The sequence below is a fragment of the Xanthomonas hortorum genome (assembly GCF_024339125.1).
Lineage (GTDB): Bacteria > Pseudomonadota > Gammaproteobacteria > Xanthomonadales > Xanthomonadaceae > Xanthomonas > Xanthomonas hortorum.
This window is the reverse complement of record NZ_CP101417.1, coordinates 57,672-115,342: the sequence shown is the minus strand read 5'-3', so window position 1 is coordinate 115,342 and position 57,671 is coordinate 57,672. Positions and strand designations below refer to the sequence as shown.

Sequence of the window (57,671 nt, the reverse complement as noted above, 5' to 3'; positions counted from 1 at the left end):
ATAATTCCAGCGCACATTGCTGGCCGCATGTGCTCCGGCATCGCGGGTGGCCCGCAGCATCAGCGCGCTGCGTGCCTGCGGCAAGGCATGCGCCATTGCAACGAAGTTGTACTGGCCACCGACACCGGAGACCACGCGCCCATCGTCCAGCCCATCGGACACCGCTGCACCGAGCGCGGTGGCCATCATGCAGGAGTTGAAGAAGCGTGCCTGATGGCGTTGCAAGCGCTCCAATGTTTCGTTACCGCCGTAGAGCTGATTGATCTCGCTGATGCGGCGCATGCCGATGGCATCGCGGGTCTCCGCATCCAGATCGCGCAGCCATTGGTAGAAGTCCGGCGAACCAAGATAGAACGCGCCATGCAGAAACTCGCCTTCGCGTGCCAGCCGCGCGTGATCGGCCGCATCGGCACTGCCGTCGGCGATGCGCTGCATCAGCGGCAGATCGTCGTGGACCTTGCGGCGGATCACGCCGCAGTCCACCAGCTGCTTGAAGCCCTCATTGAGCATCTCGCTGCAACCGTACAGGCCGATCTCGAAGGGCTCCAGACCACCGCTGGCGTGCACCGCAGGATGCTGTTCCAGCTCCGGATCCAATGCATGCAGCACGCGCCGATAGGTCGCATTGTCGGTCTGTCGCAGCACCAGCGCATGGCTCAGCGCATCGGCCAACGTGCCGATGCCGATCTGCAAGGTGCCGCCATCGCGCACCAGCGTGCTGGCATACAAGCCGATCGCGTAGTCGATGGTGTTCACCGGTTGCCGCGGCAAGCCGAACAGGCGCGGCGACGGGCCGGGCAGGTCGATGACCAGATCGAAGAACGCTTCATCCACCGCTGCAGTGCCGCCGATCCACGGCAGTTGCGTATCCACTTCCGCCACCAACAGCGGACGTGGCAGGCCGAGCGCCTGCACCGCATCGAGCGTGTCCTGGGTGATGTCGTTGTTGCACGACAGCGACAACCGCATACCGCCCGGTTCGCGCGCCACCTTCTGCACGATCAGGTTGGGCGCGCGTTGCGCCACCGCCGCAGCGGCGTGCGTGTAGTTCAGACTCGTGTAGTCGGCCTGCGCCTGGGTGGAGTGCAGCAAGCCGCCGGACTGCATGTAGAACTCTTCCACCTGCACATGCGCCGGCAATGCGTCGCGCAGCATGTCGTCGACATACGCCAAGCGCGGAAAGTCGTCACCGAAATGGCGTGCAACAAACGGCGCGGCAAAGCGCGCCTCCAGCCCCGCACCGGGCTTGGGCGGATTGAGCGACAGCGCCGTGTACAGCGCCAGCGGTCGTGACGGCGTGTCCTTGAGCTGCGCATACAAGGCGTTCAACAGCCGATGCGGCTTGCCGATGCCAAGCGGCGCACCGACGCGCAAGGGGCCTTCGATATCTTGCAGGATCCGCTGCACGGCGGAGGGCAGGTCAGTGAGATGTTCGGTCATCCGTGCAGGGTAGCCGAGCCGATGGCGAGCCGGTTGCTTGGGCAGTTGGCGTTGCGGTTGGTCGCTGCAATCGCTGCCCGAAGCCCGAGGAGGAACAGGCTTGACAACCACTGGGTTTACGCATGTAATCATTAAAAATTACGGATGTAATCGGATGTCGATCAGCGATGCAGAGGCGGTAGTGATGCAAGTGCTCTGGGACGGTGCTCCGCGCACGGCAGAAGAGGTGGTCGCAGCGCTGGCACAGACCGATTGGGCCGAGCCGACCATCAAGACTTTGCTCAATCGCCTGCTCAACAAGGGCGCCATTGCCGCGCAGAAGGACGGGCGCAAATATCTCTATACCCCCCTGCTGCAACGCGAGCAGTGGGTACAGCAACAGAGCGAAGGATTGCTGCAACGGCTATTCGGTGGGCGGGTGGCGCCATTGGTGGCGCATTTCAGCGAGCGCGGAAAGCTCAGCGCGTCCGACATCGCGGAATTGAAAAAGCTGATCAAGGAATTGGACGATGAGCCCTGACGCACTGATTCCGCTACTGCTGCGCGCAACGCTTTACACCGCAGCCGCGCTATCGATCTGTCTGCTCCTGCGGCGCCCCTTGCGCGGCTGGCTTGGTGCAACGGCGGCGTACACGGTCTGGGCATGCGTTCCGCTCGCCTTGCTGGCCGCCGTGCTGCCAAGCCCGCAATCAGATGTTGCGCTATTGAAGGTGCCGCTGCTTGCTGCGATGCCGGCGCTCTCCAACGCGCATGACGGTGCTGCTGCGTGGACGACGCTGGCATTGGCAGTGTGGCTGACTGGTTCCGCGCTGATGGCAGCCATGCTGTGGCAGCGTCAGCATCGTTTCGTGCGCAGCCTTGGGCCTTTGCACGCGTTGGACAATGCAGTGTGGTCGGCAACGCATGACGCCGGGCTGCCGGCATCACTGGGAATCTGGCGCCCACGTATCGTGGTGCCGTCGGATTTCACTACGCGCTATTGCGCTGCCGAACGCGCGTTGGTGCTGGCGCACGAACGGCTGCATCTGCGCCGCGGCGATCTGCATGCCAATCTGCTTGCGGCCTTGATGCTCTGCATCGGTTGGTTCAACCCGCTGATGCATCTGGCCTGGCGCGCGTTCCGGCTGGATCAGGAACTGGCCTGCGATGCGGCCGTGCTGGCACAGCATCCAGGCAAGCGACGCAGCTACGCCACCGCGATGCTCAAGACCCAGCTGGGTGCCGGTTGCACACCGCTCGTCTGTCATTGGGCTGCGGCGCATCCGTTGACACAGCGGATTGCAGCGCTGCGCAAGCCACTGAAAGATGCCAGGCGTTCGCGCTCAAGCAGTGGGGGTGTGCTATTGCTCGCGGTAACACTCAGTGCCGCCGCTTGGGCCCTGCAGCCAGCGCGTATCGCAGCAGCGTCTTACGCCGCGCCTGCAGACAACGATGCGGCGGGTGTCACTCGCATGCGTGAGTCGAACTATGCGGATTTCACCACGATGCGACCGCCTAAATATCCTGCAACTGCGTTCGATGCCGGCATCGAGGGTTTTGTCGAACTTCAAATGGAGGTCGACCCAGGCGGTGTACCGCAGCACATCGCCGTCGTGCGCAGCACGCCGGCCGGTGTCTTCGATCAAGCGGTGCTGGATGCAGCGCGCCAATGGCGACTGAAACCAGCGTACGCGCAGGGCAAGGCCATTGCATCGAACGTGCGCGTGCCGGTGAAGTTCGAACTGGATGCGCCTGAGCAAACGACCAAGACCGCCAATGCCAGCGCTGCACGATCGCATGCGCCACCCTCCGAGCGCCTTGCCGGTTGCGCTGTGCCAGGCTGCGCGATGCAGGAGGCGCTGCGATGAGAGGTGCTCCGATCTGTGCCGCAGTCCTGGCGCTGTCGCTTGGCGCATGCGCAACGCCACGTGTGCAGGAACAGCAGCGCAGCCAGCGCGAAGATTCGGTCGACCAGCGCATGCTGAGCGCGCAGTCGGGAGGCGACGGCGATTCTTCGATCCAGCCTTATACGCTGGCGCCGACACAACGCTTCCGCATGCCGCGCGCGCTGCGCAGCGCGGCGCCGGTGCTGCCGGCCGATTCGCCACGGCAGAGCTTGCCGCCGACCACCGTGTGCGCGCATGTGATCCTGACCGCCGAAGGCGCGGTGCAGCGCGTCGATCCGATGTCCGATCGCGACGAATGCGCGGCCGGTCTGCTGCCGGGCAATGCCGATCTGGTGCAGGCGGTGCGTACCACAGTGCGGCAATGGCAGTTCGTGCCGGCCGCGATGTGCACGTTTGCGCCTGGTGTGGCACAACCGGCGGCGCTGGACGACTGCACCGGCGCAACCGGCGAAGAACCGGTGCCGGTGACGCTGTCGTTCGCATTCACCTTCGAGGTGCGGCAGGGCAAGGTCAGCGTGCGCACCGGCAAGGTTGCCCGCTGACGCAGGCCTTGCGTCAGCGGGTGGACGCAACGCACCAGCGCTGCCGGCTGCGCTTACTCCAGTACATGCACGCTGTCGGCAATGCGCTGCACTTCGTCGGGATTGTGGCTGACGTACAACATCGGCAGACGGATCTCGTCGCGCACGCGCTGCAGGTAGGGAATCAACTCTTCGCGGCGCGCCTGATCCAGCGCAGACAAGGGCTCGTCGAACAACAGAATCGCCGGTTGCGACAACAAGGCGCGGCCGATCGCCACGCGTTGCGCTTCGCCACCGGACAAATTGCGCGGCCGGCGTTGCAATAACGGCGCAATCCCCAGCAATGCCACCACATCGTCGAAACCGAACGGCGCCGTGCCACGTGCATGCCGGCCGTAACGCAGATTGCGGCGCACATCCAGATGCGGAAACAGCCGCGCATCCTGAAAGACGTAGCCGATCCTGCGTTTGTGCGTGGGCAGGTTCACGCCTTGCCGGGCATCGTACAGACACCGCCCATCGATGCGGATATGCCCGGCCTGTGGTCGCACCAGCCCGGCGATCGCGTTGAGCACGGTGGTCTTGCCGGCACCGGACGGGCCGACCAAGGCCACCACGCGGGCGGCGTCCTGAATCCGGATGTGGCGTTGGAAGTTGCCGCGCTGCAATTGCAGATCGATGTCCAGCATCAGTCTTCCTCACGCGGATGCGGCCTGCGTACCAGCCATTCGGACAACAGCAGCGCCGCCAGCGAGATCGCCAATGCAACTCCGGCCAGCCGCCACACGCCCGATTCCATGCCCGGCACCTGCATCAAGCCGTAGATGGCCGACGACAAGGTCTGGGTTTCGCCAGGGATGTTGGAGACGAAGGTAATGGTGGCGCCGAACTCGCCCAAGGCCTTGGCGAATGCCAGCACCGTGCCAGCGACCAGACCCGGCCAGGCCAGCGGCAAGGTGATGCTGAAGAACACCCGCCACGGACCGGCGCCGAGCGTAGCGGCGGCCGCTTCCAGGCGGCGGTCGGTGGCTTCGATGGACAGGCGAATGGCGCGCACCATCAACGGAAAGCCCATCACCGCGCATGCCAGCGCCGCGCCGGTCCAACGGAATGCGAACTGGATGCCGAAGTATTCCAGCAGCCAGCTACCGACCGGCCCCTGCGTGCCCAGCACCACCAGCAACGCATAGCCGGTCACCACCGGTGGCATCACCAAGGGCAAGTGCAGTAACGCGTCCAACAGGGCCTTGCCCGGAAAGCGGCGCCGCGCCAGCAACCAACCGCAGGCAATACCCGGCGGCAGGCTGGCGATGGCGGCAACGATCGCGACCTTGAGACTCAAGCCGATCGCGGTCAGCTCTTGCGGGGTGAACATCGACAACGGCGCGCCTCAATCGGTCAACGAAAAACCGCGGCGGGTGAAGATCGCCTTGGCCGGTTTGCTGCTCAGCCATTGCACGAACTTGACGGTGTCGGGATTGCTGCTGTTCTTCAATGCAGCGACCGGATACACGATCGCATCGTGGCTGTCGTCGGGAAACGTGGCGACCACGCGCACCTTGGGGTCGGCGCGTGCGTCAGAGCCGTACACGATGCCCAGCGGCGCTTCGCCACGCGACACCAGCATCAATGCGGCGCGCACGCTCTCCGACTCAGCCAGGCGGTTGCTCACCCCATCCCACTGGCCGAGTTTGCGCAGCGATGCGGCGGCGTATTTGCCGGCCGGCACGCTGGTGGTCTGGCCAACCGCCAGGCGGCCGCTGTCGCCGAGGGCCTTGGCAATCGCGCCAGGTTTGCGCGGGTCCACGCGCACCTTGCTGGCGGCCGGGGCGATCAGCACCAGCGTGTTGCCGAGCAGGTTGTGGCGCTGCGCCGGCAGCACTAGGCCGCGCTGCTGCAGATAATCCATCCATTCCAGATCGGCCGAGAAGAACACGTCTGCCGGTGCGCCTTGCTCGATCTGGCGTGCCAGTGCGGAGCTGGCGGCATACGACACGCGTACCGGCGTGCCGGTCGCCTTTTCGTAAGCGGCCGCAGCCTCGTCCATGGATTCCTTCAAGCTTGCTGCGGCAAACACCGTCACCGGTGCAGTCTGCGCAGTGGCCAGGACGGGCAGGGCGAGCATCAGCACGCAGAACGCGCGCTGCCAAAAACCGATCGTGCGCATGGGTAAGCTCCAGCAGGGTCAGAGACCGATCATAGCGGCTGCACCCCGTGCGCCGCGTGGCGACCACACCGGAACGTTACCGATCCACGCTGCCGCATCGGCCAGCCTGGAGATTGGCCTGCAGTGCCGGCCGGATCAGCTTGGGCTCGGGCAAGGTGGCATCGCGCGCCTGCCGCTGCGCCACGAACGCCTCGATCTCGACGCCATCGCGCACATGGATATTGCCGCGCCGCTGTTCGCCAATACTGGTCTGATGCGCCACAGCGCGACCGCCTGGGCCGTAGTCGTGGCAGACGAACACACGTGTGTCTTCCGGCAGCGCGTACATGCGCTGGATCGAGGCAAACAGTTGCCGCGCATCGCCACCGGGAAAATCGCAGCGCGCCGTGCCCGCGTCGGGCATGAACAACGAATCGCCGGGAAACAGCGCATCGCCGATCAGATACGCAATGCTGTCGCTGGTATGCCCGGGCACCGCGATGACGCGCGCCTGGATGCCACCGAGCTGGAAGCGTTCGTCATCTGCGAACAGGTGATCGAACTGCGAGCCATCGGCACGAAAACCTTCCGGCAATGCGTAATGGGGCGCAAGCGTCTGCTGCACATCCCGAATGCCTTCGCCGATGCCGATGCGCGCTTGTGGCCACTGTTGTTTGAGCCATTGCGCGGCAGACAGGTGATCGGCATGCGCATGGGTTTCCAGCAGCCAGTGCACCTGCCAGCCGTGTTCGGCGATGGCATCGACGATGGCCTGCGCGGCGCACGTGCTGACCTCGCCGGTGTCGGCCGCATAGTCCAGCGCCGGGTCGATCACCGCCGCTGCACCGGTTGCCGCATCGGCGACCACATAGGTGAAGGTGTTGCTGTCGGCGTGGAAGAACGTAAGGACTTCGGGCTGCATCGGCGTCTCCATCTCAGGGGGCGGCCAGCGCCGCATTGAGCACGGCGGCGAGTCGGTCGCCGGCAAGCCGCAATTGCGTCTCGGCGATCGGACGATAGGTGGCGATGTAGTTATCCGGCACTACATGCTCGCTCGGATACACGCCCGGCGTGATCGCGATCTTGCACGACGCCTGCGCCCAGGCAGCAGCGGGCGGCGGCAGCACCGGAGACATTGCAGCGGCAGCCGGCAACGCCAGCAGACGTGGCAGATACGCATCGTCGTTGAGGTGGCTGTGGTTGAGCATGCCGCTGTCCCACAGCGCATGCAGGTTGCTGCCCTTGCCATCGACCTGCAGCTGGAACGTATTGCCGCCCTTGTCGTGCGCGTAGCCGGCATGCATGGGCTGATGGATGTCGCCGACAAAATGCACCACGAACTTCAATGCCTGCCGCCGCACGTCCAACGGCTGGCTGCGATCGGCAAGCAACGCGGTTTGCTGCTCGAGCGCGGCGATCACGCAATTGCCATCCGGGCAGTCGCGCGCCGGCACGTAGCCGCACTCGTGTTCACCCAGGTTGACGTAATGCCAGGGCCCGGAGCGCTTGCCCAGATCCGGATCGTGTTCGCGCAGTTCATCGGCCCAGGTCGCGACCCCGGCCAGGCTCGGATTCGACTCGCCTGCCAGCAATTGCGCCACCTGCGCACGCGCTTGCGGCGTCAGTTCGGTTTCTGCAACGCGCGCCACCAAGCGGTGGCCCTGCGGGCCCCAGGCGAATGCGGTCATGGGCTGGAGTGCCGCGGCAACGGCGGCGGCAAGAACGACAACATAAGTGGAAAAGGTCTTCATCCCGTAATTGTACGCATCGCTTTGGGACGGTTTGATGGCCGTCCCGGTCGCACGACGGCCACGCCTCAGCATGGCGTCGGCAATACGATCAGAAGTACACCAGGTAGGACACGCCATAGGTCAGCGGATCGATCTTCGCCTTGCCCAGCCGCGCGCCGTTGAAGTCGACGTTGCTTTGCGAGCCGGTCCAGCGCGCATCCACGCGCAAGCCGCTGCGCTCGTTGAAGATGAAGTCCACCCCGACATGCGCGGTGGCGCCCACCGAATCGTCGAAGCTCAGATCGCCATTGCCGAATGCATCATCGACGTCTTCACCGAGAAAGGTGGTGTAGTTGATGCCCACACCCACGAACGGCGACACCGTGCCGTAGCCGTTGATGTGGTACTGCAACAGCACGCTCGGCGGCACCGACCAGTAGCTCCCCACCTTGCCGATACCGTCGAGTTCCAGATCGTGCTTGCCCGAGACGGCAGCGTGCACCTCGATGCCGAGATTGTTGCGGATGAAGTATTCGTAGGTGAACGACAGCGCCGGTGCGCCCTTGATCTCGGCACGCGTGCCGCCGAAGGTGCCGCTGTCGGATTTGGGCGAGACATAGCCGGCACCGTAGCCGGTGGTCCAGTGGCCGGCCGACTGTGCAAGGGCGGGTGTGGCCGAAGCGGCCAGTGCGATGGCGAGGGCGGTACGGATCAGCATGCTCATGGAATCCCCGGTAGGTCGGACAGGCGGTCGACGTGACCAACCTGTCCGCAACTCCGGCGGTGGATGCACGTCCCTGGACGCCCAGTGTGCCAGAGATGCACCGCGCACGCAGTGGATCAGAACCGGTGCACGTACGCCACGCCATAGACCAGCGGGTCGATGTTGACCGTGCCGATGCGGTTGCCATCGAGGCTGGCTTCGGTGTCGATATCGATCCAACGCAGGTTCACGCGCAGGGCGCCGCGCTCGCTGAGCTTGTAGTCCACGCCTGCATGCAGGGCAAGGCCCCAGGAATCGTCCAGTTCCAGATCGCTGCCGGCCAGCGCGCCGCGGGTGTCGGTGCTGAAGAAACGGGTGTAATTGATACCCGCGCCAACGAACGGCGAGAGCTTGCCCTGGCTGTTGAAGTGGTACTGCAGCGAAATCACCGGCGGCAGATGCTTGGTGCTGCCGACACGCCCCATGCCGCGGAGCGCGATGTCGTGCTCGAACGGCAGCGCAGCCAGAACTTCGATGCCCAGGTTGTCGGCAATGAAGTATTCCGCAGTGAAGGTCGGCTTGATGTCCTTGCCGACGTCTGCTTCGAGCGTGCCGCCGACCAGACGGCCGTTATCGGATTTGGGCGCGACCTGGTGGGCGCCGACGGCAACCGTCCAGTCGCCTTTGGATTGAGCCAATGCGGGGACGCTGGCAAAGCTGGCGGCCAGGCCGGCGAGCAGAAGGGTAGAGCGCATGCGCATAGAAATTCTCGTTGTGTGCAGAAGATGGAGTAAGTCTTGAGGGTTTGCCCGAGGGCTGCCTTGATCCTGATCAATCCGTTGGCGCCATGACGCTGTGGGTCATGCAGCGGTGTGAGCAGGAGCTGGCATTGACAACAGCGGTGCGCGCCGTGGCGGTGATCGCACCGGCGCATCGCGTCCGAGGTGCAACGCGATGCGCCTTGTGCAAGCGGCGGCGGGGGAGGAACACCGCCGCTTGCATGCGCGATGGAGCAGGCAGCGAGCGGATGGCTGCAGGGATCGAGCACTTACTTGACCTTGGCGACCTTGGGCGCATCCACTTCCGGCATCGCCGAGCTGTGGTGGTTGATGATCAGCCACTTGTCGTCACGCTTTTCGTACACGAAGGTGTAGCGCGCCTGCACCTTGCTCTTCTTGCCGTCCTTGTCGGTCAGCGTGAAGGTATAGACACCGGCGTCCACCGCGCTGTCCTCATCGAGTACGCGCACGGTGCGGTAGTTGACGACGCCCTGCGGCTTCTTGGTCAGGAACATCTCAAAGTACTTTTCGATCTGCGCCCGCGAGGCGCGCACTTCGTTGGAGACGGTCGGCAGCAGCACACCGTCCGGTGCGTACAGATCGGCCACCTTGTGCGGGTTGCCGGTGGCCAGCGCCGCGTTCCAGGTGTCGAACAGTGCAGCCACTTCGCGCGCTTCGCCATCGGCGGGCAGCGTTGCCTTTTCGGTGTAATGCATCACGCCGCCAGCCAGCGCCGGGGTGGCGGCCAGAGCCAGAACCAGAGAGAGAAGGGTGCGACGCATGGGGGAATCTCCGTTGTGATTGATGGGTGCCTCAGCAGGCAGGGCCAGTATCGAAATCCACGGAGCGCCGAAATTCTGCTGTTCGGCATAGTCTTGAGTATGCTGTATGGCGTAGTTTGGATATTTCTAAGCAATTGAAAATAAATAATTTAATGAGGATTTATGGCCCTCTTCAGGTTTTGCCTGTTGTGCGGACAATTGTTCGTTGCGCCGAGCGTCGAGCGCTGAGCAACGCGTGCGGATGCCCATGTGAGAGCGATGCGCCGGTGCCTTCTTGAAGGACACAGGCTATTGCCGAGCCCGCTGCCAGCGCGGTGCGTGCAGGCGTTGGATCAGCAGGTCTCTCGTTGCATGTGGGGCCGTGCATCGCGCATGCAGCGAGCGCAGATATCCAGGGTCGGCACTGCGTCTACCGGCAGTGGTTCGGCGATGCCTGCGATGGGTGCGGCTGCACCTGACCACAACGTCTTTGCACGCTGTCCTGCGCGGTATTCAAACGCACGGCTGCGCGAGTGCGACGCTGCTAGAATGGCCGTCCCTTTCCATCCGCCGCGCTGTCGCGGCCGCAGGAGCTAGTGAACATGGCAATCAAGGTTGGCATCAACGGATTCGGTCGCATCGGCCGCAACGTGCTGCGCTCTGCGGTGCAGAACTTCGGCAATGACATCGAGATCGTGGCCATCAATGACCTGCTCGAGCCCGACTATCTGGCCTACATGCTGCAATACGATTCGGTGCATGGCCGCTTCAAGGCCGAAGTCTCGGTCGACGGCAACACGCTGATCGTCAACGGCAACAAGATCCGTCTGACCCAGGAACGCGACCCGGCCAACCTCAAGTGGGATGCCGTCGGCGCCGAGGTGGTGATCGAATCCACCGGCCTGTTCCTGACCAAGGAAACCGCGCAGAAGCACATCGACGCGGGCGCCAAGAAGGTGATCCTGTCGGCCCCGTCCAAGGACGACACGCCGATGTTCGTGTTCGGCGTCAACGACAAGACCTACAAGGGCGAGGCGATCATCTCCAACGCCTCGTGCACCACCAACTGCCTGGCGCCGTTGGCCAAGGTGATCAACGACAAGTGGGGCATCAAGCGCGGCCTGATGACCACCGTGCATGCGGCCACGGCAACGCAGAAGACCGTGGACGGCCCGTCGAACAAGGATTGGCGCGGTGGGCGCGGCATCCTGGAGAACATCATTCCGTCCTCCACCGGTGCTGCCAAGGCCGTCGGCGTGGTGATTCCCGAGCTCAACAAGAAGCTCACCGGCATGAGCTTCCGCGTGCCGACCTCCGACGTCTCGGTGGTCGACCTCACCGTCGAGCTGGAAAAGCCGGCCACCTACGCCGAGATCTGTGCCGAAGTGAAGGCGCAGAGCGAAGGCGCTCTGAAGGGCGTGCTGGGTTACACCGAAGACAAGGTGGTGGCCACCGATTTCCGCGGCGAGACCTGCACCTCGGTGTTCGACGCCGACGCCGGCATCGCCCTGGATTCCACCTTCGTCAAGCTGGTGTCCTGGTACGACAACGAGTGGGGTTATTCCAACAAGTGCCTGGAAATGGTGCGGGTTGTTGCGAAGTAAATCGCGCGCTTAGGCGACGCGTTGAAGGCCCCGGCATGCCGGGGCCTTTCGTTTTTTGTCTGTCGGAATGTGATGTGGACATGCGCCGTTACCGCTTCGTCGCCAGTACAAGATGTGGACTTTGAGAGGCTCACGTGCGCTAATTTGCGCGCACGGCGGCCGTTCCCGTGTCGTGTACGAAGGATCGGGGAACTCCATGGATCGAGAGAACATAACGATGAATAAATTTCTGGCGGGCGCATTGGCGCTCGGTGTGGTGATTGCGTTTTCGGCTCCGTTGAACAGTTGGGCGGCGAAAAAGCAGAGCGGTACGCCGGCCTGGATGAATGCCGATGGTGAAGTGATCAAGTCGTCCGACGTCGAGGCCGGCTATGGCGAGACGGTCAAGGGCGTCAACGATTACGAGGGCGAGATCACCGGCAAGCCTGCGCCGGGCAGCAAGTTCACCCAGTTGCAGATCGGCATGCCGATGAAGCAGGTGACCGATCTGATCGGGCAGCCGAATGACCAGGGTTCGTACGTGACTGGCAAGGCGTTCATTCCGTTTTTCTTCGGCGGCGACCGTTACCGGTACGAGATGGCCTACAAGGGCCAGGGCCGTCTGGTCTTCGCTGGCAAGTCGATGGATACCGGCGGCAACTTGATCTGGATCATCCACAACAAGAACGACAGCGGCTACCGCGAATAAGTTTGAAACGCCCGGTTCTCCGGGCGTTTTTTTGGGCGCGCTTGCGTACGTGCAGCCATTGCGTCCCGGAGCTGCTGACGTCATCGCGTCGCAGAGATTTCCCCCCGGCTTGGCTGCCCAGACGCGTCCTGAGCCTGTATGGTTCGCGCATTCGGCCGGATGCCGACTCAGGGGGTTGCTGCGTTGGAAACGATGATCGGGCTGGTAGTACTGTTTCTGCTTGCGTTGCCGGTGGGATTGGTGATCGCACTGGTGTGGATTGCCGGGTTGCGGCGACGCGTGGATTCGCTGGAGCAGCGGCTTGCGCAGTGGCAGGCCAGTGGGGCGGGGGCCGCAGATGCGGCAGCAGTGCATACCCCAATGCCAACGCCTTTCAGGACGTGGGAGCCGCAGCAAGACGCATCCGATGTCGGTGTGTCTACATTTGGCGAACCCGACTCGCCTCGCGCAGCAGACCTGCAAGCTGCACCGGTGTCTGTCGTGACGATGCCGCCATCATTGCCGGCAGAAGCTCCAGCGTCTTCGGCAGCGCGTAGCGCTGGCGATGCGCCGACTTCGTCCACTGCGCCTGCGCAGGCTGAGCCACAGCCACAGCAGCAATCGCAATACATCCCATCCGAACCCGGCCCGATCGCGCGCGCAGCCAGCGCAGTGAAGCGCTGGTTCACCGAAGGCAATGTGCCGGTCAAGGTCGGCATGCTGGTGTTGCTGGCCGGTGTGGCGTCGTTGTTGAAGTACGCCAGCGACCAGGGCTGGATGCGCATGCCGGTCGAGCTGCGGCTGGCCGGGATCAGCGTGCTCGCATTGGCCGGCCTGGTCTTCGGCTGGAAGCAGCGGCTGCAGCGCCCGGGCTTTGCGTTGGCCTTGCAGGGCGGCGCCATCGGCGGCTTGTTGCTTACCGTGTTCGCTGCCTTCAAGTTGTATGGACTGTTGGGCGCCAGCCTGGCGATGGGCATCAGCGTGGTGCTGATTGCCGGCATGTGCGTGCTGGCGGTGGTGCAGGATTCGCGCACGCTGGCGGTGCTCGGTGTATTGGCCGGCTTCCTCGCGCCGATCTGGCTATCCACCGGCAGCGGCAATCATGTTGCACTGTTCTCGTATTACGCCGTGCTCAACGCCGGCATCGTGGCGATCGCCTGGACGCGTCCGTGGCGGGTGCTGAACCTGCTCGGATTCGCCTTCACCTTCGGCATCGGCACGCTGTGGGGCGCGCTGCAATACAGCCCGGCAAAATTCGCCAGTACCGAGCCGTTCCTGCTGTTGTTCTTCGCCATGTATGTGGCGATTCCGGTGCTGCATGCGCGCCGCGGCGATGGCAGTGCAGGCAAGGTCATCGACGGCAGCCTGTTGTTCGGCACACCGCTGGTGGCGTTCGCGTTGCAGGCGCGTCTGTTGGAAGGCGATCGGTTGCCGCTGGCCTTGTGCGCGCTGGCCGTGGCGGTGCTGTACGCGGGTCTGGCGAGCTGGCTGCTGCGACGTGCCTCCACGCGCTTGCTGGGCGAAGCACACGCGATGCTGGCGGTGGGCTTTGCAACGCTGGCGGTGCCGTTGGCATTGTCGGCGCGTGCCACCGCCAGCGTGTTCGCACTCGAAGGTGTGGGCTTGTTGTGGTTGGGCTTGCGGCAGCAGCGACGCATCTCGCAGTTCAGCGGTGTGGCGCTGCAGTTGTTTGCGGCGGTCGGCGTCGCCTTCGGCGTGGATGCGTGGCGTTACGACGTGTTGGCCATTGCAAATGCCACCTGCATGAGCACCTTGCTGCTTGCCATTGCCGGCTGCGCCAGTGCCTGGTTCCTGCGCGATGCAGGGCAGCCACGGCGTGCACTGGTTGCGTATCTGTGGGGGCTGGGCTGGTGGACGTTCTGCGGCGTGCACGAGATCTTCAGTTTTGCTGGCGATCTGCGCAGCGAACCGGATCTGCTGCTGGGCTTTATCGCGCTTACGCTGTGGATGGCGGCCGAAGTCCATCGTCGTCGCCCGGCAACGGCGTTAGTGTGGACGGTGATGTCCGGGCTGGCGCTGGCCGTGCCGCTGGCACTGTGGCAGAGCCATGCGCATACCCAGCCGTTCGCGCATTGGGGCGCGTTGGCGTGGTTGGCGTTTGCGTTGGCCGGTGCGCGTGCGCTGTGGTGCTTGCGCATGCAGCACGGTGCCGGCGCTGTGGCCGCGCAGTTCATCTGGTGGTTGCTGTGGCCGTTGGTGGTGTCGTTGGGCGCGGCCTGGTTGGCCGATGCCTTCGTGCTCGCCAATGGTTGGCGTTGCGCCTTGCTCGCCTCGCCCTGGCTTGCTGTGGCGGCCGTGGGTCTGCTGCGTTGGCCGTGGCTGGCGTGGCCGCAGGGGGCAAGCTTCGATCCTGCGCGCAATGCCTTGCTGAGTTGCGTATTCGCGGTGCTGGGCATCGGCTGGTTGATCGTATTGCTGGATCCGGTGAGCGCCGCGCCATTGCCGTGGTTGCCCGTGTTCAATCCGGCCGAGCTGGCGCAACTGGCCGTGCTGGCCTTGCTTGCCCGTTGGGCATGGTCTGCGCAAGCGCCGTTGGCCTTGCAACGGTGGCGTGTGACGGCGCTGGGCGTGCTGGGCTGGGTGTTGATCACCGGCAGCACCTTGCACAGCGTGCATCACTGGGGGGGCGTGGCGTGGGATGCGTCCTTGATCAACGCCACCTTGTCGCAGACCAGTCTGACCATCGTGTGGAGCGTGCTGGGCGTGCTGGGCTGGGTGATCGGCTCGCGTCGCGGTCAACGCGGTCTGTGGTTGGGTGGGGCGTTGTTGATGGGTCTGGTATTGGCCAAGCTGGTCCTGGTCGATCGCCAGCATCTGGGCAACTTGCTCGGCATCGGCTCGTTCATGGCCTATGGCCTGTTGTGCACCGTGGTGGGCTATCTGGCACCGGCGCCGCCGCGTCAGGCGGTTGCTGAAGAACCTGCTGTCGCAGACGATGGCGTCGAAAAGGATCAGGCATGAAAGCGAGGCAATGGGGATGGCTGCTGCTGGTCCCGCTGATGGCGCAGGCGGCCGATGTGCGCCAGGACTATCGTCAGCAATGGCCGTTGCAGGTCGCCGGCTCGGATGCCGGCATGTACCAGCTGAGCTTGAACGATGCGCTCTATCGCAGCGCAGATGACGCAGCGCTGCGCGATGTCACGGTGATCGATGCGCGCGGCGAAGAGGTGCCAACTGCATTACTCGCCGTGGACGCAGCGCCAGCCGTCGCGCCACGCCGGCAGCGCTTGCCGTTGTTTGCGCTACCGGCGGGTGCGGCGCCTGCCAACGGCGATCTGCAGCTGATCGCCGAGCGCGATGCCAGTGGCGCGGTGCGCCGGCTGGAAGGCCGTTTTGCCACCGGCACATCGGTAGCTGCGGGCGCCGGCGGCAGCTGGCTGATCGATGCCAGCGCATTGCGCGATCGCGTGCGCGCGCTGTGGCTGGATTGGGACGGCAATATGCCGGTGCAGGCCCAACTGCGTGTGGAAGGCAGCGACGATCTGCGCGACTGGCGCGTGCTCGCCTCCGACGCCACCGTGATGGCGCTGGACAATCAGGCGCAGCGTCTGCAGCAACGGCGCATCGCATTGGACGAGGGCGCTCGTTATCTGCGCATCGTGCCGGTGTCGGGCGAGCTGCCGGCCTTGCGTGTGGTCGATGCGGAGCTGGACGGCATCGCCGCGCTCACCCACTCGGAATGGCTGGAGCTGCCGGGCACTGCGCAGGACGCAGCCGTGGTGTACGTCCTGCCGGGGCGCTTTCCGATCACCCAGATCGATGTCGGCGGCGGTCAGGCCGAAGCGGTCGAATGGATCGTGGAAAGCCGGGATGCCGACGATGCGCCGTGGCAGCGTCGGGCCGGGCCGTGGTTGGCCTATCGTCTGGGTAATGGCGCTGCGGCCGCCTCGCCGCCGCAAGTGCTGTCCGCACCGGTGCGCGACCGTCAGTGGCGGCTGCTCGCCGCACAAGGGCGCAGCACCGCAGTGCCGACCCTGCGTGTGGGCTACCAGCCGGAGCGAGTGATGTTTCTCGCGCAGGGCCAGCCGCCGTACGCAGTGGTTGCCGGCAGCGCGCGCGTGCAACGCGGTGAAGCGCCGCTGGCCTCGATGCTGCAGGCGCTACGTCGCGAACGTGGTGCGCAGTGGCAACCGGCCCAGGCCAGCGTCGCCGCGCAGGCACAGCCGCTGGCTGGCGATGCAGCATTGCAGCCGGCCACCACGCCGCGCGACTGGAAGCGCTGGTTGCTCTGGGGCCTGCTGGTCGGTGGCGCCTTGCTGGTCGGCGGTTTCGCAGTGAGTGTGCTGCGTAGCTCGGCGGCCAATCGCAACGCCTGATAACGAGGTGCGCCGCACTGCGGTTTGCCGCTGCGGCGCGAAGGTCCGACAATGGGCGTCCCCCGTCGCCAAGGCATCCGCATTGCCCGTCGTCTTCGACCGACCATCTTCCGCGTCGCCAGCCCTGTTGGCAGCGACATGCGTGACAGGCAATGTGCGATCCCCTGCGATCCGCACGCGGGCGCAACGACAGCGTGCAGCTGCTGCTTCAACGCGTCTGCAAATGCATGGCATCCAGCGCGCCCGCAGCCCGCTCCTGCATTACCAATCTCCAATCCCCTCTCCCGAATCCCCAGACCTAGCGAGCTGACCCCATGTCCATTGTCCGCATGACCGACCTCGATCTCTCCGGCAAGCGCGTGCTGATCCGCCAGGATCTCAACGTGCCGATCGACAACGGCCAGATCACCTCCGAACAGCGCATCACCGCCTCGGTGCCCACCATCAAGCTGGCGCTGGAAAAGGGCGCTGCAGTGATGGTGACGTCGCACCTGGGCCGCCCCAAGGAAGGCAGCTGGACCGAAGAAGATTCGCTGGCGCCGGTGGCCGCGCGCTTGAGCGCGCTGCTGGGCGTGGACGTGCCGCTGGTGCGTGACTGGATCGACGGGGTCGAGGTGGCGCCGGGCCAGGTGGTGCTGCTGGAAAATTGCCGCATGAATGTCGGCGAGGGCAAGGACGACGAGACCCTGTCGCGCAAGTACGCCGCGCTATGCGATGTGTTCGTCATGGACGCCTTCGGTACCGCCCATCGCGCGCAGGCCTCCACGCATGGGGTGATCCGTTTTGCCCCGGTGGCCGCTGGCGGCCCGCTGCTGATGGCCGAACTCGATGCGCTGGCCAAGGCGCTGGACAACCCGGCCAAGCCGCTGCTGGCGATCGTGGCCGGCAGCAAGGTCTCCACCAAGCTGGAGCTGCTGTCCAACCTGGTCAACAAGGTCGACCAGCTGATCGTCGGTGGCGGCATCGCCAACACCTTCATCGCCGCAGCCGGCCATGACGTGGGCAAGTCCTTGAACGAGCCGGACCTGATTCCCACCGCCAACCAGATCGTGGCCGATGCCAAGCTGCGCGGCGCGGAGATTCCGTTGCCCACCGATGTGGTGGTTGCCAAGCAGTTCCTGCCCGATGCGCAGGCCACCGTGAAGTCGCTCGATGCCGTGGAGGCCGACGATCTGATTCTGGATATCGGCCCGCAGACCGCCAAGCGCTACGCCGAGCTGATCGCCAGCGCCGGCACCGTGGTGTGGAACGGGCCGGTTGGCGTGTTCGAATTCGAGCCCTTCAGCCACGGCACCGAAACCCTGGCGCGTGCGATCGCCAGCTCCAGGGCATTCTCGATTGCCGGTGGTGGCGACACCCTGGCCGCCGTGGACAAGTACGACATCGCCAAGGACGTCACCTACATCTCCACCGGCGGCGGCGCGTTCCTGGAGTTCCTGGAAGGTAAGACCCTGCCGGCGGTGGCCGCACTCGAGGCGCGCGGTAAGTGAGTGCAGCCACGCTGTTCTTCGATCTGGACGGCACCCTGGTCGATTCGGAGCCGGGCATCGTCGGTAGCATCGTGCATGCCTTCGACGAGGTGGGCCAGCCGCGTCCGTCGCCGCAGACCCTGCGCGCCTGGATCGGCCCGCCGCTGCGCGACAGTTTCACGGAGTGCTTTCCGGATGATCCGGAGCTGGTGCAGCGCACCTTGGCCGCCTACCGCGCGCGCTACGACGCGGTGGGCTGGACCGAACTCAGCGTGTTCGACGGTATCGGTGAGGTCGTCATCGACTTGCAGCGCGCCGGCCATCGCCTGGCCGTCGTAACCTCCAAGAACGAGCGCTACGCACGCCGTATCGTCGAGCATCTGCCCTTCGGTACGTGCTTCGAGAACGTGATCGGCGCCAGCGAAGACGGCGAGCGCCGCTTCAAGCCGGACCTGATCGCCGAAGCATTACGCCGTTTGCAGATCGAAAAAACCGGCTGCGTGATGATCGGCGACCGCCGCATGGATATCGATGGCGCCACTCACCACGGTATCCACAGCATCGGCGTGTTGTGGGGCTTCGGCGACGAAGCCGAACTGCGCGCCGCCGGTGCCGGTGCGATCGCACACAACCCGGCCGAGTTGCATGCATTGATCGACGCAAATCATTGACGCTTGAAAAGTCTGTTCTTCACCGCCGCCGCGTTAGGGTGGCAGCCCACAGTTTCAGCCCGCAGCGCGTCAGCGTGGTGCGGAAAGCGTACGTACTGTCCCGCACTGTCTTCAGGACATGCCGGAATGCAAGGGTGGCTATGCCGCAATGCCATCCTTGGTACGTGACGCGTGTGTTAAGTTTCGCGGCTTTTACAGGGAGGCCATCATGAAAGAACGTCAACGCCGCACCAAGATCCTCGCAACGCTCGGACCGGCCACGGATCCGCCCGGTGTGCTGGACGCTTTGTTCAAGGCGGGCGTCAACGTGGTGCGCCTCAATTTCAGCCACGGCGATCCGTCCGGCCAGGCCAAGCGTGCGGCCGAAGTACGCGCCGCTGCAGTACGTGTCGGTGCCGAGGTCGGCATCCTGGCCGACCTGCCCGGCCCGAAGATCCGCGTCGAGCGCTTTGCCGAAGGCAAGATCAAGCTGACCACCGGCGCACGCTTCGACCTGGTGGCCGACCCCAATGCACCTGCGGGCGACCAGAATCAGGTCGGCGTCAGCTACCTGGGTCTGCCGCAGGACGTGGCCGCAGGCGATGTGCTGCTGCTCGACGATGGCCTGGTGCAGCTGCAGGTCACCGAAGTGCAGGGCCAGCGCATCGTCACCACCGTGCTCAACGATGGCGTGTTGTCCGATCGCAAGGGCTTGAACAAGCAGGGCGGTGGCTTGTCGCTGGGCGCGCTGACCGAGCGCGACAAGGAACTGATCGGCATCGTCGCCAAGATCGGTGTGGACTTCATCGCGGTGTCGTTCTGCCGTAATGCCGAAGACATGAACGATGCACGGCGTATCGCGCGTCAGCACGGTTGCGATGCCGCGCTGGTGTCCAAGATCGAGCGCACCGAAGCGATCGAGAACCTGGTCGAAATCGTCGAAGCCTCCGACGTGGTGATGGTGGCGCGCGGCGATCTGGGGGTGGAAATCGGCGATGCCGAATTGCCGGGCCTGCAGAAGAAGATCATCCGCGAATCGCTGGCGCAGAACAAAGTGGTCATCACCGCCACGCAGATGCTGCAGTCGATGGTGGAAAGCCCGATCCCGACCCGCGCCGAAGTGCTGGACGTGGCCAATGCGGTCATCGACGGCACCGATGCGGTAATGCTCTCGGCCGAAACCGCGGCCGGTGCCTATCCGGTGCGTGCGGTGGAAGCGATGGCGCGCATCTGTCTGGGTGCCGAGCGCCAGTTCGAATTCGACACCGACTTCGAAGCCGCGCAACGCAACCTGCAGCGTGCCGACCAGGCGATCGCGATGGCGACCATGTTCCTGTCCGAGCACATTGGTCTGGCCGGTGTGGTCGCCTTGACCGAATCCGGCGGCACGCCGCGTTACCTGTCGCGCTTCCGCTCCAACATGCCGATCTACGCCTTCACCCGTCACGATGGCGCGCGCCGCCACATGGCGATGATGCGTGGCGTGTTCCCGATCAGCTTCGACAGCCGCGGCCTGACCCCGCGCGAAGCCGCACGTGCGGCGATCCGTCTGCTGGTGGAGAACGAGCGCATGGGGCCTGGCGACCGCGTGGTATTCACCAGCGGCGAGCATATGGAAACCCACGGCGCCACCAATACCTTGCGCCTGCTGGAAGTGGGCGAAGACGGCCGCGCCAGCGGACTGGGCGAGCTGTAGTCACGCCTGTTTTGTGATGACACAGCGCGCGTGCGAAACGCGCGCTGCATGGTGATCGCGAGGACAAACACAACGGCGGCCTGCGGGTCGCCGTTGTGCTGTGTGGCATGTCCGGGTGAGGTTTGTTGCGGAACGTTTGCGCATGCAAGACGCCAGACAAGACCCATGCGCGCATCCGCCCGATGCGCGGCCACCGGCATCGTCGGCATGCGTGCACATCGCGATGCGCGCCGCGCCACACATCCTGTCATGCAGGACACGTGTAATCGGTTGCAGACATTCCGTGAAGGAATGTCTGCGACTTTCGTCGCTATACTTTCGTTCTCCCCCGCAGCTGCCACAGGAACTACATGAGCATCGAACAGCTTGCCGAAACCGCCCAGGCCATGGTCGCCCCGGGCAAGGGCATCATCGCCATCGACGAATCGACCAGCACGATCGCCAAGCGTTTTGCCAGCGTCGGCATCGAGAACATCGAAGAAAACCGTCGCGCGTACCGCGAACTGCTGCTGACCACGCCCAAGCTGAGCGACTACATCTCCGGCGCCATCCTGTTCGACGAGACCATCCGTCAGAAGACCAAGGACGGCGTGCCGTTCGCCGAGTACATGACCGCCCACGGCATCATTCCGGGCATCAAGGTCGACAAGGGCGCGCAGCCGCTGGCCGGCATGCCGGGCGAGCTGGTCACCGAAGGCTTGGACGGTCTGCGTGCACGGCTTGAGGAGTACTACACACTGGGCGCGCGTTTCGCCAAGTGGCGTGCGGTCATCAACATCGGTGAAGACATTCCGTCCGGCACCTGCATCGAGGCCAATTCGCATGCGCTGGCGCGGTATGCCGCGCTGTGCCAGGAGCAGGGCCTGGTGCCGATGGTCGAGCCGGAAGTGATCATGGACGGCAGCCACGACATCGAGACCTGCTACGAAGTCACCGAAGCCACGCTGCGTTCGCTGTTCGGCGCACTGTATGAGCAGAATGTCGTGCTCGAAGGCACCATCCTGAAGGCCTCGATGGTCATCTCCGGCAAGGGCTGCGAAGAGCAGGCCGGCATCGAAGAAGTGGCCGAGTCCACCGTGATGTGCCTGAAGTCGACCGTGCCGGCGATCCTGCCGGGCATCGTGTTCCTGTCCGGCGGCCAGAGCGACGAGCAGTCCACCGCGCACCTCAACGAGATGCACCAGCTCGGCAATCTGCCGTGGCCGCTGAGCTTCTCCTACGGCCGTGCGATGCAGCAGGCTGCACTGAAGCTGTGGGCCAAGGACATGACCGGCAACTTCGCCAAGGCGCAGCAGATCATCTATGAGCGCGCCAAGGAAAACGGTCTGGCCGCGCTCGGCAAGTGGAAGGGTTGATCGGTTGACGACGGCTTCAAGGCCGTCGCATCGATAAGACGAAAAAACGCCGGCAGCAATGCCGGCGTTTTTATTTGCCGATCAGGAGCGACAGCGCTGATCGGGCGCGGTGCAAAGCTACACCGTCATACCGCACTGAAGTCGTTGAAAGTCTGTCGGCGGCAGTGATGGCGTTGCACGTCAGTCGCCTTGTCAAAACGCAACGAGCGCCTCGCGGCGCTCGTCACTTCAACCTTTGCATCGCGCCTCAGGCGGCCGCAGTTTCCTGCGCGGCCAATGCCTGCTGATATGCCTTGAAGGTCGCCTCGTTGTAGGCCACCAGCACAATATGCTTGGGCACCTTGTGCGAGCGCTGCCAGTCGCGCGTCTCGGTCACGGCGATACGTGCGGCCTGATACAACGGATATCCATAGATGCCGCAACTGATCGCCGGAAAGGCGATCGAATGCAGCATCATCTGCTCGGCAAGTTTCAGTGACTGCCAGTAGCAATTGGCGAGTTGTTCCGGCTCGTTGTGCTTGCCGTCGCGCCACACCGGGCCGACGGTATGGAACACATGGCGTGCCTTCAGATCGAAGCCGTCGGTGATGCGGATTTCGCCGGTCGGGCAGCGCACGCCCGGACGCACTTGCGGCAATGCTTCGCAGGCTTCCAGCAAACGCGGGCCGGCGGCACGATGGATGGCCCCATCGACGCCACTGCCGCCCAACAACGATTCGTTGGCGGCGTTGACGATGACGTCAACGTCGAGTTCGGTGATGTCGCCTTGCCAGACTTCGATCTTCATAGCGCGATAGTTAAGGGATTTGCATGAGGAACGCGTGATGGGACGCGCGTTGCGGAATAGGCACGCTATCGCCCATTCATCTCACCTGCTGCGACCGCCCGGCGCGCGTATGTCGATGGCACGCATCGATGGCATGCAGCGACTGTGCGAAGGTGCCAATACGATCGATCGGATCAATCGCAACGCAGATGTCACTGACAATCGAGAGCTACAGCCAGCGCCGCACGCGCGCGCAATAGGCGCTGTAATGGCGGCCGAATTCACTGCGCAGACGCGCTTCTTCGAACGGGATGACGTAGAGCTGCAAGGCGAGCCATGGCAGCGGAAGCAACGCAACCGCCCATAGCAGCCCCAGTTGCAGACATAGGCCGATGTAGCTCAGCACCAGCGCCAGATACATCGGGTTGCGGGTGAAGCGATACGGGCCGTCCAGCACCAGCCGCGAGGGATGACCGCTGGGCATGATGGTGGTGCGCTGGCGCGCGAACAGGATGAAGCAGCTCACCGCCAGCGCCAGCCCGAGACCGGCGATGCCGCCGCCGGCCAGTTCGATCCATGCCAACAGGGTTGGCGCAGGTAATGGCAGATCCAACGCGCTTTGCAGCCAGGCACCCAGGCCCAGTGCCAGCGCGAAGTGAGCAGGCGAGGTGATCTTGACCAGCCATGGCGCCCGCGATGCGCGGGTGTCGCTGTGTCCGTACGGCCGGTTGTTCACCACGTTTCTCCCTGCATCACGGCCGCCATCCTAACGTTTCCTTGACATGGACGGGAGTGCGCGGGTGCCGTAGTGCGAGCTGCTCCGCACGCAGCGATCTACAAAGCTTGGCGATGTCCGAGGTATCTGCGGCACCATGCGATCGCATGACACAATCGCATGCCGAGGAAGGCGAGGCCGATGACTGGATTGACCACAAACAAAAAGGCCGCGCTGTGGGCGCGGCCTTGTATGCAGACACAACGCGACGATCAGGGCAGACCGGCAAGCCAATCGTCGTCGGAGCCTTCGTTGATGTCGGCGAACAGCGGCGTGGAAAAATACCGCTCGCCGGTATCGGGCAGCATCGCCAGCACCACGGCGCCGGGCACCGCGCTTTCGGCTACGCGCAATGCAGTGGCGACAGTGGCGCCGCCGGAGATGCCGGTGAAGATGCCTTCCTCGGCGGCCAGGCGACGGGCCACAGTGATCGCATCAGTGTCTTCAACGCTCAGGACTTCATGCGCGACATCGCGATTGAGCACTTCCGGCACGAAGTCCGGGGTCCAGCCCTGGATCTTGTGCGGCTTCCAGTCCTGGCCCTGCAGCAATGCGGCGCCAGCCGGCTCGGTGGCGGTGATGCGCACTTCCGGGCGGGCCACGCGCAGCACTTCGCCCACGCCGGTGAGCGTGCCGCCGGTGCCCCAGCCGGTGACGAAATGGTCCAGCCGGTGGCCGGCGAAGTCGCGCAGGATTTCGGCCGCAGTGGTGTTGCGGTGATAGGCCGGATTGGCCGGGTTGGCGAACTGGCTGGCCAGGAACCAGCCGTGCTGCTCGGCCAGTTCCTTGGCCTTGCGCACCATGCCGCTGCCGCGCTCGGCGGCCGGTGTCAGGATGACCTTGGCGCCATACGCGCGCATCAATTTGCGGCGCTCGATGGAGAAGGTTTCCACCATGGTGGCGACGAATTTGTAGCCGCGTGCGGCGGCCACCATTGCCAGCGCCACGCCGGTATTGCCGGAGGTGGCCTCGACAATGGTGTCGCCGGGCTTGAGCAGGCCGCGCTGCTCGGCGTCCAGGACGATCGCCAGCGCCAGCCGGTCCTTGACCGAGCCGCCCGGATTGAACGCCTCGACCTTGACGTACAGGGTCACGTGCTCGGGCGCGAGGCGATGGAGCTTGACCACCGGGGTACGGCCGATGGTGTCGAGGATGTTGTCGTACAGGGCCATGGGGTCTCCGTCGGAATCAGGCTGCGTGGGCGAGTGTGGGCGCGTCGGGCGTTGCGATGGGTGAGTGCGGGGGCAGCCGGGCGGTCAACGGCGGTGCGCCGAACCAGTGCAGGCTGGCGGCCAGCCCGGCGACTTCGCCCAGAATCAACAAGGCCGGTGCGCGAACGGCGTGCTGCTGTGCGGTGGCGGCCAGGCTGGCGAGGGTGCCGGTGATCACGCGTTGCTGCGGGCGCGAGCCGTTTTCCACCAGCGCGAATGGCGTGGCGGGCGCGCGGCCGGCCTGCAACAGGCGTTGCTGGATGCTGTCCAGGCCTGCCACACCCATGTAGAAGGCCAGGGTCTGGCGTTCCTGGCCGAGCGCCTGCCAGTCCAGCGTGTCCAGCGAATCCTTGCAGTGCGCGGTGATCAGCCGCAGCGATTGCGCGTGGTTGCGGTGGGTGAGCGGAATGCCGGCATAAGCGGCGCAAGCTATCGCAGCGGTGATGCCAGGAACGACCTGAAAAGCGATGCCGTGGTCGCGCAGGAATTCCAGCTCCTCGCCGCCACGGCCGAACACGAACGGGTCGCCGCCTTTCAGCCGCACCACGCGGCGCCCGGCGCGGGCATGTTCGAGCATCAGCGCGTGGATCTGCTCCTGGCGCGTGCTGTGGCCTTGTGCGGCCTTGCCCACTTCCACGCGCAGTGCGTCGCGCCGGGCCAGTTGCAGGATCTGCGGGCTGACCAGGCGATCGTAGAGCAGCACATCGGCCTGGCGCAGTGCGCGCAAGGCATGCCGGGTGAGCAGGCCGGGATCGCCCGGGCCGGCGCCGACCAGGGCCACGCTGCCGGGGGACAGCGTGCCGACTGCGGTACGGGGCGTTGGCGAGGCTACGGGTGTCGCTGCTGAAGCGGCCGGGGTAGCGTCGTGCGTGAGCAGGCGGCGCGCGGTGGCTGCAGCGCGTAGGGCATCGTTGAGTTCGGCTGTCGCGCTGGCGGCGATGCTCAGCCACACCGGTTGGTCGGGCAGTTCCAGCCATGCCGGGTCGAACCGTCCCACCAGCCAGCGCAGCTGCCCGCCCTGCGCCCAATCGCGCAGTTGCGGGGTGGTGAGTTCCGGTGCACCCACCAACGGCAGCGCGCCTGCCTGCAGCAGCCCGGCGGTGGCGCGCTCGGCATCGGCGCCGCCGCCGACCACCAGGACGGCACGGCCACGCAGGTCGGCAATGAGCGGGAACACAGGGAGCACGGCAGGGGCATCGAGAAGGGAGGGCCAGACCGTAACGCCGGCATATAGCCGTCGGAAATGACTTCATACATCCTGAAAATAGCGTTCGGTTATAAGCTGGCCCATAGAACTCCTCTACAGTCGAGTCCCTGTGGCGCCTCGCGCTTTTTTGGATATAAGCCCATGACGCTGACCCAACTTCGTTATCTGGTCGCCATCGCCGATGCCGAGCTGAACATCACGCTGGCCGCTGCGCGTGTGCATGCCACCCAACCCGGTCTGTCCAAGCAGCTCAAACAGCTGGAGGACGAACTGGGCTTTCTGTTGTTCGTGCGCAAGGGGCGCAGCCTGGACGCGGTCACGCCGGCGGGCGTGGAGGTGATCGAGCGTGCGCGTTCGGTGCTGTCGGAAGCCAATAATATCCGCACCTATGCGGCCAACCAGCGCCGCGAGAGCCAGGGCCAGCTGACCCTGACCACCACCCACACCCAGGCGCGCTTCGTGCTGCCGCCGGCGGTGGCGCAGATCAAGCACGCCTACCCGCAGGTGAGCGTGCATCTGCAGCAGGCCGCCGAAAGCGCGGCGCTGGATCTGCTCAGCCAGGGCGATGCGGATATCGCGGTGGTCAGCACCGCCGGTGGCGAGCCGAGCGCCGGCATTGCGGTGCCGCTGTATCGCTGGCGTCGGCTGGTGATCGTGCCGCGCGGTCATCCGCTGGATCAGGCACGCACCGCGCCGGACATGCAGGCCTTATCGCAATATCCGTTGATCAGTTACGAGTCGTCCACGCGGCCAGGTTCGTCGTTGCAGCGGGCATTTGCGCAGGTCGGGCTGGAGCCGAGCATCGCGCTGACCGCGCTGGATGCGGACCTGATCAAGACCTATGTGCGTGCCGGCCTGGGCGTTGGCCTGGTGGCGGAGATGGCGGTCAGCGCCAACGACGAGGATCTGCGCGCCTGGCCAGCGCCGGCGCCCATTGCCGATTGCATCGCCTGGGCGGTGCTGCCGCGCGACCGCGTGCTGCGCGATTACGCGCTGGATCTGGTGCATGTGCTGGCGCCGCAGATCGACAAGCGCGATCTGCGCCGTGTGCTGGATGGCAACCAGGCGCCGAACTGGCCGCTGCCACCGACCTGGGAGTCGCTGACCCAGACCATTACCAGCTGAGCGGCTGGCGACGGCCGCATGAGCGTTGGTTGAGCGGCTATCGAAGGCTGCATGCGTGCAAGTAGCTTCGGATGTTGTCGATGGTTGAAGAAAAAGCGAAGGCCTTGCTTGCCGATCAGCGGCCGCACATAGGCCAATTCCTCAGCCACCGTCTACCGGTTTTGTGAGAGTGCTTCGGTCACTGAGGGGCGCTTGCGCGCGTACCGGCGTGGGACACGCCGCAAGTACGTCCATGTAGGCTCTTACGCGGCATCCATGCCGCGTAAGGTCCCACGCCGGTACGCGCGCAAGCACCTCCGGATATTGTCGGTGGCTGAAGAAAAAGCGGCGACTGGTTAAGTAGCCCTTCTTCGTATCGTGACCTTCAATGGCGAAACGATGGATTGATGCCAACCACATCGACTGCAGAAATCGACTGTGGAACCCGCAAGCATTATGCGTACCTGAAATCATTGCTTGCCCATCAGCAGCCGCAAAGAGTGGAAGCGTGGTGCCGTATCCGGGTGCGGGACCGTGTGGCGGCATGGATGCCGCCACCGAGCCTACATGGACGTACTTGCGGCGTGTCCCGCTCCCGGATGCGGCACCGCGCATCGACTATCGCCGCTCACGGCGCCTGCCAGTTTTACGCGAATGCTCCGGTCACTGAGGGCGCTTGCGCGCGTACCAGCATGAGACACGCCGAAAGTACGTTCACGTAGCAACTGCATCATGCTGGCGTCAGTGTTCGGAATTGGTAGGGACTGTTCGTACACTGCGGTCCGCACGTGGTGTCTACCAATTCCGGTTTGCTACGCGCGCGATCCCCGTTCGCCACTGTGAGGCGCTGCAACCGATGACCGAGCGATTGACCGAGCCACTGCGTCCGCCTCTCAGCCGGCTGTGGTCGCCTGACCAGGACGGCGGCATGTCGTTGCAGCTGTCGGCCAACGTCGACGGCCGCGAGCATGCATTGCTGACGGTACTGGCCGACCCGCACGACGAAGCGTTATGGGTGGCAGTGCAGGCCGGCGACACCCAGGTGCAGATTCCACTGGCGGTGCTGCGTCAGCTGTTGGAGGTCGCAGCCGAAGAGGTGCATTCGGCCGAGTGGTTTGCGCGGCAGGATGCGGCCGAACCTGAGCTTTGACGGCCTCATCTGTTGCACGCGTGACTGCTCTGGATGCTGCACTGCAACGTACGTGGTTGCGAAAAATCTCAATGCGATCAACAGCCTGCGCGCAGACTCGCACTAACCCGAAAACACGCTGTCAGTGATTCTCCCTACACGTGTCAGGGCCGCCGGATCGGCGTCATCGGCCCGTATCAAGTTGCGCGCTGCGCTGTCGTAAATCCTTATAGCAACCATAACGCGACACTTTCGGACGTCTAGGGGTGGACGGCGCAGGACCGGCGATGCAGTGATCGCATAGCCGGTCTGTTTGGCGGTGTCGTCGAGAGGTTGCCAGCGCTGTCGCATCACCATTGCGCGAGGCTGCGCGATGGCGCGGCTGGCGCACCCGGGTCCCTGGGGAGAGACCTGGCGTGCTTGGCGGCGGATCCGGGTCGGGAGCCCGGGTCCGCCTTTTTTTTGCGCGATGCCCTACCGCGCTCAGGCCAGCGGGATGCGCACCGAGAAACAGGTGCCGCCTGCCGGGCGTGGGCGCACATCCACCTCGCAGTCCAGGGTTTCGGCGGTGCGGTGCACGATCCATAGACCGATGCCCAGCCCTTCGCTGTTCGGGTCGGCCTGGCGAAACGCCTGGAACACCTGTTCGGGGTGGTCCAGGTTCAGGCCGATGCCGCTGTCGATGATTTCTACCTCGGCATAGCCGGGGCGGCGGCGCACGCCGACCAGCACGCGTCCGCGTTCGGTGTACTTGACCGCGTTGCCGACCAGGTTGCCGATCAGCGTGGTCAGCAGCGTGGCGTGGCTGCGCACGCGCAGCGAAGTGGGCACGTGGCGCAAGGCCAGGCATTTGTCGCTCGCCGGCTGCCGCCACACGCCGAGGACCGCGTGCAGCACGTCTTCCAGTGCCAGCGGCTGCAGATCCGGAGTGGAGCTCTTGCTCGCGGCGGCCAGTGTGGCCAGTTCGTCGAGGCTGCGTGCCACCATGCCGATCGCATCGCGTGCGGTGACCAGGGTGGGAACGGAATCGACATTGGCGTGCCGGCGCATCTTGTCGATGGCATAGGCCGCAGTGCGTAGCGGAGTTTTCAGGTCGTGCCCGGCGATCGCCATCAGCCGGCTGCGATAGCGGTCGGACTCTTCGGCGTTCTGCAGCGCGCGGCGCAGTTCCAGCTGCGCCATGGTCTGGCGCGCCAGTGCACGCAGCGCTTCGACCTGTTCGTCAGTGAGTTGACGCGGTTGCCGGTCCAGCACGCAGACCGTGCCCAGCGGCAGGCCTTCGCTGGTCTTGAGCAACGCACCTGCATAAAACCGCAGTGGCACCTCGCCGGTGACCAGCGGGTTGCGTGCAAAGCGGATGTCTTCGCGCGTGTCGGGCACCACCAGCACGTCGTTGTCGAGCAGCGCATGCGCGCACATCGACTTGAACAGCGGCGTCTCGCGCTCGCCCATGCCGCGCTCGCTCTTGAACCATTGGCGGTCGGCATCCACCAGGCTGATCAGCGCGATCGGGGTCTGGCAGATGATCGAGGCCAATTTGGTGATGTCTTCGAATGCCGCCTCGCGCGGCGTATCGAGAATGCCGTAGCTGCGCAGCGCCTGGAGGCGCAACGCTTCGCTCGCGGGTTTGGGCGCGCAGGGAAAGGGCTCAGCCGCTGGATCGAACAAGACGCTCATGCGCGCGCAGGATGAATGGAATAGAGCGACAAGCATAGGGCATGGCAGGGGCTGGCATGTGGGTGCGATCACGCTTGTGGATGGAACTGTGACTGCCGGCCTCGACAGTGGAGGGGTGGCGTTTTGGTTTGTTTGCGATGTCGTGATGCAGATTGCGCGGTGTGTTGCGGCGGAGCAACGATCAGTACGAGGGGGGGGGCGACGACTCAAGGATGCGACATCAGGGTGCGACATCCGGTCGCGCACCGGCCGCAAGCATCGCCGCGCGGCAGGCGGCGGCTTACACTCGCGCGATGCGTTCGTTCCGTCATCACCGTTGGCTGCACCTGCTTGCCTGTCTGGCGGTGGCGCTGATGCTGGTGGCGCCGCTGATCAGCCGTTGGAGCCAGGCGCAGTCGGTCGAACCGATGTGCATGAGCGGGCCGGCATTGGACGCAGGCGGGTCGTTGCACACAGGCCACCAGGCCATGCCGGCGCAGACTGCCGCGCATCATCACGACAGCGCTGCGTCGCCAGCCAAGCCGCAAACCGGCGAACACGCTGCCGGCATGCACGGCGAAGCTTGCGATTACTGCGTGCTGGCTGCGCGCCTGCTGCCGTGGCTGGCGCTGCTGGTGCTGTGTCTGCTGCAACTCCGGTCGGCGCCGGCGCCCATGCACACCCATGCACGGGCGTGGTCGGTCGTGCGCTGGGCCGCACTCGGGGCACGTGGGCCGCCGCTGCACGCGTGAGTCTGGCCCCATCGCGGGCGTCCGCTGCGTTGTGCTGATTGCACGCCTGGTCTTCCGGCGTGCCCGCCTGCCGCTGCATGGACGGCCCGCTTTCCTGAAGTGATGCCTGTGCCCGCTGCTATGCCGCGGCGCACGGCGGTGTTGCCGTGCCGGCACGGCGAAGGGTTGGTCATGCGTCTGCGGTTCTTGAAAACGATGTGGTATGCGCCGTCGTTGGCGTTGGTGTGGTGGCCTGCCTGCCAGGTGCAGGCACAGGATGCGGCGTTGACGCTGGGCAAGGTGCAGGTGAGCCAGACCCAGCGCAACCCGAACACGGCGCGCGTGCTGAGTTCGGTGGATGTGATCGGCGGCGAGCTGCTGCACGATCAACACGTGGATTACAGCTGGGAGCTGCTGATGCGCGCGCCGGGTGTGCAGGTCACCCAGTTCCGCATGGGCACCGATGCGGGGCGGTTCTCGTTCCGTGGTTTCAATGGCGAGGGACGGATCAATGCGGTGAAGCTGCTGATCGACGGCATCCCCAGCAACGACAATGCCGGTGGCATGCCGTATCTGGATGCGGTGTTTCCGCAGGACATCAGCGCGATCGAGATCGTGCGCGGTACCAACGACGCACGCTACGGTCTGAATGCGATTGCCGGCAGCGTGGACGTGCTGACCCGCACCGGCGGTAACGATGGCCGTTTGAGCGTGACGGGCGGCAGCTTCGGTGCGCGCGAGGTGCAGCTGGGCAAGGGCTTCGAACATGGCGCATGGAGCCAGAACTATGTACTGGCGTGGCGCGATTCCGATGGCTATCGCGACCATGCCGACGCGCGCAAGCGCAGCGTGGCCGGCAAGTGGTTCTACACCGACCCGGATGGTGCGTTCCGTGCCGGGCTCACCACGCGTTACTACGACAATCATGCGCTGGAAGCGGGCTATCTGGATGCAGCCAGCGCGCGTACGGCGCCGCGTAGTTCGCCGGGTTATGCGCAGGACGATCGCAGCGAACGGCAGGTGCGGCAGACCGCGTTGCATGCGGACGGCACGCTGGGCGCCGATGCGCAGTGGAGCGCGAAGGCCTACCAGAACGACTATCGCAATCGACGCTGGGTGCGGTTTTCCGCAGCCGGCCTGCAGCAGGAACGCGATACCGACGAAACCCATCGCGGGCTGCTGCTGCGTGGCAACTGGCAGCCGGATTGGGGCGCGCTGAGCGCCAACCTGGAAGCCGGCGTGGATGCGCAGTGGCAGGACAACCAGTCGCAGCGTTACCGCACCGTGGCGCGCGTGCGCGGTGCGCAATTGCGCGATTGGGATTACGACCTGCGCACTCAGGGTGCCTACGTGCAGGCAGTGCTGACACCGATCGAGCGCCTGCAACTGGTGCCGGGCTATCGCATCGACCGCGTCGATGGGCAGCTACACGATGTGCGCGCCGGCATTTACGCGCCCACCTACGACTACGGCACCATCAAGCAGCCCAAGTTCAGCGCCAGCTATCGGCTGGCCGGGCAAAGCAGCGTGTACGCGAACTGGGGGCGCAGCTTCCAGATCGGCAGCGGCGACGGTGCGTATCGTCGCCAGCCCGGCAACCTGGGTCCATCGATCAACGACGGCTGGGAGGCCGGGTTCAAGTTCGCTCCATCGGCTGTAATGGACGGGCGCCTGGCGTATTGGGAACAGCGCGCCTCCGGTGAAGTCGCCACCATTCTGGGAGTGAACGGCGTGGCCGGTGTCGGCGATGTGGCCAACGTGGGGCGCACGCTGCGGCGCGGCTGGGATGCGCAACTGAATCTGCAGCCGGCCGAACACTGGCGTGCCTGGCTGTCGTATTCGCGGCAGAAGGCGAGCATCGCCACGCCCGACCCGAGCGCGCCGGCCACGCGCGGCAAGGAGATCGAAAACGTGCCGCACTGGTTGGCGACTGCCGGGCTGGAGTGGCAGCTCACTTCTGCCGTGCAGCTGAGCGCCTGGGGCAATGCGCAAGGCGATTATTATCTGGAGCGCAGCAATACGCTGGGCCGCACCGGTGGTTACGCGCTGCTCAATCTGGGCGCGCGCTGGAACGTGGATGCGCGCAATGCGCTCAGCCTGCAGCTGCGCAACGTGACCGATCGTGCGTATGTGTACGCGTGGTACGACACCGGAAGTTCCGGTTATTCGCCGGGCGATGGGCGTGCGTTGTCGCTGTCGTGGGATTGGAGCTTCTGATGCGCGTATCGACTGCTCAGGGTGCTGGTGCCGGGCTGCGTCAGGACAGCCGCTGGCGCTTCTATCGCGCGGTATGGCGCTGGCATTTCTATGCCGGCTTGCTGGTGCTGCCTTTCATCATCTGGCTGGCGCTGACCGGTGCAGCGTTTCTGTATCAGGACGCGATCGATCGTAGCGTGCACCACGGGTTGAAGGTCGTGCCGGTGGGCGCGCTGCGCGTGTCTGCGCAGCACCTGGTCGATGCGGCGCAGCGCAGCGATGGCGGCACCTTGTTCCGTTACACCACGCCGAGTCGTGCCGATGCCAGCGCCGAGATCGGCCTGGTCGATGCGCACGGCATGCGGCAAGTGGTCTATGTCGATCCGTATCGGGCACGCGTGCTCGGCACGCTGCCCGAGCATGGCACCCTGGCCTGGACGATTCGTCGGCTGCACAGCCTGGAGTTGATCGGGCCGTTTGCGCGCGGGTTGATCGAAATGGCGGCCGGCTGGGCGATCGTGCTGGTGCTGACCGGTGTGTATCTGTGGTGGCCGCGCGGGCGCCGCGGCGGGGTGGTGAGCGTGCGCGGCAAGCCGGCGCAACGGCTGTTCTGGCGCGATCTGCATGCGGTTACCGGGGCGAGTGTGGGCGCAGTGTTGCTGTTCCTGGCGCTGACCGGCATGCCGTGGTCGTGGTTGTGGGGCGCGCAGGTCAATCGCTGGGTCAATGGGCATGATTTCGGGTATCCGGCTGGGCTGCGGGTGCAGCAGCCGATGTCGCAGCAGCGGTTGACCGAGACGACCGATCCGGCATGGTCGTTGCGGCAGGCGCGGGTGCCGGAGTCTGTTGTGCCTGGGCGTGGAGCCGTGGGGGTGGATGAGGGCTTGCATGACGGGCGGGTGCGTGTGCCGCAGGCGGATGCGGTGCGTGCGGTCGACCCGCACTCCAACCCCCGCTCCGCGCCCCGGCCCGCGCCAGCAGCGCGGGCGCTCCAAGGCTCGCGCGCCAGTAGTGCGCAAGCGGTGCCTGATCGCCCAGAGGGGAGAGTGGCTAACTTCCATCCTGCTCATGCAGAACATCTGGAGCACATAGCGCACATAGCGCACTCGCAATACTTGGGACACCCGGAGCACTCCGAACACCCAAGCCAGTCGGAACATGCAGCCCACGGCGGCACCGGCAGCGTCGCTACGCCCGGTCATGCTGCGATAGGGCTGGATGCGGCGATGGCGCGCTTCGATGCGCTCGGCATCGTGCCGGGCTACAGCATCTCGCCGCCGCGTGGCGCCACTGGCGTGTACACCGCCTCGGTGTATCCGGCCGACCTGCAACGGCAGCGCGTGATCCATCTGGATCAGTACAGCGGTGCGGTGTTGCTGGACATGACCTATCGCGATTACGGGCCGATAGGGCGCGCGCTGGAATGGGGCATCAACGTGCACCTGGGCCAGCAATACGGCACGGCCAATCAGTTGATTTTGTTGCTGGCGTGCGCTGCGATCGTGCTGTTGTGCGTGAGCGCTGCGGTGATGTGGTGGAAGCGTCGCCCGCTCGGCGGGCTGGGTGTGCCGCCGCTACCGGTCGATCCGCGCACGTTGCGCGGTCTGATGGTGCTGCTGGTGATCTGCGGGCTGATTTTCCCGTTGGTCGGGGTATCGTTGCTGCTGATGTGGCTGTTCGATCGTTACTGGATGCAGCGCGATCAAACTGGCGTCGCAGCGCCATGAGGGTCGGCGTGTCTGCGGCTGCATCGTGCTGAGCATTCGCTGCGGCGAGGCCTTACTTCTTGGGATGGCCAGCAGAAACATTCAGCGCGCCGCAGCGCTTGAAAATTCCGCGAAGAAATGACGACGTGGTGTAGTGCTCAGATGTCCTCGTGAATGCCGCACTCGCGCTTCAATCCGAAGAAACGCGTGTCTTCTTCGCGCATACCCGGCTCCCAGCGGCGCGTGGTGTGGAAGTCGCCGATCGACACGTAGCCTTGCTCCCACAGTGGGTGATACGGCAGATCGTGCGCCTGCAGGTATTGCCACACGTCGCGATCGGTCCAGTCGGCGATCGGGCTGACTTTGTAGCGCTCGCCGCGCTTTTGCACGATCGGTGTCTGCGCGCGGCCGCCGGACTGGCTGCGGCGCAGGCCGGTGAACCAGGTGCCCACATTGAGCTCGTCCAATGCGCGCCGCATCGGCTCGACCTTGCGCAGGTTGTTGTACTGGTCGATGCCGACCATGCCCTGTTCCCACAGGCGACCGTGGCGCGCTTCCATCCAGGCACGGCTGACCAACGGGCGATACACCTTGAGATTGAGCTTGAGCCGGTCGGCCAGCGCGTCGGCAAACCGGTAGGTTTCCGGGAACAGGTAACCGGTGTCGATCAGGATCACCGGAATGTCCGGGCGCTGCTGGGTGAGCAGGTGCAGGGTGACTGCCGACTGCGCGCCGAAACTGGACGACAGCGCTGCGTCCTGCGGGCCGTGTTGCAGTGCCCAGGCCACGCGCTCGTCGGCACGCAGGCCTTCCAGCTGCGCGTTGAGCGCATCCAGGTCGTCCAGCGCGGAAGGTGCGATCGATGCAGCAGGCAGCGCGGTCATGCGAGCAATTCCAGGTCGAGGTGACGGTGGGTGGGGTAGGGCGGCAGGGCGATCAGGCCGCTGCGATGCAGAAAGTCGCCGAAGCCTTCGTCGCCGGCCTGGTCGCGTTCGGCCGCATAGCGCGCCAGCAGCGGTTCGAGTGCGGCGAGGATGTCCGCTTCGGTGATGTTCTCGCGATACAGCGTGTTCAGACGCTGGCCACGGCGATCGCCGCCCAGCATCAGGTTGTAGCGGCCGGGTGCCTTGCCCACCAACGCGATCTCGGCCAGATACGGGCGCGAGCAGCCGTTGGGGCAACCGGACAGGCGCAGCACGATCGGGGTGTCGGCCAGTCCGTGTTGTTCCAGCAGCGGTTGCAAGGCCGCGCTGAAGTCGGGCAGATACCGCTCGGCCTCGGCCATCGCCAGGCCGCAGGTGGGCAGCGACACACAGGCCATCGCGCCGCGTGCCAGTGCGGTGGGCGCGCGATCGCCGGCATCCAGACCGTACTGCGCAACCAAGGCATCGACGCGCGCGCGCTCGCTGGCCAGCACACCGGCGATGACCAGATTCTGGTTGGGCGTCATGCGAAATTCGCCGACGTTCAATTGCGCAATCGCACGCAGGCCGCTCAGGTGCGCAGCGGCCTCGGTATCGGCGATGCGCCCGGCCGGCAGCGAGAGAGTCAGATGCCACAGCCCGTCTTCGCCTTCGACCCAGCCGTAGCGATCGCCGTTGTGCTCGAAGGCGAACCGCTGCGCCGGCTGCAGCGCGAAACCGGCGCGGCGTTCGATCTCGGCCACGATGGTGTCCAGACCATGATCGTCGATGGTGTACTTGAAGCGTGCGCGTTTGCGCACTGCACGGTTGCCGAAGTCGCGCTGGGTGGTGACCACGGCGGTTGCGAGATCCAGTAACTGATCGCGGGTGACAAACCCAATGACATTGGCCACGCGCGGCCAGGTCTCCGCATCGCCATGGCTGGCGCCCATGCCGCCGCCGATGCTGACGTTGTAGCCGAGCAATTGGCCCTCGCGCAGGATGGCGATAAAGCCCAGATCGTTGGCGAACACGTCCACATCGTTGAGCGGCGGCGCGGCGAAGCCGATCTTGAACTTACGTGGCAGGTACCGGTCGCCGTAGATCGGTTCTTCTTCGCTGCCGGATCCGTAGACGCGCTCTTCGTCCAGCCAAATTTCGTAGTACGCGCGCGTATTCGGCAGCAGATGCTCGGACACGCGCGCAGCATCGGCATACAGCGTGGCATGCGCCTGCGACAGCAGCGGATTGGCTGCCACTTGCACATTGCGATTGACATCGCCGCAGGCAGCCAGCGTATCGATCAAGGTCGCATTGATCGCCTGCATGGTCGCCTTGAGTTCGCGCTTGATCACGCCATGGAACTGGAATGCCTGGCGCGTGGTGATGCGCAGCGAATGATTGGCATACCGCGTGGCGATGCTATCCAGGGCCAGCCACTGCGTGGGCGAGATCACCCCGCCCGGCGTGCGCGTGCGGATCATGAACTGATACGCCGGTTCGAGCTTCTGCCGACGCCGCTCATCGCGGATATCGCGATCGTCCTGCTGGTAGCTGCCGTGGTACTTGATCAGGGTCTGATCGTCCTCACGCAACGCACCGGTCACCGCATCGGCCAGGCTCTGTTCCAGCGACCCGCGCAGACGACGGCTTTCGGATTTGATGTCTTCGACGGAATGGCTCATGACGGGATTCGGCATTCGTGATTGGGGATTGGCAACACAACAAGGCAGGCAGTACGACGACAACACAACGACCTCGGGAGCCCGCCGTTACGAATCCCCAATCCCAACTCCCCAATCCCGGCTCTAATAGACATCGCGCGCATACCGCCCCTCCACCTGCAGCTGGGTGAGATACGCAGCTGCGGCTTCGGCATCGAGTGCGCCGTGGGTGGCGACGATGTCGAGCAGGGCGGCGTGCACGTCCTTACCCATGCCAATGGCGCCGCACACATACACATGCGCGCCGCCTTGCAGCCAGGCGTAGACCTCGGCGCCGCGTGCGCGCAGGCGGTGTTGCACGTAGATTTTTTCGGCCTGGTCGCGCGAGAACGCCACTTCTAATGCATGCAGTTCGCCGCGCTGCAAGGCCTGCTGCCATTCGGCCTGATACAGGAAATCGGTATTGAAATGCTGGGCGCCGAAGAACAGCCAGTTACGGCCCTTGGCGCCGGTTTCGGCGCGTTCCTGCACGAAGCCGCGGAACGGCGCCACGCCGGTGCCCGGGCCGATCATCAGGATGTCGCGGTCCGGATCGGCCGGCACGCGGAAGCGCTCGTTCGGCTCGATATAGACCGGTGCGGTGTCACCTTCGCGCAGGGCGGCAAGAAAGCCGCTGGCCGAGCCCAGATGCGCGTGGCCGTGCGCCTGGTAGGTGAGTTCGTCCACGACCAGGTGCACTTCCTCGCCCACGCGCTTGCGGCTGGAGGCGATCGAGTACAAGCGTGGGGTGAGCGGACGCAGGGCAGCCAGCAGGCTGCCATGGTCCCAATCCGCCGGCCAGCGTCGCAGCACGTCGATCAACTGGTGATCGGAGAGCAACGACGCCAGGCCGGCAGTCTGGGTCGGGGTGAGCAGCGTCTGCAGCTCCTCGGCGCGCGCACGCTCGGCGTGTGCGGCCAGCAGCGGCCGCGACAGCTTGGTGAGTTCGCGCCGGGTGGCAAGCCACTCGTTCAAGGCCAGAGTCTCTTCGCCGATGGTGACCGCGGCATGACCATCCAGGCGCAGCGTCTCCAGCACTGCATCCACCAGTGCGGGCGGATTGCGATGACGGATGCCCAGCGCATCGCCAGGCTCGTAGCTCAGCCCGCTGCCTTCCAGCGAAAATTCCAGATGACGCACGCGCTTGCCGGGCAGTGCATAGACGCGAAACTGCGGGCCCTTGAAGTCGCGCCCGCTGATGATCTGGTTGGCCAGCACCTCTGCAGCGAACGGGTGCTGAGGCGACCACACTGCTGCGGCCGCGCTGCTGCGCAATGGCGTGATGGTGGCCGAAGGCGGGCCACTCTTGAGGTGCTCGCGTGCGTGCGTGAGTGCCTGCGCACGCCAGGGTGCGGCGACGCTGTCGATATCCAGATCGGCTTCGCCACGCGGCTGCACACGGCTGCCGCCGAGTTCGGCCAGGCGCTCGTCGATGCGGCGTGCAATGCCGCAAAAATCCGCGTAGCTGGAATCGCCCAGCCCCAGCACCGCGTACTTGAGCTCGGGCAGCTTGGGCGCGCGCCGGCTGGCCAGAAATTCGACCAGCCCGATCGCATCGTCCGGCGGGTCGCCTTCGCCCTGGGTGCTGATCACTACATACAACAAGCGTTCGCTGGCCAACTCGCGGGTGGGGTAGGTGTCGGCGCGCAGCAAGCGCACGCTCAAGCCCGCCGCCTCGGCCTCGGCGGCCAGTTGCTCCGCTTCGCGGCGGGCATTGCCGGTCTGGCTGCCATACAGCACGGTCAGGCGCTGGCTCGCTTGCGCGATCGCGTGGGGCTGCCCGCCCGGCAGGACCGCGAGCGAGCGCGGCGGCTGGCCTTGTGCCAGCCCGGCGGTGTAACCAGACAGCCACCACAGTGACGCAGAATCCAGGCCGTCCACCAACCGTTCCAGCAGCGCCTTGCGCTCGTCGGGCAAGGGGCTGGGCGGTAGCGCGGAACTGGCGGCGGTCATTTGGATCCGGGGGCGTTGATGAGACCAGTGATGTTATGGAAACGTTGCGGCGGCCAGAAAGGATGAGCCGTTATCGCGTTATGCCGGCCGCTTATTTGGGTGCGGGCTGCCTGCGCCACACACTGCGGCGCCTTGCCCTACCATCGGCTGGTCTGCCCGCCGACGCCATGACACCCCGATGACTCTGCAGCCCCTGTCTCACCTCGACCGGCTCGAGGCCGAAAGCATCCACATCCTGCGCGAAGTCGCCGCCGAGTTCCGGGCTCCGGTGATGCTGTATTCGGTGGGCAAGGACAGTTCGGTGCTGCTGCATCTGCTGCTCAAGGCCTTTGCGCCGTCGCCGCCGCCGATTCCGCTGCTGCACGTGGACACGCGCTGGAAGTTCGGCGAGATGATCGCCTTCCGCGACCGCCGTGCGGCCGAGACCGGCGTGGACCTGCGCGTGCACATCAACCCGGACGGCATCGCCCAGGACATCGGCCCGATCAGCCATGGCGCGGCGGTGCACACCGACATCATGAAAACCCAGGGACTGAAGCAGGCGCTGGAGCAGGGCGGCTTCGATGCGGCCATTGGTGGCGCGCGCCGCGACGAGGAGAAATCGCGTGCCAAGGAGCGCGTGTTCTCGTTCCGCAATGCACGTCATCGCTGGGACCCCAAGAACCAGCGCCCGGAGTTGTGGAATCTCTACAACGCGCGCACTAAACCGGGCGAAAGCGTGCGCGTGTTTCCGCTCTCCAACTGGACCGAGCTGGATATCTGGTTGTACATCTACCGCGAACGCATTCCGGTGGTGCCGCTGTATTTCGCCGCACCGCGCCCGGTGGTGGAGCGCGACGGCGCGTGGATCATGGTCGACGACCATCGCCTGCCGTTGCACGCAGGCGAAACGCCGCAACTACGCTCGGTGCGCTTCCGCACGCTGGGCTGCTATCCGCTGACCGGTGCGATCGAATCCACCGCCGACACGCTGGAAGCGGTGATCGCCGAGATGCTGGTCAGCACCAGCTCCGAGCGCCAGGGCCGCATGATCGATCATGCGCCGGGTGCATCGATGGAGCAGAAAAAGCTTGAGGGGTATTTCTGATGGGCAGTGATTCGGGAGTGGGGATTGAAGATTCGCAACAGCGGTTCGCCGTGGACGGAACGGGGGAAGCAGCTGCCTTTGCCAATCCCCATTCCCCACTCCCGAATCCCGGCGCCATCGGCGCCTACCTGCATCAACACGAATCAAAGCCGCTGCTGCGCTTCATCACCTGTGGCAGCGTGGATGACGGCAAGAGCACGTTGATTGGGCGCTTGTTGTACGACAGCAAGCGCTTGTTCGACGACCAGCTCGCGGCACTGGAAAGCGATAGCCGCCGGCACGGCACGCAGGGCGAGGGCATCGACTATGCGTTGTTGATGGATGGCCTGGCCGCCGAGCGCGAGCAGGGCATCACCATCGATGTGGCGTATCGCTATTTCGATACCGACCAACGCAAGTTCATCGTGGCCGATTGCCCCGGGCACGAGCAGTACACGCGCAATATGGCCACCGGCGCATCCACCGCCGATGTCGCGGTGGTGCTGGTGGATGCGCGTAAGGGATTATTGGCGCAGACGCGCCGGCACAGTTACATCGTGTCGTTGCTGGGCATCCGGCATGTGGTGCTGGCGGTCAACAAGATGGATCTGGTGGACTACGACGCACAGGTCTTCGCCGAGATCGCCGATGCCTATCGCGTGCTGGCCGCGCAGCTGGGCATTGCCGATGTGCAGTGCATTCCGCTATCGGCACTGGATGGCGAAAATCTGTCCAGCGCCTCGGCGCGGATGCCGTGGTACAGCGGTCCGCATCTGCTGCAGCATCTCGACACCGTGCAATTGGAGGCGCCGGAAGCGGGCAGCGGATTCCGCTTGCCGGTGCAGTGGGTCAATCGTCCCAACCAGCATTTCCGTGGCTATGCCGGCACCATTGCGGCCGGGCAGGTGCGGGTTGGCGATGCCGTGGTGGTGGTGCCGTCCGGGCGGCGCACGCAGGTGGCATCGGTGCTGGATGCCAACGGCGAGGTGGACAGCGCGCGCGCCGGCCAGGCGGTCACGCTGACCTTGCGCGAGGAGATCGATATCAGCCGTGGCGACATCATTGCCGCGGTCGACGATCCGCCGGAAGTGGCCGACCAGTTCGCCGCGCACCTGCTGTGGATGGACGATGCCGCGTTGCTGCCGGGCCGCCCGTACTGGCTCAAGATCGGCACCCGCACGGTCACCGCGAGCATCAGCGAGATCAAGCACAAGGTCGATGTGAATACGCAGGAGCGGCTGGCCGCCAAGCGGCTGGAGCTCAACGAAGTGGGCTACTGCAATCTGGCGTTGGACGAGCCGATCGCGTTCTCGCCGTATGCGCGCAATCGCGTGCTGGGCGGTTTCATCCTGATCGACCGGCAGAGCAATGCCACGGTGGCCGCCGGCACGCTGGAGTTCGCGCTGCGCCGCGCCGGCAACGTGCACTGGCAGCATCTGGATGTGGATCGCGCCGCGCGTGCGCGCATCAAGGGCCAGACCCCGCGCGTGCTGTGGTTCACCGGCTTGTCGGGCGCGGGCAAATCCACCGTTGCCAATCTGATCGACAAGCGCCTGCATGCGCTGGGCTATCACACCTTCATCCTGGACGGCGACAACGTGCGCCACGGGCTCAACCGCGATCTGGGCTTCACCGACGAAGACCGCGTGGAAAACATCCGCCGCGTGGCCGAGGTGGCGCGCTTGATGGCCGATGCCGGCCTGATCGTGCTGGTGAGCTTCATCTCGCCGTTCCGTGCCGAGCGGCAACTGGCGCGCGAGCGCTTCGACCAGGGTGAATTCGTCGAAGTGTTTGTGGACGTTCCACTCGAGGTCGCCGAGGCGCGCGATGTGAAGGGCTTGTACCGCAAGGCGCGGGCCGGGCAGATTCCCAACTTCACCGGTATCGATTCGCCGTACGAGGCACCGGAAGCGCCGGAGATCCATCTTCACGCCGATGGTGAGAATGTAGAGGCGCTGGCGCGCCATGTCCTCGAGTTTCTTGAACTGGAACGTTGACCAGCGCATCGCGCTGACGACGGCAAGGGTCTTTGGTCATGGTGCAAAGCACGCCTTTCTGTCAACACCCTGGCGGCTAGGTCGTTAAACTTTCGACGTACCTCGCCAGGATGTTCTGATGCTTGTTCTGCCCAGCGCGCGCTTTTGCGCCGCGCTCTTCTTGGCCGCTGCGTTGGCCGGTTGCAGCCGCCAGGCTGCGGCGCCCGCCGTTGCCAAACCCATTCCGGTTTCTGTGCAGGCGGTGACCACCCAGCCCTGGAACTCGACCGTGCAGTCGATCGCCACCGTGCGTGCGCGCGAATCGGTGGCGCTGACCGCTGCGGTGAGCGATGTGGTGGAGCAGGTCAATTTCGATAGCGGCGACGAGGTCAAGGCCGGGCAGTTGCTGCTGCGCCTGCGCGGCAATTCGCAGCAGGCGGCGCTGACGGCCGCGCAGGCGACCTTCGAAGAAACCGATCAGTTGTATCGGCGCCAGTTGAGTCTGGTTGGCCAGCAACTGGTGGCCAAGTCCACTGTCGATACGCAACGCGCCTTGCGCGATGCGGCGCAGGCGCGCGTGCAGCAGATGCGCGCGGAGATCACCGACCGCGAAGTGCGTGCGCCGTTCTCCGGCGTGCTCGGCATCCGCCAGATCAGCCCGGGCTCGTTGATCACCTCCAGCACCGTGATCGCCACGCTGGACGATGTGGAGCGCATGTACGTGGACTTTCAGGTGCCCGAATCGCAGTTCGGCCTGGTGCAACTCGGCAATGCGGTCAATGGCACGGCAGCGGCGTACCCAGGCGCGCAGTTCGAAGGCGTGGTGGCGGCGATCGATTCGCGGATCGACGAGACTACCCGCTCGGTGACGGTGCGCGCGGATTTCCCCAACGGCGATCGCCGGCTGCGCCCGGGCATGCTGCTGGATGTGCGGCTGTTTCAGCCGGCGCGGCAGGCGGTGGTGATTCCCGAGATTGCGGTGGTGCAGGTGGGGCGCGAGTCCTATGTGTTCCGGGTCAAGCCCGACAGCAGCGTGGAGCGTGCCGACGTGCGTCTGGGCGAGCGCCGCGATGGCAAGGTGGAAATTCTCGACGGCGTCAAGGCCGGTGAGCGCATCGTGGTGGATGGCACCGGCAAGTTGCGTCCGGGCTTGAAGGTGGTCGATCAGGCCGCGCCCGTGCCTGCATCGACATCTGCAGTGGCGCCCACGCAGGCAGCGCGATGAAACTCTCCGATCTGTCCATTACCCGCCCGGTGATGGCGGTGGTGATGAGCCTGTTGCTGATCGTGCTGGGGGTGATGTCGTTCACCCGGCTCACGCTGCGCGAGTTGCCGGCGATCGACCCGCCCATCGTCTCGGTGGATGTGGAATACACCGGCGCTTCGGCGGCGGTGGTGGAAAGCCGCATCACCCAGGTGCTGGAAGATGCGCTCGCCGGTATCGAAGGCATCGAGACCATCGAGGCGCGCAGCCGCAATGGCTCCTCGGACATCAGCATCGAATTCGTGCAGTCGCGCGATGTGGAAGCGGCCGCCAACGATGTGCGCGATGCGGTCAGCCGCGTGTCCGATCGCATGCCCGACCAGGCGCGCCCGCCGGAAATTTCCAAGGTCGAAGCAGATGCCGACCCCATCCTGTGGCTCAACATGAGCTCCAGCACGATGGACACGCTGCAGCTGTCCGACTACGCCGAGCGCTATGTGGTGGACCGTTTCTCCAGCCTGGACGGCGTGGCGCAGGTGCGGATCGGCGGACGCCAGCGCTATGCGATGCGCATCTGGCTGGACCGCGATCAACTAGCCGCGCGCGAACTCACCGTGGCCGATGTGGAAGCGGCGCTGCAGAACGAAAACGTGGAACTGCCGGCCGGCAGCATCGAATCGGCGCAGCGCGATTTCACCTTGCGCGTGGAGCGCAGTTATCTCAAGCCCGAGGACTTCGCAAAGTTGCCATTGAGTAAAGGCGAGGGCGGCTATGTGGTGCGGTTGGGCGACGTGGCCAAGGTGGAGCTGACCTCGGCCGAGCGACGCGCGTATTTCCAGAGCAACGGCGTGCCCAATGTGGGCCTGGGCATCGTGCGCAACTCCACCGCCAACGCCTTGGATGTGGCGCGCGAAGCGCGTGCGCAGGCCGAAGAAGTGCAGAAATCGCTGCCGCAGGGCACCAACATCTTCGTCGCCTTCGACACCACCACCTTCATCGATGCGGCGGTGGAGCGCGTGTACCACACGCTGATCGAAGCGGTGGTGCTGGTGCTGGTGGTGATCTGGGTGTTTCTGGGTAGCGCACGTGCGGCGCTGATTCCGGCTGTGACGGTGCCGGTGTGTCTGATCGCCGCCTTCATCGCGCTGTACGCGTTCGATTTTTCTATCAACTTGCTGACCTTGTTGGCGCTGGTGCTGTGTATCGGCCTGGTGGTGGACGATGCCATCGTGGTGGTGGAAAACATCCAGCGCCGCATCGATCTGGGCGAGCCGCCGCTGGTGGCCGCCAAGCGCGGTACCGGGCAGGTGGCGTTTGCGGTGATCGCGACCACTGCGGTGTTGGTGGCGGTGTTTTTGCCGGTGGGCTTTCTGGAAGGCAATACCGGGCGCCTGTTCCGCGAGCTGGCGGTGGCGTTGGCGGCGGCGGTGGCGATCTCGGCGTTCGTGGCGCTGACGCTGACGCCGATGATGTCGTCCAAGTTGTTGCGCTCGCACGGGCAGGCCAAACCCAATCGCTTCCATCGCTGGTTCGATGGCCGCATGCAGGCGGTGTCCGGCGCGTATGGGCGCTCGCTGGAGCGGCATGTGCATCGCACCTGGATCTTCGCGCTGCTGATGCTGCTGGCGCTGGGCGCGAGTGCGTGGTTGATGAGCCGCATTCCCTCCGAGCTGGCACCGGCCGAAGACCGCGGCAATTTCCAGATCATGATCGACGGGCCCGAAGGCGCCGGCTTCGATTACACCGTGGGGCAGATGCATCAGGTCGAAGCGATTCTTGGCCCCTACGTGGGCCCGGACAAACCGATCGTTCGTGCCAACCCGCGCGTGCCCGGCGGATTCGGTAGCAGCGAGGAAATGCACACTGGCCGCGTCAGCGTGTTCCTGCAGGATTGGGAAAAACGCACGCGCCCCACCACCGAGGTGGCCGACGAACTGCAGCAGAAACTCAACGTGCTCAGTGGCGTGCGTGCGCGCACGCAGGTGAGCGGTGGATTGGTGCGCAGCCGCGGGCAGCCGTTCCAGCTGGTGCTGGGCGGGCCGGATTATGCCGAGATCGCGCAGTGGCGCGATCGCATCCTGCAGCGCATGGAAGCCAATCCGGGGTTGGTCGGTCCCGACTCCGACTACAAGGAAACCCGCCCGCAGATGCGCGTCAATATCGACCGTCTGCGCGCGGCCGATCTGGGCGTGCCGGTGACAGCAATCGGTGGGGCGCTGGAAGCGATGATGGGCTCGCGCCGCGTGACGACGTTCGTCGAAAACGGCGAGGAATACGACGTGATGCTGCAGGCCGGCCGCGAAGGCCGCATGGCGCCGGAAGACCTCACCGCCATCCGCGTGCGTTCGATCCGTGGCGAACTGATTCCGTTGTCCAACCTGGTCACGCTGAGCGAAGTGGCCGAAGCCGGTACCTTGAATCGCTTCAATCGTTTGCGGGCGATCACCATCAGCGCCGGCCTGGCACCGGGCTACCCGCTCGGCGATGCGATCGCCTGGGCGCAGCAGGCCGCACGCGAGGAATTGCCCGAGTACGCGCAGGTGGACTGGAAGGGCGAATCGCGCGAGTACCAGCAGTCCGGTAGCGCGGTATTGCTGACCTTCGGCATGGCCTTGCTGGTGGTGTATCTGGTGCTGGCCGCGCAGTTCGAAAGCTTCGCCCATCCGTTGGTGATCATGCTCACCGTGCCGTTGGCGGTGCTGGGTGCATTGGTCGGTTTGTGGCTCACCGGTGGCACGCTCAATTTGTTCAGTCAGATCGGCATCGTGATGCTGGTGGGCCTGGCCGCCAAGAACGGCATCCTGATCGTGGAGTTCGCCAATCAGCTGCGCGATGAGGGCCGTAGCGTGCACGCGGCAATCGTGGAATCGGCATCGGTGCGTTTGCGCCCGATCCTGATGACCTCGATCGCCACGGTGGTCGGCGCAATTCCGCTGGTGGTGGCCGGCGGGCCGGGCTCGGCCAGCCGCGCCACCATCGGTGTGGTGGTGATCTTCGGCGTGTCGCTGTCCACGCTGTTGTCGCTGTACGTGGTGCCGGCGTTCTACAGCTTGATCGCGCCATTCACCAAGTCGCCCGAAGCAGTGGCACGCGAGTTGGAGACCCTGGAGGCGCAGACGCCGTCGGTGGGTGGGCACGCCTGAGCGATGCCGGCAGTGTGTGCTGACGGTTGTCGAAGACGCGGGGCTGCGGCATCGGTGTTGATCGCTGCGTGTGCATGCGCCTGCAGCGCAAACAAAACCCAAACATCGGGGCGCACGCTGGGTCCATCGAGCGCATCAGCGCAAGGCCAGCATCATTGACGCAATGACGCAGCGCAGCCCCGGCGCCTTGCCGGGAGTGTCTTCGCAACGGCCCGCAGCACTGCCGCGTGATCGAGCCAGACGCCGCAATCCAGTCCAGGAGCGCATGCGATGCAGACACTGCCCTTCGCCAAGGGCGATCCATCCGCACTGCGGGCTGCCGGTGGGCACGCCGCGCAGGCGTACTGTCCGCATTGCGGTGCGTCGCGCGCTGGCAATCTCGCTACACGCGCTGCAACACCGTGCACAGCACAACTGCCCGACACCGCGGTAGCGCCTGCGCAGCCAGGCACGCACCAGCAACGCTCGGGCGAACCACCGCAACACATCGCTCCATGGCAGTGCCCGATCCTGCGCGCGGCCCTGCTCGGCACCATTGCGCTGGTGCTGCTGGTCGTGGATATGTTCGTGCTGTGGCCGGTGCCGTAGACCGCGCAGACTGGCCTTGGCGCCATTGCGTGGCTCAGCACTCGCACGCACCTTTATCAACGCGCCAAGCGCGCGCAATGACTAAGGTCACATGACAGTCATGCCCGGCTGTGGTCGACTTCTGCGGTTACCCTGACCGGAATTGCCGATGCGTCGTTTTGCCTGCCTGCTTGCTCCCTCACTCCTTGCGCTGTGTTGCGGCACCGCGCTGGCGCAATCCTCCGGCGAGCCGGTGCCCAATGGCCGCTTGCCGGCCTGGGCGGTGCCCGAGCGTTATAGCCTGTCGTTCAAGATCGACCCGGATCAGACCGAGTTCAGCGGCCGCACCAGCATTCGCGTGCAGCTCAAGCAGGCGTCCGATCACCTCTGGCTGCATGGCAAGGAATTGAAGGTCAGCAAGGTCACGATCACGCCGGCCAAGAGCAAGGGCAAAGGCAAGCCGCTGACCGCACGCTATGTGGAAGCCGATGCGCAGGCCGGTGTGGTGCGCCTGGACTTCGGTCGCACGCTGCAGCCGCAGACGCTCACCGTGGATATCGTCTACAGCGCGCCGCTCAATCAGCAGCTGCAGGGCCTGTACCAGGTGAAGTATCAGGGCCAGTCCTATGCGATGACGCAGATGGAGCCGATCAGCGCACGCTACGCGTTCCCCGGTTTCGACGAGCCCGCGTTCAAGACGCCGTTCGACCTCAGCCTGACCGTGCCCACCGACGACCAGGCGTTGGCCAACACCATCGCCACCTCGACCAAGCCGGCTGGCAAGGGCTGGAAGACGGTGACCTTCGCCCCGACCGTGCCGCTGCCGACCTATCTGGTCGCCTACGCCGCCGGCCCGTGGGACGTGGTGGACGTGCCGGCAATGCCGGCCACCCCGCAGCGCCCCAACGCCACGCCGTTACGTGGCATCGCCGCCAAGGGCCAGGGCCCGCGCATCACGCCGGCGTTGGACCAGACCCCGGCGATCATCGCCGCGCTGGAGGACTATTACGCCTTCGGCTATCCGTTCGACAAACTCGATCTGGTCGCCGCCCCGGATTTCAGTGCCGGTGCGATGGAAAACCCCGGCTTTGTGACCTTCCGCGATTGGCTGCTGCTGCTGGACAAGGAGTCGCCGGCAGAGAACGTGCAGCGCTCCTTCAACACCAACGCGCATGAGCTGGCCCACCAATGGACCGGCGACGCGGTCACCATGGAGTGGTGGGACGACCTGTGGTTGAACGAAGCGTTTGCCACCTGGATGCAGCAGAAGATCACCATGCAGCTGCACCCGGAATACCGCGCCAATCTGGACCGCATCACCGGCGCACAGCACGCCATGGACAACGACAGCCTGGTCAGCGCGCGCAAGATCCGCCAGCCGATCACCGGCAACGGCGATATCGAGACCGCCTTCGACGGCATCACCTACCAGAAGGGTGCGGCGGTGCTGGCGATGTTCGAGGCTTTCGTCGGCGAAGACGTGTTCCGCGAAGGCATGCGCGCCTATATCGCCAAGCACAAGTTCGGCAGCGCCACCGCCGACGATCTGGTCGATGCGATCGCCGAGGCCGCCGGCAAGGGCGCAGATTTCAAGGCCGCGTTCCGCAGCTTCCTCAATCAGCCGGGCGTGCCGTATCTGCAGACCCAGGTTGTGCGCGAAGGCGGCAAGACTGTGGTCAAACTGCAGCAGCAGCGCTACCTGCCGCTGGGCTCCACCGGCTCCGCCGCGCAGCAATGGGGCGTGCCGGTGTGCGTGAAGTACGGCAAGGGCAAGAACCAGGTCGGCACCGCCTGCCAGATGCTCGAAGACGGCAGCGGCAGCATCGTGCTGGAAGGCGCGGGTAAAAATACCTGGGTGTTCCCGAACGCGCGCGGCGCCGGCTATTACCGTTTCAGCCTGCCGAAGAAACAGCTGGCAGCGCTCGGCAAGCAGATCGGCCAGCTCGACGAAAACGAACAGCTCGCCTATGCCGATGCGATCGATGCGGCCTACCGTCACGGCGATGCCGACAGCGACGCCGTGCTGGCGGCGCTCAAGCAATTGGCGCCGTCCGCATCGGCCGATGTCTCGACCGCACTGCTGGATCGCTTCGTGTGGATCTGGCGTTACCAGGCCACCACCGAGGCGCAGCGCGGCGCCTTGCGCAAGGCCGCCGAACAGGCGTATTTGCCGCGTCTGCAGCAGTTGGGTTACACGCGGCGTAGCGGCGAATCGATCGACGACACCACGCTGCGCGCGTCGTTGGCCGGCCTGTTCGCGCTGCGTCTGCAGAACGCGCAGGTGCGCAACGCGCTGCTCGCGCAAGGCGATGCGGTGCTGGCCGGCGGCAACGGCGCACTGGACTTCTCCAAGGCCAATCCGGATCTGCTCGGCACCGTGCTGGCGGTGACCGCACAGGAACGTGGTGCGCCCGCCGTGCAGGCGTTGATCGGCGCATTGCGCACGCACGCCGACCCTGCGCAGCGCAACGCCATGATCACCGCACTGGGCACGCTGCAAGACCCGGCATTGCTCAAGCAGGCGCGCGACTTCGCGCTCACCGATGCGATCAAGGTCGGCGAGATGAAGGGTTTGCTGTCGCGCGGGCACAGTTATGAGGCCTCGCACGATTCGATGTGGGCATGGTTCACCGCCAACTTCGACCGCATCGTGCAGCGCAGCGGCTCGTTCGACGGCGGCGGCTTGCCGGCAATGGGCGCAACCGGCAGCTGCAGCGTGGAAGACGCCGATCGCCTGGATGCGTTCTTCAAACCGCGCCTGGCCAAGCTCAGCGGCGCCGACCGCGGCCTCGCCCAGACCGGCGAAACCATCCGCCTGTGCGCCGCACTCAAGCAGGCGCAAACCGCCAAGCGCTGAGTTGCGGCGTGTGGTCTGTGTGCGCAGTATCGGCAGTGTCGATGCTGCGCACATAGGGGCCGGAGCGATGGGCGAATCACTGACGCTGCACGGAGAGAGTTCGTGCTGCTCCGTTGGCGCCAGGACGAGGATGCCTTGTTGCGGGGCGCCATGACCCGCTGATGCCGCGCGGGTTGAGCGAGCGATTTCCTCACCCTTTTACACACGCCGATGGCGAAGCCTTCCAAATGGAGGCACGCCGATCCTGCGCGCCAGAAGTCGGTCCCGGCAGGCAGGCAAGGCTTTGGAAATCGGCTTCATCCCAACCGCCGTACACGGCCCATCGCGCCAGTGGCTTACCATCGTCGTCACTGTTCCTGCGGCAGCGGCCCTGGTGGCGCTGCAGGATGACCGATACAGCAATCGCGGGAGGGGTCGAGAACGGCCTGTTCCGCACTGCAAGAAACACGAACTCCTGGATACGACGATGACACAGCATGATGGACGGGGCTCACGCCCGCCGCGCGATGGCGGCACCTCCGGCGGCGCGCACAACCCTTGGGGGCGCGCCGCGCCGCGTGCACCTGCAGCGCGGCCACCCGCACCGCAGGCGCCTGCGCAGTACGCGCCCTCGGCCACGCCGGCTGCTTCTTCAACCTCTGGCGGCAACGCGCGCGAAGTGCGGCTGTACGGCATCAATGCGGTGCAGGCGGTGTTCAAGGCGCGGCCGGAGGCCTTGCGCAAGCTGTATCTGAGCGAGGCGCGCATTCCGCAGTTCAAGGCGCTGCTGGCCTGGTGCGTGGCCCAGCGCATCGGCTACCGCGTGGTCGAGGAGGCCGATCTCAGCAAGCTGGCCGCCAGTACGCACCACGAAGGGGTGGTGGCCGAAGTGCTGCGCGTCACCCCGCAGTCTTTGCAGGACTGGCTGGCCGCCTTGCCGGCCGGGCCGGTGCTGGCGCTGTGGCTGGACGGCGTGGGTAACCCGCACAACTTCGGCGCGATTTTGCGTTCGTCCGCGCACTTCGGTGTGGCCGGTTTGCTGCTGCCAGCCGGCTCCACGCTGGGCTTGTCCGGTGCGGCGGCACGCGTGGCCGAAGGTGGTGCCGAAGCGGTGCCGCTGGTGCAACTGCCCGACACTGCATTGGCGATGGCGCAACTGCGTCAGGCCGGCTTCGCAGTGGCCGCCACGCTGGCGGACGGTGGTGAAGACGTGTTCGCCGCAGCTTTGCCGCAGCGGCTGGTGTATGTGATGGGCGCAGAAAGCGAAGGCATGGACCGCCAGTTCGCACGCGATTGCGACCTGCAGTTGTCGATTCGCGGCAGTGGCAAGGTCGAAAGCCTCAACGTGGCTTCGGCCACGGCGGTGTTCCAGGCCGCCTGGCGCGCCCGCGTGCTCAGCGGGCAGTCCTGATGCGTGCGTCTGCGTGGTTGCTCGCCATTGGCGGGGTGCTGAGCGCCAGCACTGCCGTGGCAGCTCCCGCCGCAGCGGCTGCCGCCCCCGAGGTGCGTACCGATCACGGCATGGTGCGCGGGCAATGGCAGGACGACGGCAGTGCGGTGTTCCGCGCGATTCCCTTCGCTGCCCCGCCATTGGGCGCATTGCGCTGGCGGCCACCGCAGCCGGCTGCGGCATGGTCGGACGTGCGCGATGCCACCCAGGCGGCCACACCGTGCGTGCAGCCCGCGCTGGGCTGGAACAACGCCATGGCCAAGCGCGGCACCGAAGATTGCCTGTATGTCGAAGTGCAGACGCCGAAGTTGCAACCGGCCAAGCCGCTGCCGGTGTTTGTATGGATTCACGGTGGCGCCAATGTGGCTGGCGGCGCGGATGGCCATCTGCCGACCAATCTGGTCGCACAGAACATGCTGGTGGTGACGCTGCAATACCGGCTTGGCGCACTCGGTTTTCTGTCGCTGCCGGAACTGCGCGATGGCGACAACCAGGCCGCCGGCAACTACGCCTTGCTCGATCAGATCGCCGCGCTGCAGTGGGTGCGCGACAACATCGCGCAGTTCGGTGGTGATCCTGCGCGGGTCACCATCGCCGGGCAGTCGGCCGGTGGTCAGGACGTGGGCCTGCTGATGCTCAGCCCGCTGGCACGTGGCCTGTTTTCCGCAGCGATTGAGCAGAGCGGCACGGCCGGTTTCGGCTTGCCAGCGCGCTCGCTGGAAGAGAACCGCACGTTGGGTGTGAATATCGCCAAGCGTGCAGGCATCGATGATGCTGCAACGCGTCTGGCACAGCTGCGTGCGCTGCCGGTGGAGCAAGTGATCAAGGCTGGGCAGGGTGTCGATGTGCCGGCATTGGATGACGATGGCTACATCTGGCTGCAGGCGGTCGTCGACGGACGCGTGCTGCCGCGTGCGCCTGCGTCGCTGCTGGCCGAAGGTGCACAGGCCAAGGTACCGCTGTTGATCGGCTACGTGGTGCAGGAGCTGGAATATGGCGGCAAGCAGGGCGCGCAGGCGCGGCTGCGTCGCGACTATCCCGCGCAAGCCGATGCAGTACTGCGAGTGCAGCGTGCACACGCGGCGCAGCGTGCCGCGCGTCAAGGCGATGCGGCGATGCAGTTGTCCACCGATCTCACCTTCCGTTGCCCGGCAGTGACCGTCGCACAGCAGCAGGCCGCGCTGGGCGTGCCGGTGTGGCATTACGTGTTCGATACCGCCGCACCGGGCGGGCAGGTGACGCATAGCGCGGAGCTGCCATTCCTGTTCAAGGATCTGCCGATCGGCCAGCCGCCGGTGAGTTTGCAGCGCTATTGGGCCGCTTTTGTGCAGCGTGGCAATCCCAACGCCAAGGGATTGCCGGCCTGGCCGGCGTTCGCGCCCAAGCATGCGGCATTGCAGTTCGATGCCAACGGCGTGCGGCAAATCAAGGATGCGCGCCCGCCCGTGTGTGCAGGCGTGGACTTGCCGTAAGCGATCGTGCGCACTGAAATCGCGCGCACCGAAACGGTACGCGCGATGACTCCCCTCAACTCACTCAGCGTGCGCAGCCCGGCCCGCCGAAGTAGAAGCCGCCGTTCTGCATTTCCGGCGACAACGTGGTGCGGGTGACGCCTGCACCCAAGGCATACGGGTAGGTGTAACCGGCCATCGCCAGCGTGTAGCAGGACGGCTGCGCCACATTCAGGCTCGACAGGCGTTGCGCGGGATGCGCGGCCATCGCCGCATCGCGATAAAAATGGTTGGCCTGAAATGCGGCCTGGCGATAGCCGGCGTTCGCAAACCGGCCGCTGCCCATCGGTGCGCTGGGACGACCATCCCAGGTGGAAATTTCGCCGCCCGCAGAGATGAAGATGCTCGCGCTGCCCTCGGCGATATCGCCTGCGTAAAGTTCGGCCTTGTAGTAGCCGATCCATTCGCCATTCAAGCCGAACCACCAGTAGCCATCGGCATTGCGCTGGAATTCCACGTGCAGCATCGCCTGCTTGCCGCCTGCGGTACTGAAGCCACCGGCCGGTGCTGCACCGAGCACATTGGCGGTGCTGGTCTGCACGAAGTCGGCGCAATCCAGATTGTGGCAACCGGTGGTGACGTAGCCATCCTGGGTGGAGTAGATAAACAGGATCGGCCGCGTGCCCCAACCGGCGCCGGGCTGGGTCTGCCAACCGGCTTCCAGCGTCTGGATCACGCCTTGTCGGGTGTAACCGCCCAACCAGATCTGGCTGATCGACTGCGCATCGTTGGCGGTGACCGTCGGCACCCAGGTGTTGAGATCGGCACCGGCGCCGGTCACCGGCGAGCCGGCCGTGTCCAGATAGATGGTGGAGTAGTAATGCACCACCGATGCGGCCTCCTGCGCCGCTGGCGCAGCGTCAGCCTGCCTGGGCGCGATCACGCTGGGAGTAGTGCCACGCAGAAAGCTGCGCAGATCCGCATGCTTGCTCATCTCGGCCAGGCCGATGCGTTCGAGCGGTACGCTGCCGGTATCGCAGCGTTGCGCCGCATCGATCGGCGTCACCGTACCCGTGTTGCTTGAGATCGTCGGCGGCATGGCTGGCGTGCTGCCATCGCGCAGTGCCGGCTGCTGCTCGCGCGGAATGCAGTCGAAGATCTTGCCGTCCTGTTGCACGCTGCGCAGTACCGTCAAGCCGTTGTAACGATTGAAGACATAGCGCTGCATTTCGGCGAATGCGGTGGGGTCGGTGACCTTGGCAGTTGCGCCACGCGTGGCGTAACTGAGCTGCGCCTGCGTATCCAGAAAAGTTTTGAAGTCGCGCGTGACGTGCGGAAATGCGCGCGACACCGATAGCGAGGCGCGCAGCGCATCGCGCTGGGCGGGTGCGACGCTTGCCGTGGCAGGCGTCCGCAGTAGCGGTGGCATCAGTGTGTCGATGCTGCGATCGCTGGTTGCCGAAATCGACGGCGGCAGCAACGCGGCGGCGTGAGTGGCGGGAGCCAATGCACAAACGCAGAGCGCAGCAACGGCGCGGCCGATCGCTATCGGCCGATTGGAACGGAAGGTCATGTGTGTTTCCCCTGACGCCGGAACGAAACTGCCTGCACGTGGCGCACCATGCAGCACAGTGCTCTCGGTACGCAGTTGCGTCCCGAGGTTCGTTCGGTGGCGCATGCCTGCGTTGAAGGCGTGCGCATCCTAACTGTCTAAAAAGGGAATATATCGGCAAACACGCATTGCGTGACATCAGGCACACGCCAAGCGCAATGCGCTAAGCGGATGCCATGTCGATGGTCATGCACACCCTTGCGTACGGCGTATTGCCACTGCGCAAAGGTGTGCACGGTCACTCCGCCATAAGCATGGCTGTTCTTACTTTTTTTGCAGCCTCACTGCAGCGCCGCCGCTTGCAGCCAGCGCAAGCTGCAACGTGTCGTTACGTGTGAGCTTGCGCGTGTCGATGCGCACTTCTGTCGGCGCCTCGCCATCGGCGTAGATGGTCGCGGTCCAGGTGCCCTTGCCCAGAAACGATAACGGCAAGGTCAGCGTGCGTGCCTGCTCGTTGGTCATCGCGCCCATATACCAGTCCTTGCCGCTGCGCCGCGCCAATGCGATGTGTTCGCCGATGGCACCGTCCAATGCACGCGTCTCGTCCCAGCTTGCCGGCACATCGCGCAGGAACTGCGCTGCCGGCACGTTTTCGTATTGCTCCGGGCTATCGGCCACCACCGCGAACGGGCTTTCGTAGACCACATACATCGCCAGTTGCTGCGCGCGCGTGGTCATCACTTGCGGCGCGATGTGCTGCGCCTTGAAGTCGGCCGGGCGCACATTGCGGAAGCCGCCGGGTGTGTAGTCCATCGGCCCGAGCAACATGCGTGTAAACGGCAGCGTGAGGTTATGCGTGGCGGTGATGCGCGTGGTCCACTTGTTGTATTCGGCGCCGAGCACGCCTTCCTGCGTGAGGTAGTTGGGATAGGTGCGGTTCAAGCCGGTGGGGTGATAGGCACCATGCAGATCCACTAGCAATTTGTGCTTGGCGGCCTTGGCGAGCAGGCGATGATAGAAGTCCACCATCTGCTGATCGTCGCGGTCCATGAAGTCGACCTTGATGCCCTTGATGCCGAGCTTTTGATACCACGCAAGCGCTTCGTCCATGTGCGCGTCGAGCGCGCGCCAGTGCGCCCACAGCCACAGCCCGACATCGCGCTGCCGTGCGTAGGCCACCAGGCCGGGCAGGTCGAGTTGCTCCACCGGCCTGCGGATATCGGCGTCGACGTTGTACTGTCCATCGCCGGTGCTGCCGACATACCAGCCGTCGTCGATCAGCATGTATTGCAGTTTCAATTGCTGCGCGTGATCGATATAGCGCTGGATGGTGGCGGTATTCATGCCGGGGTTCGCCACACCGCTGGCCAGCGAGCCGGACCACCAATCCCACGCCGATTTGCCTGCGCGCACCCAGCTGGCATCGAAGTCAGGCGGTGGATTGAGTGTGGAAATCAGGTTTGAGTCGATCAGGCTTGCCGGGCTGTCGCCGAGCATGATCACCCGCCATGGCGTGGCGAAATCGCGGCCTTTGGCATCGAAGTCGACCGCCAGCTTGGGGTCGTCCAGGCGTGGCGATAGTTTCGCCGACACCCCCAGGCTGCCATCTTCGCGGCCGGTGAGATACAGGCCGGCATAATCGCGCAGGTTGGCCTCGGCAATCGCCAGCGTGGTGCCGCTCGCATCGGTCTGGCACACCAGCGGCAACTCAAGCAGGTTGTGCGGGCGCAACTTCGAGGCGGCGATCGCATCGTATTCGCCCTCGTGGCTGGTGCCGAAGCGACCGAGATTCAATGTCCAGCATGCGTAATCGCTTGGAAATGCAAAGCTGGTGAGCTCATTGCGAATGCGCACTTCACCTGCGTCGGGCAGCAAGTAACGCAGTGCTACGCCATCGTCGTAGCTACGCAACTCGATGGTGAGTCGCCGCTGTTGCGCATCGGACAACTGCACGCGCAATTGACGATAGTGATCACGCACTTGGCGCGTCTTGCCCACGCTCAAGGCGAACTGGCTGTCATGCGTTTCGGTGGTGCTGCTTTGCAGCGTCATATCGCGGCCGAGCGTATTGGCCCTGCCCAGATCCAGCCCAAGCGGTGCATCGTCGAGCACCACTTTGTTGCGATACAGCACGCGATAGGTTGGAATGCCGCCCTCGCGTAAGGTGAATTCCACTTGCGTACGTGCGTCGGGCGATTGCACCTGCAAACGCTGCGCAGCTGCAGGCAGCGCGATTACGCACAGCAACGCGCATGCCGCCGGTAATGCGGACTGGATCAGGTTTCGCATGAGTCCCTCCTCCTGGGAGCGCCAACCCTAACGCAGAAAGGTTGTTGTCGGTATCTACCTGGGGTAACGTTACCTCGCACCATGGCCGCTGAAACAGGGGCGGCAGCCACGGGCGGCATCACTTGAAAGCAAAGCGACAAGACAGTTGCGAGTCGTCTTGTTGTTTGCGTCCGGCGATGTGCACCGTTGTTTGGCAGTAGAGCTTGGGAGAGGCCTCTAATGCTGATGGTTCGCAAGGCGTTCCGCCGTGGAGCGCTGTGGTTGTTGTGTGGTTGCATCGGTTGGACTGCAGTGGAGGCTGCACCTGCCGATGATCCGCCGGGTCCTTACGATGTGCGCGTGCTTGCGGGCGGGGTGGGGCTGACCAAGAAGCTCGCCGCCGATACGCCGTTGCTTGCCGCCAACGCCGATTGGAGCGTGTCCGGTTGGGTGCGCCTATCCAGCGCAACGACAGGCCCTGCGTTGATCGCCGGTGTGGGCGATCCGCAAGGCACTGGCCGTTATTTTGTTGTCGACGACGGCAAGCTCGGCTTTGTGCAGGGTGGCGACAACGTGCTGCGCAGCAAGCAGACACTGCACGCAGGGACGTGGACATACGTCGCCGCAGTCGCACAAGGCACGCGTCTGACGCTGTATGCCAAGGGCCGTGAGGTTGCCAGCGGCAAGGTGCAGAAGCTCGCGGTTGCGCCAACATTGGTATTCGGCCCGCGTCAGCAACCGGCTGCGTATACGCACCACTTCGGTGGGGAGATCGCGGGCTTTACCGCGCATGCGGGTGCACTGGATGCGGCAGCCATCGCGCGGCTTGCAACGCAGGCGCCGGATCCTGCGTTGCAGCGCTTTGAAGATGCGTCGCCTGGCTGGCGTGTGCAGGTCAAGCAGATGGCTGGGCAGCTTGCGCCGCAGCCTGCGGCGACCTTGCCACGCAGCGCGGCGGCCTTCTCGACGCCGGTTGCCAAGCCAGTGCCGAACGCACCGGCGCTGCAGCCGCTGGATGCCGCGTCATGGCGGGTCGGGGCATGGCAGTTGGCTGCGGCACCGGACCTTGGTCAAGCCACCGGTGCAACGCTGTCGCGCAGCGATTACGCAGCGGGCAAGACCACGTGGCGCGCCGCGACCGTGCCGGGGACGGTGCTCACCACGCTGGTGGATCGCGGCGTGTATCCGGATCCGGATATCGGCCTCAACAACATGGCGATTCCCGAATCGTTGAGCCGGCAGGATTGGTGGTATCGCAGCAGTTTCGATGTGCCTGCGGCACTGCAAGGCAGGCGGCTGGAACTGCTGTTCAACGGCATCAACTATGCCGGCGAGATCTGGGTCAACGGCACTCAGGTCGGGCGCACCCGGGGCG

General features: G+C 65.1%; 44 protein-coding genes and 1 pseudogene (2 of these 45 cut by a window edge). 26 read left to right on the top strand and 19 right to left on the bottom strand.

Annotated features, from left to right (window positions below; translation table 11 throughout):
• On the bottom strand, positions 1 to 1,440 hold the 5' portion of the coding sequence (locus NMB96_RS00495) for an acetyl-CoA hydrolase/transferase C-terminal domain-containing protein (RefSeq protein WP_255085906.1). Its footprint begins 519 nt before the window's first position; 1,440 of the gene's 1,959 nt are visible here — the first part of the coding sequence; its start codon is at positions 1,438 to 1,440; its stop codon lies off the left edge, out of view.
• 154 nt (positions 1,441 to 1,594) lie between these two features.
• On the opposite strand from NMB96_RS00495, the gene NMB96_RS00490 reads away from it, so the two are divergent.
• Genes NMB96_RS00490 through NMB96_RS00480 form a run of 3 tightly spaced genes read left to right on the top strand, consistent with a single transcriptional unit; the run spans position 1,595 to position 3,868 of the window.
• On the top strand, positions 1,595 to 1,960 hold the full coding sequence (locus NMB96_RS00490) for a BlaI/MecI/CopY family transcriptional regulator (protein WP_043888927.1): 366 nt from the start codon (positions 1,595 to 1,597) through the stop codon (positions 1,958 to 1,960).
• Entirely contained in the window at positions 1,950 to 3,287 is a 1,338-nt protein-coding gene (locus NMB96_RS00485) for a TonB family protein (protein ID WP_255085903.1), read from the top strand. Before NMB96_RS00490 ends, NMB96_RS00485 begins: the two co-directional genes overlap by 11 nt.
• On the top strand, positions 3,284 to 3,868 hold the full coding sequence (locus NMB96_RS00480) for a hypothetical protein (RefSeq protein ID WP_255085900.1): 585 nt from the start codon (positions 3,284 to 3,286) through the stop codon (positions 3,866 to 3,868). Before NMB96_RS00485 ends, NMB96_RS00480 begins: the two co-directional genes overlap by 4 nt.
• Positions 3,869 to 3,921: 53 nt before the next feature.
• Here the strand turns inward: NMB96_RS00480 and modC are convergent, their stop codons facing one another.
• From modC to NMB96_RS00440, 8 genes are all read right to left on the bottom strand, one after another.
• On the bottom strand, positions 3,922 to 4,536 hold the full coding sequence (gene modC, locus NMB96_RS00475; protein ID WP_255085898.1) for a molybdenum ABC transporter ATP-binding protein: 615 nt from the start codon (positions 4,534 to 4,536) through the stop codon (positions 3,922 to 3,924).
• Positions 4,536 to 5,222 (bottom strand): molybdate ABC transporter permease subunit, encoded by a 687-nt coding sequence (modB, locus tag NMB96_RS00470; RefSeq protein ID WP_255087014.1) that lies wholly within the window; start codon positions 5,220 to 5,222, stop codon positions 4,536 to 4,538. Before modB ends, modC begins: the two co-directional genes overlap by 1 nt.
• Before the next feature lie 15 nt (positions 5,223 to 5,237).
• Positions 5,238 to 6,014 (bottom strand): molybdate ABC transporter substrate-binding protein, encoded by a 777-nt coding sequence (gene modA / locus NMB96_RS00465; protein WP_255085896.1) that lies wholly within the window; start codon positions 6,012 to 6,014, stop codon positions 5,238 to 5,240.
• A 76-nt stretch (positions 6,015 to 6,090) separates the two neighbouring features.
• Positions 6,091 to 6,915 carry an MBL fold metallo-hydrolase gene (locus NMB96_RS00460; protein WP_255085895.1) on the bottom strand — a complete coding sequence of 275 codons (825 nt, stop codon included), beginning with the start codon at positions 6,913 to 6,915 and terminating at the stop codon, positions 6,091 to 6,093.
• Between the two features lie 13 nt (positions 6,916 to 6,928).
• Positions 6,929 to 7,861, bottom strand: a complete 933-nt coding sequence (locus tag NMB96_RS00455) for a S1/P1 nuclease (RefSeq protein WP_255085893.1) — start codon at positions 7,859 to 7,861, stop codon at positions 6,929 to 6,931.
• Positions 7,833 to 8,447 carry an OmpW/AlkL family protein gene (locus tag NMB96_RS00450; RefSeq protein WP_023902611.1) on the bottom strand — a complete coding sequence of 205 codons (615 nt, stop codon included), beginning with the start codon at positions 8,445 to 8,447 and terminating at the stop codon, positions 7,833 to 7,835. The genes NMB96_RS00455 and NMB96_RS00450 overlap by 29 nt, the downstream gene beginning before the upstream one ends.
• A 116-nt stretch (positions 8,448 to 8,563) precedes the next feature.
• A complete protein-coding gene (locus NMB96_RS00445; protein ID WP_023902612.1) occupies positions 8,564 to 9,187 on the bottom strand; it encodes an OmpW/AlkL family protein in 624 nt (207 codons plus the stop codon).
• A gap of 287 nt (positions 9,188 to 9,474) precedes the next feature.
• Positions 9,475 to 9,987, bottom strand: coding sequence for an SgcJ/EcaC family oxidoreductase (locus tag NMB96_RS00440; protein ID WP_104591828.1), 513 nt, complete (start codon positions 9,985 to 9,987; stop codon positions 9,475 to 9,477).
• A 581-nt stretch (positions 9,988 to 10,568) separates the two neighbouring features.
• Here NMB96_RS00440 and gap point away from each other — a divergent pair.
• From gap to NMB96_RS00400, 8 genes are all read left to right on the top strand, one after another.
• Positions 10,569 to 11,570 carry a type I glyceraldehyde-3-phosphate dehydrogenase gene (gap, locus tag NMB96_RS00435; protein WP_023904970.1) on the top strand — a complete coding sequence of 334 codons (1,002 nt, stop codon included), beginning with the start codon at positions 10,569 to 10,571 and terminating at the stop codon, positions 11,568 to 11,570.
• Positions 11,571 to 11,787: 217 nt separating this feature from the next.
• Entirely contained in the window at positions 11,788 to 12,258 is a 471-nt protein-coding gene (locus NMB96_RS00430) for a hypothetical protein (protein WP_043889406.1), read from the top strand.
• A gap of 183 nt (positions 12,259 to 12,441) precedes the next feature.
• Positions 12,442 to 15,219, top strand: a complete 2,778-nt coding sequence (locus NMB96_RS00425) for a DUF2339 domain-containing protein (protein ID WP_255087013.1) — start codon at positions 12,442 to 12,444, stop codon at positions 15,217 to 15,219.
• The gene (locus NMB96_RS00420) at positions 15,216 to 16,574 is read left to right on the top strand and encodes a DUF3999 domain-containing protein (RefSeq protein WP_255085888.1); all 1,359 of its coding nucleotides are present in this window, start codon (positions 15,216 to 15,218) and stop codon (positions 16,572 to 16,574) included. The genes NMB96_RS00425 and NMB96_RS00420 overlap by 4 nt, the downstream gene beginning before the upstream one ends.
• 314 nt (positions 16,575 to 16,888) lie before the next feature.
• Positions 16,889 to 18,064 (top strand): phosphoglycerate kinase, encoded by a 1,176-nt coding sequence (locus NMB96_RS00415; RefSeq protein WP_023904966.1) that lies wholly within the window; start codon positions 16,889 to 16,891, stop codon positions 18,062 to 18,064.
• The gene (locus tag NMB96_RS00410) at positions 18,061 to 18,714 is read left to right on the top strand and encodes an HAD family hydrolase (RefSeq protein ID WP_255085886.1); all 654 of its coding nucleotides are present in this window, start codon (positions 18,061 to 18,063) and stop codon (positions 18,712 to 18,714) included. The genes NMB96_RS00415 and NMB96_RS00410 overlap by 4 nt, the downstream gene beginning before the upstream one ends.
• A gap of 208 nt (positions 18,715 to 18,922) precedes the next feature.
• Positions 18,923 to 20,389, top strand: coding sequence for a pyruvate kinase (gene pyk, locus NMB96_RS00405; RefSeq protein ID WP_043889404.1), 1,467 nt, complete (start codon positions 18,923 to 18,925; stop codon positions 20,387 to 20,389).
• 350 nt (positions 20,390 to 20,739) lie between these two features.
• Positions 20,740 to 21,744 (top strand): class I fructose-bisphosphate aldolase, encoded by a 1,005-nt coding sequence (locus NMB96_RS00400; RefSeq protein ID WP_006451416.1) that lies wholly within the window; start codon positions 20,740 to 20,742, stop codon positions 21,742 to 21,744.
• A gap of 247 nt (positions 21,745 to 21,991) precedes the next feature.
• On the opposite strand, the gene NMB96_RS00395 is transcribed toward NMB96_RS00400, so the two are convergent.
• The 4 genes from NMB96_RS00395 to cobA form a co-directional block, all read right to left on the bottom strand.
• Positions 21,992 to 22,531, bottom strand: coding sequence for an O-acetyl-ADP-ribose deacetylase (locus tag NMB96_RS00395; RefSeq protein ID WP_205393882.1), 540 nt, complete (start codon positions 22,529 to 22,531; stop codon positions 21,992 to 21,994).
• Between the two features lie 208 nt (positions 22,532 to 22,739).
• Complete coding sequence (locus tag NMB96_RS00390; RefSeq protein ID WP_115040844.1) at positions 22,740 to 23,246, bottom strand: methyltransferase family protein; 507 nt, start codon at positions 23,244 to 23,246, stop codon at positions 22,740 to 22,742.
• Between the two features lie 251 nt (positions 23,247 to 23,497).
• Positions 23,498 to 24,457 (bottom strand): cysteine synthase A, encoded by a 960-nt coding sequence (cysK, locus tag NMB96_RS00385; RefSeq protein ID WP_023904961.1) that lies wholly within the window; start codon positions 24,455 to 24,457, stop codon positions 23,498 to 23,500.
• A 16-nt stretch (positions 24,458 to 24,473) separates the two neighbouring features.
• Positions 24,474 to 25,682, bottom strand: a complete 1,209-nt coding sequence (cobA, locus tag NMB96_RS00380; protein ID WP_152025581.1) for a uroporphyrinogen-III C-methyltransferase — start codon at positions 25,680 to 25,682, stop codon at positions 24,474 to 24,476.
• A gap of 162 nt (positions 25,683 to 25,844) precedes the next feature.
• On the opposite strand from cobA, the gene NMB96_RS00375 reads away from it, so the two are divergent.
• The gene (locus NMB96_RS00375) at positions 25,845 to 26,828 is read left to right on the top strand and encodes a LysR family transcriptional regulator (RefSeq protein WP_006451421.1); all 984 of its coding nucleotides are present in this window, start codon (positions 25,845 to 25,847) and stop codon (positions 26,826 to 26,828) included.
• A gap of 847 nt (positions 26,829 to 27,675) precedes the next feature.
• The gene (locus NMB96_RS00370; protein ID WP_043889865.1) at positions 27,676 to 27,957 is read left to right on the top strand and encodes a hypothetical protein; all 282 of its coding nucleotides are present in this window, start codon (positions 27,676 to 27,678) and stop codon (positions 27,955 to 27,957) included.
• A 462-nt stretch (positions 27,958 to 28,419) separates the two neighbouring features.
• Here the strand turns inward: NMB96_RS00370 and NMB96_RS00365 are convergent, their stop codons facing one another.
• The gene (locus NMB96_RS00365) at positions 28,420 to 29,613 is read right to left on the bottom strand and encodes a sensor histidine kinase (protein ID WP_043889402.1); all 1,194 of its coding nucleotides are present in this window, start codon (positions 29,611 to 29,613) and stop codon (positions 28,420 to 28,422) included.
• Positions 29,614 to 29,906: 293 nt separating this feature from the next.
• Between NMB96_RS00365 and NMB96_RS00360 the strand changes: the two genes are divergently transcribed.
• From NMB96_RS00360 to NMB96_RS00350, 3 genes are all read left to right on the top strand, one after another.
• Positions 29,907 to 30,344, top strand: a complete 438-nt coding sequence (locus NMB96_RS00360) for a DUF2946 family protein (RefSeq protein WP_043889401.1) — start codon at positions 29,907 to 29,909, stop codon at positions 30,342 to 30,344.
• Between the two features lie 195 nt (positions 30,345 to 30,539).
• Positions 30,540 to 32,540, top strand: coding sequence for a TonB-dependent receptor (locus NMB96_RS00355; protein WP_183086789.1), 2,001 nt, complete (start codon positions 30,540 to 30,542; stop codon positions 32,538 to 32,540).
• A complete protein-coding gene (locus NMB96_RS00350; protein WP_255085883.1) occupies positions 32,540 to 34,246 on the top strand; it encodes a PepSY-associated TM helix domain-containing protein in 1,707 nt (568 codons plus the stop codon). Before NMB96_RS00355 ends, NMB96_RS00350 begins: the two co-directional genes overlap by 1 nt.
• Before the next feature lie 137 nt (positions 34,247 to 34,383).
• On the opposite strand, the gene NMB96_RS00345 is transcribed toward NMB96_RS00350, so the two are convergent.
• The 3 genes from NMB96_RS00345 to NMB96_RS00335 form a co-directional block, all read right to left on the bottom strand.
• The gene (locus NMB96_RS00345) at positions 34,384 to 35,109 is read right to left on the bottom strand and encodes a phosphoadenylyl-sulfate reductase (RefSeq protein ID WP_023904953.1); all 726 of its coding nucleotides are present in this window, start codon (positions 35,107 to 35,109) and stop codon (positions 34,384 to 34,386) included.
• Positions 35,106 to 36,812, bottom strand: coding sequence for an assimilatory sulfite reductase (NADPH) hemoprotein subunit (cysI, locus tag NMB96_RS00340; protein ID WP_043889399.1), 1,707 nt, complete (start codon positions 36,810 to 36,812; stop codon positions 35,106 to 35,108). The genes NMB96_RS00345 and cysI overlap by 4 nt, the downstream gene beginning before the upstream one ends.
• 123 nt (positions 36,813 to 36,935) lie before the next feature.
• On the bottom strand, positions 36,936 to 38,783 hold the full coding sequence (locus NMB96_RS00335) for an assimilatory sulfite reductase (NADPH) flavoprotein subunit (RefSeq protein ID WP_183086673.1): 1,848 nt from the start codon (positions 38,781 to 38,783) through the stop codon (positions 36,936 to 36,938).
• Between the two features lie 178 nt (positions 38,784 to 38,961).
• Between NMB96_RS00335 and cysD the strand changes: the two genes are divergently transcribed.
• The 9 genes and pseudogenes from cysD (at position 38,962) to NMB96_RS00290 (ending at position 52,497) form a co-directional block, all read left to right on the top strand.
• Positions 38,962 to 39,870 (top strand): sulfate adenylyltransferase subunit CysD, encoded by a 909-nt coding sequence (gene cysD, locus NMB96_RS00330; RefSeq protein WP_023904950.1) that lies wholly within the window; start codon positions 38,962 to 38,964, stop codon positions 39,868 to 39,870.
• Positions 39,870 to 41,846: a sulfate adenylyltransferase subunit CysN gene (gene cysN / locus NMB96_RS00325; RefSeq protein ID WP_255085882.1), complete on the top strand. Its 1,977-nt coding sequence runs from the start codon at positions 39,870 to 39,872 to the stop codon at positions 41,844 to 41,846. Before cysD ends, cysN begins: the two co-directional genes overlap by 1 nt.
• A 118-nt stretch (positions 41,847 to 41,964) precedes the next feature.
• Positions 41,965 to 43,050 (top strand): efflux RND transporter periplasmic adaptor subunit, encoded by a 1,086-nt coding sequence (locus NMB96_RS00320; RefSeq protein WP_023904948.1) that lies wholly within the window; start codon positions 41,965 to 41,967, stop codon positions 43,048 to 43,050.
• Positions 43,047 to 46,172 (top strand): efflux RND transporter permease subunit, encoded by a 3,126-nt coding sequence (locus tag NMB96_RS00315; protein ID WP_023904947.1) that lies wholly within the window; start codon positions 43,047 to 43,049, stop codon positions 46,170 to 46,172. Before NMB96_RS00320 ends, NMB96_RS00315 begins: the two co-directional genes overlap by 4 nt.
• Before the next feature lie 270 nt (positions 46,173 to 46,442).
• Positions 46,443 to 46,760: a hypothetical protein gene (locus NMB96_RS00310; RefSeq protein WP_023904945.1), complete on the top strand. Its 318-nt coding sequence runs from the start codon at positions 46,443 to 46,445 to the stop codon at positions 46,758 to 46,760.
• Between the two features lie 148 nt (positions 46,761 to 46,908).
• On the top strand, positions 46,909 to 49,596 hold the full coding sequence (locus tag NMB96_RS00305) for a M1 family metallopeptidase (RefSeq protein ID WP_023904944.1): 2,688 nt from the start codon (positions 46,909 to 46,911) through the stop codon (positions 49,594 to 49,596).
• 67 nt (positions 49,597 to 49,663) lie between these two features.
• A pseudogene (locus NMB96_RS00300) lies at positions 49,664 to 49,820 on the top strand (GNAT family N-acetyltransferase); the annotation flags it as partial.
• Positions 49,821 to 50,062: 242 nt separating this feature from the next.
• A complete protein-coding gene (locus NMB96_RS00295; protein ID WP_255085881.1) occupies positions 50,063 to 50,986 on the top strand; it encodes a TrmH family RNA methyltransferase in 924 nt (307 codons plus the stop codon).
• Positions 50,986 to 52,497, top strand: coding sequence for a carboxylesterase/lipase family protein (locus NMB96_RS00290; protein ID WP_425520900.1), 1,512 nt, complete (start codon positions 50,986 to 50,988; stop codon positions 52,495 to 52,497). The genes NMB96_RS00295 and NMB96_RS00290 overlap by 1 nt, the downstream gene beginning before the upstream one ends.
• A 64-nt stretch (positions 52,498 to 52,561) precedes the next feature.
• Here the strand turns inward: NMB96_RS00290 and NMB96_RS00285 are convergent, their stop codons facing one another.
• Together NMB96_RS00285 and NMB96_RS00280 are read right to left on the bottom strand one after the other, a co-directional pair.
• On the bottom strand, positions 52,562 to 54,049 hold the full coding sequence (locus tag NMB96_RS00285; RefSeq protein WP_023904941.1) for a neprosin family prolyl endopeptidase: 1,488 nt from the start codon (positions 54,047 to 54,049) through the stop codon (positions 52,562 to 52,564).
• 303 nt (positions 54,050 to 54,352) lie between these two features.
• Positions 54,353 to 56,317, bottom strand: coding sequence for a glycoside hydrolase family 97 protein (locus NMB96_RS00280; RefSeq protein WP_023904939.1), 1,965 nt, complete (start codon positions 56,315 to 56,317; stop codon positions 54,353 to 54,355).
• Positions 56,318 to 56,536: 219 nt separating this feature from the next.
• On the opposite strand from NMB96_RS00280, the gene NMB96_RS00275 reads away from it, so the two are divergent.
• On the top strand, positions 56,537 to 57,671 hold the start of the coding sequence (locus NMB96_RS00275) for a glycoside hydrolase family 2 (RefSeq protein ID WP_023904938.1). Its footprint extends 2,333 nt past the window's final position; the window shows 1,135 of its 3,468 coding nt (coding positions 1-1,135); its start codon is at positions 56,537 to 56,539; its stop codon lies off the right edge, out of view.

Bases quoted from the DNA above. Each gene is read 5' to 3' on its own strand.
- NMB96_RS00490 (WP_043888927.1), top strand. From the start codon at position 1,595: ATGTCGATCAGCGATGCAGAGGCGGTAGTGATGCAAGTGCTCTGGGAC.
- NMB96_RS00485 (WP_255085903.1), top strand. From the start codon at position 1,950: ATGAGCCCTGACGCACTGATTCCGCTACTGCTGCGCGCAACGCTTTAC.
- NMB96_RS00480 (WP_255085900.1), top strand. From the start codon at position 3,284: ATGAGAGGTGCTCCGATCTGTGCCGCAGTCCTGGCGCTGTCGCTTGGC.
- modC (WP_255085898.1), bottom strand. From the start codon at position 4,536: ATGCTGGACATCGATCTGCAATTGCAGCGCGGCAACTTCCAACGCCAC.
- modB (WP_255087014.1), bottom strand. From the start codon at position 5,222: ATGTTCACCCCGCAAGAGCTGACCGCGATCGGCTTGAGTCTCAAGGTC.
- modA (WP_255085896.1), bottom strand. From the start codon at position 6,014: ATGCGCACGATCGGTTTTTGGCAGCGCGCGTTCTGCGTGCTGATGCTC.
- NMB96_RS00460 (WP_255085895.1), bottom strand. From the start codon at position 6,915: ATGCAGCCCGAAGTCCTTACGTTCTTCCACGCCGACAGCAACACCTTC.
- NMB96_RS00455 (WP_255085893.1), bottom strand. From the start codon at position 7,861: ATGGCGTGTCCTACCTGGTGTACTTCTGATCGTATTGCCGACGCCATG.
- NMB96_RS00450 (WP_023902611.1), bottom strand. From the start codon at position 8,447: ATGAGCATGCTGATCCGTACCGCCCTCGCCATCGCACTGGCCGCTTCG.
- NMB96_RS00445 (WP_023902612.1), bottom strand. From the start codon at position 9,187: ATGCGCATGCGCTCTACCCTTCTGCTCGCCGGCCTGGCCGCCAGCTTT.
- NMB96_RS00440 (WP_104591828.1), bottom strand. From the start codon at position 9,987: ATGCGTCGCACCCTTCTCTCTCTGGTTCTGGCTCTGGCCGCCACCCCG.
- gap (WP_023904970.1), top strand. From the start codon at position 10,569: ATGGCAATCAAGGTTGGCATCAACGGATTCGGTCGCATCGGCCGCAAC.
- NMB96_RS00430 (WP_043889406.1), top strand. From the start codon at position 11,788: ATGAATAAATTTCTGGCGGGCGCATTGGCGCTCGGTGTGGTGATTGCG.
- NMB96_RS00420 (WP_255085888.1), top strand. From the start codon at position 15,216: ATGAAAGCGAGGCAATGGGGATGGCTGCTGCTGGTCCCGCTGATGGCG.
- NMB96_RS00415 (WP_023904966.1), top strand. From the start codon at position 16,889: ATGTCCATTGTCCGCATGACCGACCTCGATCTCTCCGGCAAGCGCGTG.
- pyk (WP_043889404.1), top strand. From the start codon at position 18,923: ATGAAAGAACGTCAACGCCGCACCAAGATCCTCGCAACGCTCGGACCG.
- NMB96_RS00400 (WP_006451416.1), top strand. From the start codon at position 20,740: ATGAGCATCGAACAGCTTGCCGAAACCGCCCAGGCCATGGTCGCCCCG.
- NMB96_RS00395 (WP_205393882.1), bottom strand. From the start codon at position 22,531: ATGAAGATCGAAGTCTGGCAAGGCGACATCACCGAACTCGACGTTGAC.
- cysK (WP_023904961.1), bottom strand. From the start codon at position 24,457: ATGGCCCTGTACGACAACATCCTCGACACCATCGGCCGTACCCCGGTG.
- NMB96_RS00375 (WP_006451421.1), top strand. From the start codon at position 25,845: ATGACGCTGACCCAACTTCGTTATCTGGTCGCCATCGCCGATGCCGAG.
- NMB96_RS00365 (WP_043889402.1), bottom strand. From the start codon at position 29,613: ATGAGCGTCTTGTTCGATCCAGCGGCTGAGCCCTTTCCCTGCGCGCCC.
- NMB96_RS00360 (WP_043889401.1), top strand. From the start codon at position 29,907: ATGCGTTCGTTCCGTCATCACCGTTGGCTGCACCTGCTTGCCTGTCTG.
- NMB96_RS00355 (WP_183086789.1), top strand. From the start codon at position 30,540: ATGTGGTATGCGCCGTCGTTGGCGTTGGTGTGGTGGCCTGCCTGCCAG.
- NMB96_RS00350 (WP_255085883.1), top strand. From the start codon at position 32,540: ATGCGCGTATCGACTGCTCAGGGTGCTGGTGCCGGGCTGCGTCAGGAC.
- NMB96_RS00345 (WP_023904953.1), bottom strand. From the start codon at position 35,109: ATGACCGCGCTGCCTGCTGCATCGATCGCACCTTCCGCGCTGGACGAC.
- cysI (WP_043889399.1), bottom strand. From the start codon at position 36,812: ATGAGCCATTCCGTCGAAGACATCAAATCCGAAAGCCGTCGTCTGCGC.
- NMB96_RS00335 (WP_183086673.1), bottom strand. From the start codon at position 38,783: ATGACCGCCGCCAGTTCCGCGCTACCGCCCAGCCCCTTGCCCGACGAG.
- cysD (WP_023904950.1), top strand. From the start codon at position 38,962: ATGACTCTGCAGCCCCTGTCTCACCTCGACCGGCTCGAGGCCGAAAGC.
- cysN (WP_255085882.1), top strand. From the start codon at position 39,870: ATGGGCAGTGATTCGGGAGTGGGGATTGAAGATTCGCAACAGCGGTTC.
- NMB96_RS00320 (WP_023904948.1), top strand. From the start codon at position 41,965: ATGCTTGTTCTGCCCAGCGCGCGCTTTTGCGCCGCGCTCTTCTTGGCC.
- NMB96_RS00315 (WP_023904947.1), top strand. From the start codon at position 43,047: ATGAAACTCTCCGATCTGTCCATTACCCGCCCGGTGATGGCGGTGGTG.
- NMB96_RS00310 (WP_023904945.1), top strand. From the start codon at position 46,443: ATGCAGACACTGCCCTTCGCCAAGGGCGATCCATCCGCACTGCGGGCT.
- NMB96_RS00305 (WP_023904944.1), top strand. From the start codon at position 46,909: ATGCGTCGTTTTGCCTGCCTGCTTGCTCCCTCACTCCTTGCGCTGTGT.
- NMB96_RS00295 (WP_255085881.1), top strand. From the start codon at position 50,063: ATGACACAGCATGATGGACGGGGCTCACGCCCGCCGCGCGATGGCGGC.
- NMB96_RS00290 (WP_425520900.1), top strand. From the start codon at position 50,986: ATGCGTGCGTCTGCGTGGTTGCTCGCCATTGGCGGGGTGCTGAGCGCC.
- NMB96_RS00285 (WP_023904941.1), bottom strand. From the start codon at position 54,049: ATGACCTTCCGTTCCAATCGGCCGATAGCGATCGGCCGCGCCGTTGCT.
- NMB96_RS00280 (WP_023904939.1), bottom strand. From the start codon at position 56,317: ATGCGAAACCTGATCCAGTCCGCATTACCGGCGGCATGCGCGTTGCTG.